General features: G+C 67.6%; 59 protein-coding genes and 1 pseudogene (1 of these 60 only partly in view). 29 read left to right on the forward strand and 31 right to left on the reverse strand.

The window, feature by feature from the left end:
* Nucleotides 1–28 precede the first annotated feature (28 nt).
* Entirely contained in the window at nt 29–925 is an 897-nt protein-coding gene (locus J2X45_RS09050; protein ID WP_310213900.1) for a UTP--glucose-1-phosphate uridylyltransferase, read from the forward strand.
* A gap of 57 nt (nt 926–982) precedes the next feature.
* Here J2X45_RS09050 and queG read toward each other — a convergent pair whose 3' ends face one another.
* The 5 genes from queG to J2X45_RS09075 form a co-directional block, all read right to left on the reverse strand.
* Complete coding sequence (gene queG / locus J2X45_RS09055; protein WP_310213902.1) at nt 983–2,158, reverse strand: tRNA epoxyqueuosine(34) reductase QueG; 1,176 nt, start codon at nt 2,156–2,158, stop codon at nt 983–985.
* A complete protein-coding gene (gene fzlA / locus J2X45_RS09060; RefSeq protein ID WP_310213903.1) occupies nt 2,139–2,825 on the reverse strand; it encodes an FtsZ-binding protein FzlA in 687 nt (228 codons plus the stop codon). Before fzlA ends, queG begins: the two co-directional genes overlap by 20 nt.
* 119 nt (nt 2,826–2,944) lie before the next feature.
* Nucleotides 2,945–4,396 (reverse strand): D-glycero-beta-D-manno-heptose-7-phosphate kinase, encoded by a 1,452-nt coding sequence (gene rfaE1, locus J2X45_RS09065; protein ID WP_310213904.1) that lies wholly within the window; start codon nt 4,394–4,396, stop codon nt 2,945–2,947.
* Nucleotides 4,397–4,457: 61 nt separating this feature from the next.
* Nucleotides 4,458–5,387, reverse strand: coding sequence for a cation diffusion facilitator family transporter (locus tag J2X45_RS09070; protein ID WP_310213905.1), 930 nt, complete (start codon nt 5,385–5,387; stop codon nt 4,458–4,460).
* A 31-nt stretch (nt 5,388–5,418) separates the two neighbouring features.
* Nucleotides 5,419–6,504 carry a citrate synthase/methylcitrate synthase gene (locus J2X45_RS09075; protein ID WP_310213906.1) on the reverse strand — a complete coding sequence of 362 codons (1,086 nt, stop codon included), beginning with the start codon at nt 6,502–6,504 and terminating at the stop codon, nt 5,419–5,421.
* A 74-nt stretch (nt 6,505–6,578) separates the two neighbouring features.
* On the opposite strand from J2X45_RS09075, the gene J2X45_RS09080 reads away from it, so the two are divergent.
* Nucleotides 6,579–7,757 carry a citrate synthase family protein gene (locus J2X45_RS09080; protein ID WP_310213907.1) on the forward strand — a complete coding sequence of 393 codons (1,179 nt, stop codon included), beginning with the start codon at nt 6,579–6,581 and terminating at the stop codon, nt 7,755–7,757.
* On the opposite strand, the gene J2X45_RS09085 is transcribed toward J2X45_RS09080, so the two are convergent.
* Nucleotides 7,733–8,800: a ligase-associated DNA damage response exonuclease gene (locus tag J2X45_RS09085; protein ID WP_310213908.1), complete on the reverse strand. Its 1,068-nt coding sequence runs from the start codon at nt 8,798–8,800 to the stop codon at nt 7,733–7,735. The genes J2X45_RS09080 and J2X45_RS09085 overlap by 25 nt on opposite strands.
* 98 nt (nt 8,801–8,898) lie before the next feature.
* Between J2X45_RS09085 and J2X45_RS09090 the strand changes: the two genes are divergently transcribed.
* From J2X45_RS09090 to J2X45_RS09100, 3 genes are all read left to right on the forward strand, one after another.
* A complete protein-coding gene (locus J2X45_RS09090) occupies nt 8,899–9,399 on the forward strand; it encodes a PaaI family thioesterase (protein WP_310213909.1) in 501 nt (166 codons plus the stop codon).
* Nucleotides 9,396–9,815: a PaaI family thioesterase gene (locus J2X45_RS09095; protein WP_310213910.1), complete on the forward strand. Its 420-nt coding sequence runs from the start codon at nt 9,396–9,398 to the stop codon at nt 9,813–9,815. The genes J2X45_RS09090 and J2X45_RS09095 overlap by 4 nt, the downstream gene beginning before the upstream one ends.
* A 217-nt stretch (nt 9,816–10,032) precedes the next feature.
* Entirely contained in the window at nt 10,033–10,131 is a 99-nt protein-coding gene (locus J2X45_RS09100; protein ID WP_310213912.1) for a hypothetical protein, read from the forward strand.
* A gap of 81 nt (nt 10,132–10,212) precedes the next feature.
* Here the strand turns inward: J2X45_RS09100 and J2X45_RS09105 are convergent, their stop codons facing one another.
* Nucleotides 10,213–11,127, reverse strand: coding sequence for a histone deacetylase (locus J2X45_RS09105; protein ID WP_310213914.1), 915 nt, complete (start codon nt 11,125–11,127; stop codon nt 10,213–10,215).
* Between the two features lie 81 nt (nt 11,128–11,208).
* Between J2X45_RS09105 and J2X45_RS09110 the strand changes: the two genes are divergently transcribed.
* The gene (locus tag J2X45_RS09110; RefSeq protein ID WP_310213916.1) at nt 11,209–12,063 is read left to right on the forward strand and encodes an acyl-CoA thioesterase II; all 855 of its coding nucleotides are present in this window, start codon (nt 11,209–11,211) and stop codon (nt 12,061–12,063) included.
* A 3-nt stretch (nt 12,064–12,066) separates the two neighbouring features.
* Here the strand turns inward: J2X45_RS09110 and J2X45_RS09115 are convergent, their stop codons facing one another.
* The 5 genes from J2X45_RS09115 to J2X45_RS09135 all read right to left on the reverse strand — a co-directional run bounded on the left by J2X45_RS09115 (nt 12,067) and on the right by J2X45_RS09135 (nt 16,216).
* Nucleotides 12,067–12,630: an NUDIX hydrolase gene (locus J2X45_RS09115; protein WP_310213918.1), complete on the reverse strand. Its 564-nt coding sequence runs from the start codon at nt 12,628–12,630 to the stop codon at nt 12,067–12,069.
* A 22-nt stretch (nt 12,631–12,652) separates the two neighbouring features.
* Nucleotides 12,653–13,219 (reverse strand): ribosome maturation factor RimM, encoded by a 567-nt coding sequence (rimM, locus tag J2X45_RS09120; protein WP_310213921.1) that lies wholly within the window; start codon nt 13,217–13,219, stop codon nt 12,653–12,655.
* A gap of 53 nt (nt 13,220–13,272) precedes the next feature.
* Nucleotides 13,273–13,755 (reverse strand): 30S ribosomal protein S16, encoded by a 483-nt coding sequence (rpsP, locus tag J2X45_RS09125; protein WP_310213922.1) that lies wholly within the window; start codon nt 13,753–13,755, stop codon nt 13,273–13,275.
* 25 nt (nt 13,756–13,780) lie between these two features.
* Nucleotides 13,781–15,307, reverse strand: coding sequence for a signal recognition particle protein (gene ffh, locus J2X45_RS09130; protein ID WP_310214404.1), 1,527 nt, complete (start codon nt 15,305–15,307; stop codon nt 13,781–13,783).
* 402 nt (nt 15,308–15,709) lie between these two features.
* Complete coding sequence (locus tag J2X45_RS09135) at nt 15,710–16,216, reverse strand: DUF1993 family protein (RefSeq protein ID WP_310213924.1); 507 nt, start codon at nt 16,214–16,216, stop codon at nt 15,710–15,712.
* Between the two features lie 106 nt (nt 16,217–16,322).
* Between J2X45_RS09135 and J2X45_RS09140 the strand changes: the two genes are divergently transcribed.
* On the forward strand, nt 16,323–16,751 hold the full coding sequence (locus J2X45_RS09140) for a CBS domain-containing protein (protein WP_310213927.1): 429 nt from the start codon (nt 16,323–16,325) through the stop codon (nt 16,749–16,751).
* Nucleotides 16,752–16,813: 62 nt separating this feature from the next.
* Here J2X45_RS09140 and mdh read toward each other — a convergent pair whose 3' ends face one another.
* Nucleotides 16,814–17,776, reverse strand: coding sequence for a malate dehydrogenase (mdh, locus tag J2X45_RS09145; RefSeq protein ID WP_062098773.1), 963 nt, complete (start codon nt 17,774–17,776; stop codon nt 16,814–16,816).
* Nucleotides 17,777–17,923: 147 nt separating this feature from the next.
* On the opposite strand from mdh, the gene J2X45_RS09150 reads away from it, so the two are divergent.
* Nucleotides 17,924–18,970: a MaoC family dehydratase gene (locus J2X45_RS09150; protein WP_310213929.1), complete on the forward strand. Its 1,047-nt coding sequence runs from the start codon at nt 17,924–17,926 to the stop codon at nt 18,968–18,970.
* A complete protein-coding gene (locus tag J2X45_RS09155) occupies nt 18,963–19,388 on the forward strand; it encodes an HIT domain-containing protein (RefSeq protein WP_310213930.1) in 426 nt (141 codons plus the stop codon). The genes J2X45_RS09150 and J2X45_RS09155 overlap by 8 nt, the downstream gene beginning before the upstream one ends.
* Here J2X45_RS09155 and J2X45_RS09160 read toward each other — a convergent pair.
* Nucleotides 19,385–20,569: a hypothetical protein gene (locus J2X45_RS09160; protein WP_310213931.1), complete on the reverse strand. Its 1,185-nt coding sequence runs from the start codon at nt 20,567–20,569 to the stop codon at nt 19,385–19,387. The two genes, J2X45_RS09155 and J2X45_RS09160, sit on opposite strands and share 4 nt — an antisense overlap.
* Entirely contained in the window at nt 20,451–21,338 is an 888-nt protein-coding gene (locus J2X45_RS09165; protein ID WP_310213932.1) for a CoA ester lyase, read from the reverse strand. Before J2X45_RS09165 ends, J2X45_RS09160 begins: the two co-directional genes overlap by 119 nt.
* A gap of 135 nt (nt 21,339–21,473) precedes the next feature.
* Between J2X45_RS09165 and J2X45_RS09170 the strand changes: the two genes are divergently transcribed.
* Nucleotides 21,474–21,857 carry a DUF2237 family protein gene (locus J2X45_RS09170; RefSeq protein WP_310213934.1) on the forward strand — a complete coding sequence of 128 codons (384 nt, stop codon included), beginning with the start codon at nt 21,474–21,476 and terminating at the stop codon, nt 21,855–21,857.
* On the opposite strand, the gene thpR is transcribed toward J2X45_RS09170, so the two are convergent.
* Together thpR and J2X45_RS09180 are read right to left on the reverse strand one after the other, a co-directional pair.
* On the reverse strand, nt 21,858–22,397 hold the full coding sequence (gene thpR / locus J2X45_RS09175) for an RNA 2',3'-cyclic phosphodiesterase (RefSeq protein ID WP_310213936.1): 540 nt from the start codon (nt 22,395–22,397) through the stop codon (nt 21,858–21,860).
* Nucleotides 22,398–22,404: 7 nt separating this feature from the next.
* Entirely contained in the window at nt 22,405–23,457 is a 1,053-nt protein-coding gene (locus tag J2X45_RS09180; protein WP_310213938.1) for an aldo/keto reductase, read from the reverse strand.
* Nucleotides 23,458–23,659: 202 nt separating this feature from the next.
* Between J2X45_RS09180 and J2X45_RS09185 the strand changes: the two genes are divergently transcribed.
* Nucleotides 23,660–24,412 carry a Bax inhibitor-1/YccA family protein gene (locus tag J2X45_RS09185; protein ID WP_310213939.1) on the forward strand — a complete coding sequence of 251 codons (753 nt, stop codon included), beginning with the start codon at nt 23,660–23,662 and terminating at the stop codon, nt 24,410–24,412.
* A gap of 85 nt (nt 24,413–24,497) precedes the next feature.
* Here the strand turns inward: J2X45_RS09185 and J2X45_RS09190 are convergent, their stop codons facing one another.
* The 3 genes from J2X45_RS09190 to acnA form a co-directional block, all read right to left on the reverse strand.
* Nucleotides 24,498–24,830, reverse strand: a complete 333-nt coding sequence (locus J2X45_RS09190) for a DUF2794 domain-containing protein (protein ID WP_310213940.1) — start codon at nt 24,828–24,830, stop codon at nt 24,498–24,500.
* Between the two features lie 528 nt (nt 24,831–25,358).
* Nucleotides 25,359–26,102, reverse strand: a complete 744-nt coding sequence (locus J2X45_RS09195) for a thioredoxin family protein (protein ID WP_310213942.1) — start codon at nt 26,100–26,102, stop codon at nt 25,359–25,361.
* A gap of 168 nt (nt 26,103–26,270) precedes the next feature.
* Complete coding sequence (gene acnA, locus J2X45_RS09200; RefSeq protein ID WP_310213943.1) at nt 26,271–28,958, reverse strand: aconitate hydratase AcnA; 2,688 nt, start codon at nt 28,956–28,958, stop codon at nt 26,271–26,273.
* A gap of 183 nt (nt 28,959–29,141) precedes the next feature.
* Between acnA and ccmA the strand changes: the two genes are divergently transcribed.
* Together ccmA and ccmB are read left to right on the forward strand one after the other, a co-directional pair.
* Entirely contained in the window at nt 29,142–29,756 is a 615-nt protein-coding gene (gene ccmA / locus J2X45_RS09205; protein ID WP_310213944.1) for a heme ABC exporter ATP-binding protein CcmA, read from the forward strand.
* On the forward strand, nt 29,753–30,418 hold the full coding sequence (gene ccmB, locus J2X45_RS09210; RefSeq protein ID WP_310213946.1) for a heme exporter protein CcmB: 666 nt from the start codon (nt 29,753–29,755) through the stop codon (nt 30,416–30,418). The genes ccmA and ccmB overlap by 4 nt, the downstream gene beginning before the upstream one ends.
* 115 nt (nt 30,419–30,533) lie before the next feature.
* On the opposite strand, the gene J2X45_RS09215 is transcribed toward ccmB, so the two are convergent.
* Nucleotides 30,534–31,427 carry a DMT family transporter gene (locus J2X45_RS09215; RefSeq protein WP_310213949.1) on the reverse strand — a complete coding sequence of 298 codons (894 nt, stop codon included), beginning with the start codon at nt 31,425–31,427 and terminating at the stop codon, nt 30,534–30,536.
* 219 nt (nt 31,428–31,646) lie between these two features.
* On the opposite strand from J2X45_RS09215, the gene J2X45_RS09220 reads away from it, so the two are divergent.
* From J2X45_RS09220 to J2X45_RS09235, 4 genes are all read left to right on the forward strand, one after another.
* Entirely contained in the window at nt 31,647–32,300 is a 654-nt protein-coding gene (locus tag J2X45_RS09220; RefSeq protein WP_310213951.1) for a Spy/CpxP family protein refolding chaperone, read from the forward strand.
* A gap of 101 nt (nt 32,301–32,401) precedes the next feature.
* Nucleotides 32,402–33,145: a heme ABC transporter permease gene (locus J2X45_RS09225; protein WP_310213953.1), complete on the forward strand. Its 744-nt coding sequence runs from the start codon at nt 32,402–32,404 to the stop codon at nt 33,143–33,145.
* Nucleotides 33,142–33,309: a heme exporter protein CcmD gene (gene ccmD / locus J2X45_RS09230; RefSeq protein WP_310213955.1), complete on the forward strand. Its 168-nt coding sequence runs from the start codon at nt 33,142–33,144 to the stop codon at nt 33,307–33,309. Before J2X45_RS09225 ends, ccmD begins: the two co-directional genes overlap by 4 nt.
* Nucleotides 33,306–33,818, forward strand: coding sequence for a DsbE family thiol:disulfide interchange protein (locus J2X45_RS09235; RefSeq protein WP_310213956.1), 513 nt, complete (start codon nt 33,306–33,308; stop codon nt 33,816–33,818). The genes ccmD and J2X45_RS09235 overlap by 4 nt, the downstream gene beginning before the upstream one ends.
* Nucleotides 33,819–33,821: 3 nt before the next feature.
* On the opposite strand, the gene J2X45_RS09240 is transcribed toward J2X45_RS09235, so the two are convergent.
* Nucleotides 33,822–34,205, reverse strand: coding sequence for a hypothetical protein (locus J2X45_RS09240; protein ID WP_310213958.1), 384 nt, complete (start codon nt 34,203–34,205; stop codon nt 33,822–33,824).
* A 117-nt stretch (nt 34,206–34,322) separates the two neighbouring features.
* On the opposite strand from J2X45_RS09240, the gene J2X45_RS09245 reads away from it, so the two are divergent.
* Nucleotides 34,323–34,598: a hypothetical protein gene (locus J2X45_RS09245; protein ID WP_310213959.1), complete on the forward strand. Its 276-nt coding sequence runs from the start codon at nt 34,323–34,325 to the stop codon at nt 34,596–34,598.
* 4 nt (nt 34,599–34,602) lie between these two features.
* On the opposite strand, the gene J2X45_RS09250 is transcribed toward J2X45_RS09245, so the two are convergent.
* The 3 genes from J2X45_RS09250 to ftsY all read right to left on the reverse strand — a co-directional run bounded on the left by J2X45_RS09250 (nt 34,603) and on the right by ftsY (nt 36,832).
* Nucleotides 34,603–35,163: a MarR family winged helix-turn-helix transcriptional regulator gene (locus J2X45_RS09250; RefSeq protein WP_310213961.1), complete on the reverse strand. Its 561-nt coding sequence runs from the start codon at nt 35,161–35,163 to the stop codon at nt 34,603–34,605.
* Between the two features lie 100 nt (nt 35,164–35,263).
* On the reverse strand, nt 35,264–35,887 hold the full coding sequence (locus J2X45_RS09255; RefSeq protein ID WP_310213963.1) for an inner membrane-spanning protein YciB: 624 nt from the start codon (nt 35,885–35,887) through the stop codon (nt 35,264–35,266).
* 3 nt (nt 35,888–35,890) lie between these two features.
* Nucleotides 35,891–36,832 (reverse strand): signal recognition particle-docking protein FtsY, encoded by a 942-nt coding sequence (gene ftsY / locus J2X45_RS09260; protein ID WP_310213965.1) that lies wholly within the window; start codon nt 36,830–36,832, stop codon nt 35,891–35,893.
* Between the two features lie 91 nt (nt 36,833–36,923).
* Between ftsY and J2X45_RS09265 the strand changes: the two genes are divergently transcribed.
* The 3 genes from J2X45_RS09265 to J2X45_RS09275 all read left to right on the forward strand — a co-directional run bounded on the left by J2X45_RS09265 (nt 36,924) and on the right by J2X45_RS09275 (nt 39,637).
* Complete coding sequence (locus J2X45_RS09265; protein ID WP_310213967.1) at nt 36,924–37,574, forward strand: trimeric intracellular cation channel family protein; 651 nt, start codon at nt 36,924–36,926, stop codon at nt 37,572–37,574.
* A gap of 271 nt (nt 37,575–37,845) precedes the next feature.
* Nucleotides 37,846–38,304 carry a tellurite resistance TerB family protein gene (locus tag J2X45_RS09270; protein ID WP_310213968.1) on the forward strand — a complete coding sequence of 153 codons (459 nt, stop codon included), beginning with the start codon at nt 37,846–37,848 and terminating at the stop codon, nt 38,302–38,304.
* A 313-nt stretch (nt 38,305–38,617) separates the two neighbouring features.
* Nucleotides 38,618–39,637, forward strand: a complete 1,020-nt coding sequence (locus J2X45_RS09275; protein ID WP_310213969.1) for a TerC family protein — start codon at nt 38,618–38,620, stop codon at nt 39,635–39,637.
* A gap of 15 nt (nt 39,638–39,652) precedes the next feature.
* On the opposite strand, the gene mtaB is transcribed toward J2X45_RS09275, so the two are convergent.
* Entirely contained in the window at nt 39,653–40,981 is a 1,329-nt protein-coding gene (gene mtaB, locus J2X45_RS09280; protein ID WP_310213970.1) for a tRNA (N(6)-L-threonylcarbamoyladenosine(37)-C(2))-methylthiotransferase MtaB, read from the reverse strand.
* A 4-nt stretch (nt 40,982–40,985) separates the two neighbouring features.
* Nucleotides 40,986–41,837: a diaminopimelate epimerase gene (dapF, locus tag J2X45_RS09285; RefSeq protein ID WP_310213971.1), complete on the reverse strand. Its 852-nt coding sequence runs from the start codon at nt 41,835–41,837 to the stop codon at nt 40,986–40,988.
* A gap of 14 nt (nt 41,838–41,851) precedes the next feature.
* On the opposite strand from dapF, the pseudogene J2X45_RS09290 reads away from it, so the two are divergent.
* From J2X45_RS09290 to J2X45_RS09300, 3 genes and pseudogenes are all read left to right on the forward strand, one after another.
* Nucleotides 41,852–44,114: pseudogene (locus J2X45_RS09290) on the forward strand (prolyl oligopeptidase family protein).
* Complete coding sequence (locus tag J2X45_RS09295) at nt 44,115–46,271, forward strand: prolyl oligopeptidase family protein (RefSeq protein ID WP_310213972.1); 2,157 nt, start codon at nt 44,115–44,117, stop codon at nt 46,269–46,271.
* Nucleotides 46,272–46,401: 130 nt separating this feature from the next.
* Nucleotides 46,402–47,487 (forward strand): GNAT family N-acetyltransferase, encoded by a 1,086-nt coding sequence (locus J2X45_RS09300; protein ID WP_310213973.1) that lies wholly within the window; start codon nt 46,402–46,404, stop codon nt 47,485–47,487.
* 105 nt (nt 47,488–47,592) lie between these two features.
* On the opposite strand, the gene J2X45_RS09305 is transcribed toward J2X45_RS09300, so the two are convergent.
* The 3 genes from J2X45_RS09305 to J2X45_RS09315 form a co-directional block, all read right to left on the reverse strand.
* A complete protein-coding gene (locus J2X45_RS09305; RefSeq protein WP_310213974.1) occupies nt 47,593–48,057 on the reverse strand; it encodes a hypothetical protein in 465 nt (154 codons plus the stop codon).
* 115 nt (nt 48,058–48,172) lie between these two features.
* Nucleotides 48,173–48,457, reverse strand: a complete 285-nt coding sequence (locus J2X45_RS09310; protein ID WP_310213976.1) for a DUF2218 domain-containing protein — start codon at nt 48,455–48,457, stop codon at nt 48,173–48,175.
* 13 nt (nt 48,458–48,470) lie between these two features.
* A complete protein-coding gene (locus J2X45_RS09315) occupies nt 48,471–49,049 on the reverse strand; it encodes a PadR family transcriptional regulator (protein ID WP_310213978.1) in 579 nt (192 codons plus the stop codon).
* Between the two features lie 302 nt (nt 49,050–49,351).
* Here J2X45_RS09315 and J2X45_RS09320 point away from each other — a divergent pair, with 302 nt between their 5' ends.
* From J2X45_RS09320 to J2X45_RS09340, 5 genes are read left to right on the forward strand one after another with little or no spacing between them, the layout of a single operon-like run.
* Complete coding sequence (locus tag J2X45_RS09320) at nt 49,352–50,206, forward strand: MlaA family lipoprotein (RefSeq protein ID WP_310213980.1); 855 nt, start codon at nt 49,352–49,354, stop codon at nt 50,204–50,206.
* Entirely contained in the window at nt 50,203–50,868 is a 666-nt protein-coding gene (locus tag J2X45_RS09325; RefSeq protein WP_310213981.1) for a phospholipid-binding protein MlaC, read from the forward strand. The genes J2X45_RS09320 and J2X45_RS09325 overlap by 4 nt, the downstream gene beginning before the upstream one ends.
* Nucleotides 50,869–50,898: 30 nt before the next feature.
* Nucleotides 50,899–51,411 (forward strand): outer membrane lipid asymmetry maintenance protein MlaD, encoded by a 513-nt coding sequence (gene mlaD, locus J2X45_RS09330; protein WP_310213982.1) that lies wholly within the window; start codon nt 50,899–50,901, stop codon nt 51,409–51,411.
* Nucleotide 51,412: 1 nt separating this feature from the next.
* Nucleotides 51,413–52,222: an ABC transporter permease gene (locus tag J2X45_RS09335; protein WP_310213983.1), complete on the forward strand. Its 810-nt coding sequence runs from the start codon at nt 51,413–51,415 to the stop codon at nt 52,220–52,222.
* Nucleotides 52,219–52,989 carry an ABC transporter ATP-binding protein gene (locus tag J2X45_RS09340; RefSeq protein ID WP_310213984.1) on the forward strand — a complete coding sequence of 257 codons (771 nt, stop codon included), beginning with the start codon at nt 52,219–52,221 and terminating at the stop codon, nt 52,987–52,989. The genes J2X45_RS09335 and J2X45_RS09340 overlap by 4 nt, the downstream gene beginning before the upstream one ends.
* An 8-nt stretch (nt 52,990–52,997) precedes the next feature.
* On the opposite strand, the gene J2X45_RS09345 is transcribed toward J2X45_RS09340, so the two are convergent.
* Nucleotides 52,998–53,374: the 3' end of a hydrogen peroxide-inducible genes activator gene (locus J2X45_RS09345; protein WP_310213986.1), read on the reverse strand. Its footprint extends 526 nt past the window's final position; 377 of the gene's 903 nt are visible here — the last part of the coding sequence; its start codon lies off the right edge, out of view — the gene reads right to left on this strand; it ends in the stop codon at nt 52,998–53,000.

Raw genomic sequence — 53,374 nt, forward strand, 5'->3', positions numbered from 1 at the left:
GCGACTTGGCGCCTAGAAACAGCGACCCATGTCCGCAGACGAGATCTCCATGAAGCCCGTTCGCAAAGCTGTTCTTCCCGTCGCCGGTCTCGGAACCCGCGTCCTGCCGGGCACCAAGACCACGCCCAAAGAATTGCTGAACGTCGTCGACCGGCCAATTCTGTCCTACATCGTCGAGGAAGGGCGCAAGGCGGGCATCGAACACTTTGTCTTCGTCACGGGCCGCTCGAAGGGCGCGATCGAGGACTATTTCGATCATCAGGTCGAGCTGGAGGCTCAGCTGGAGGCCAAGGGCAAAACGGACATCCTGGAGCAGCTCAGGGCTGAATTGCCCAAGCCGGGCGAGATGAGCTTCGTGCGCCAGATGGCCCCGCTCGGCCTGGGCCACGCGGTCTGGTGCGCACGGGACATCATCGGCGACGAGCCCTTCGCGGTCATGCTGCCGGACGTCATCGTCGACGCCGATCCCTCGGCGCTCGGCCAGTTGATCGAGGTCTATGACAAGGTCGGCGGCGGCAATGTGATCGGCGTCGAGGAAGTGCCGGAAAGCGAGACCCACAAGTACGGCGTCGTCGCCCCGGGCGAGGTCAACGGCCGCCTGGCCACCATGACCGGCATGGTCGAGAAGCCGCCGCAAGGCACGGCGCCGTCCAACTGGGCGATCGCCGGCCGCTACATCTTGCAGCCCGAGATCTTCGACTTGCTGGCCAGCCAAGAGAAGGGCGCCGGCAACGAGATCCAGCTGACCGACTCGATGGCCAAGCTGATGCAGGACCAGGCCTTCCACGCCTATGTCTACGAGGGCGTCACCCACGATTGCGGCGACAAGATCGGCCTGCTGCGAGCCAATGTCGCCCTGGCCCTCAAGCGCGCCGATCTGGGCGCAGCCGCCCGCGCGGCGGTTGAGGCGGCGCTGAAGGCTTGAGCATAGATCCTCCCCCCAGCGGGGGAGGCGGCTGAAGGCCGGAGGGGGAAGTTCGGGCTATCCGGCTTCTTCCCCCTCCGTCGCCTGCGGCGACACCTCCCCCGCTGGGGGGAGGATTTGCCACTCGACCAGGACCTCGGGGTGGCTTTCGGAACCTCGTAGCGTCAAGGCCGCGTCCCCCAACAGTCGCCGCGCGGCCCACACGGCCGCGCCGCGCACGATGGGCGCGGGGTCGGCCAGCAGCGGCTCGACCACCGCCATCAGCCCCACGTCCCCGCTGTTGCCGATCGCATAGAGCACGTTGCGCACGAAGCGGTCGCGGCCGATGCGCTTGATCGGATTCTTCGAGAAGAGCGCCCGGAACGCGGGGTCGTCCAGAACCGCCAGCTCGGCCAGGGACGGCTGACGCAGCGCCTCGCGCGCCACCAGCTTGGCCTCGTTCGACAGCGAGGCGAACTTGTTCCACGGACACACCGCCAGGCAGTCGTCGCAGCCATAGATCCGGTTGCCCAGCGCCTTCCGGAACTCGGCCGGAATCGGCCCGGCCAGCTCGATGGTCAGGTACGAGATGCAGCGCCGCGCATCCAGTTGGCGCGGCGCGGGGAAGGCGTTGGTCGGGCAGACGTCGAGGCACGCGCGGCATGAACCGCAATGGTCGACCTCGGCCTCGTCCGAAGGCAGATCCAGCGTGGTCAGCACGCTGCCCAGGAACAGCCACGAGCCGAACTGGCGTGAGACAAGGTTGGTATGCTTGCCCTGCCAGCCCAGGCCGGCGCGCTGGGCCAGGGGCTTTTCGAGCAGCGGCGCGGTGTCGACAAAGACCTTCACATCCTGGCCGAAGCGGCGGTGCATCCAGCCGGCCAGCACCTTCAGGCGCTTCTTGATCACGTCGTGATAGTCGTCGCCCTGGGCGTAGACCGAGATCGCCGCGCGTTCCGGATCCTTGAGCTGTTCGAGCGGATCAATGTCGGGCCCGTAGTTGACGCCCAGCACCACCGCCGATTTCGCATCGCTCCACATGGCGGTCGGATGCGAGCGCCGCTCCAGCGTCTCCTCCATCCAGCCCATGGCGCCGTGGCGCTCGGCCTGGACGAATTCGCGCAGCCAGTCGCCGTTGGGCCAGGCTTCGGTGGCGCTGGCGAAGCCGCAGACGGAAAAGCCCAGCCTCAAGGCCTCGGCGCGGATCTCGTCCTTGATGCGGTCTGGCGTCAGCTCAGAAATCGAGATCGTCATAGTGCGCGGCCGGCGCGAGGCCGGGCCAGCGGTCGGCCAGGATCGGCCTGAAGCACGGCCTCGACTTGAGCTTCATGTACCACGTCTTGGCGGTCGGGAAGTCCTTCCACGGCACGTCGCCGAAGTAGTCGATCACCGACAGGTGCGCGGCGGCGGCGAAGTCGGCCAGGCTCATGCGACGTCCGGCCAGCCAATCGCGCGTCTGCAGCAGGCTTTCGATATAGCCCAGATGCATGCGCAGGGCCTCGCGCCCCTGGCGCAGCGCGGCCAGGTCCGGCGCGCCCATCCGCAGCAGGCGCTTTTCCATCTTCTCGTGCAGCAGGAAGCCGTTGACCTCGTTGTCGAACTTACGGTCGAACCATTGCAGCAGCCGGCGGGCCTCGGCGCGTTCGGCCGGATCGCGACCCAGCAGCGGCGGCTCGGTTTCGGTCTCTTCGATATGCTCGAGGATGGCGCGGGTCTCGCAGACCACGAGGTTGCGCTGATGCTTGGTCTCGACCAGCACTGGCGGCATGCCCGAGGGATTCAGCGCGGTGAACTCGGGCGGCATCTCCCAGTAACGAACCTGCACCTCGACAAACGGCAGGCGCTTCTCGCCCAACGCCAGGCGCACCTGTCGCGAGGCGGGATCGAGGGGGAAATGGTGAAGAGTACGTTCGACGCTCATGCCCAGGCGCAATCAGGCTGCATCGAAAGAGCGATGCGCCGTTTTGCTTAACAACAGATTGCTGAACAGTGTTTAGCCAGGAAATCCAGGCTTTTGCGCGGCGTTTTGGCGTCGCCGACTCAGCTGTTCATCCGGGCGATGAGGTTCGTCGTGCTTTGACCCTGCTTCAACTCAGCCAAGAGAACCTTGCCGCCATAGCTGAGCACCACATCCGAACCGACCACAGTCTCGACCGTATAGTCGGCGCCCTTGACCAGCACGTCAGGCCGGAAGGTCTTGATGAGCTCCAGTGGCGTGTCCTCGTCGAACAGCACGACCAGGTCCACCGACGAGAGCGAGGCCAGCACCGTGGCGCGGCCCTGCTCCTTCTGAACAGGACGGGTCGGCCCCTTGAGCTTGGAGACCGAGGCGTCGGTGTTCAGGCCGACGATCAGACGATCACAGGCGGCCTTGGCCTGGGACAGCAGCGACACGTGCCCCGGATGCAGCAGATCAAAGCAGCCGTTGGTGAAGCCGACCTTCAGGCCGCGCGCGCGCCAGCCCTCGACGATCCGTTGGGCCTGCTCTCGATCGGCGATCTTGATCTCGCCGGGTTCGCCCTCAACGGAACTGGCGCAAGCCGTCAGCTCCGCCGCCGTGACGACGTCGGTGCCCAGCTTGGCGACCACCAGGCCGCCCGCCAGATTGGCCAGCTGCGCCGCCTGCGCCAGGCTGGCGCCGGCCGCGACCGAGAGGGCCAGGGTCGCCGCCACGGTGTCGCCGGCGCCGGAGACGTCAAACACCTCGATCGCCGTGGCCGGCAGATGGATCGGCGCCTGCCCTCGCACCGCCAGGGTCATGCCCGCGCCGCCGCGCGTAATGAGAGCGGCCTCCAGTCCCGGCGCCATGGCCAGGATCGCCGCGCCGGCGTCTTCCGAGGCGGCATCGCTGTTCTCAACGATCCCGGTGGCCTCCGCGGCCTCCTTGCGGTTGGGCTTGATCAGGGTCGCGCCGTCATAACGCGCAAAGTCGCGGCTCTTGGGATCGACGATCACCGGCTTGCCGGCGGCCTTGGCGGCGGCGATCGCGCCCCGGATCACCTCGGGCGTCAGGACCCCCTTGGCGTAGTCGGAAAGCACAACGACGTCGGCCGAGGCCAGTCTCGCCGCGAACGCCGCCAGCAGCGCCGCGCCGTCGCCCGGGCCTCGGTCCTCGCGGTCGACCCGCAGCATCTGGTGCGAGCCGGAGATGTAGCGGACCTTCTCGGTCGTGCGACGTGCGGCGTCCGCCACCAGTTCGGCCTCAAGGCCCGCCTCGGCGTCGATCATCCCCCGCAGGGCCGCCCCAGCCTCGTCCTGACCAACAAGCCCGATCAGCACGGCCTTGGCGCCCAGCGCCGCGACGTTGCGCGCGACGTTGCCGGCCCCGCCCAGCATGGCGGTCTCCTTCTCGACCGCGATCACCGGCACCGGGGCCTCGGGCGAGATGCGGTCGACCGCACCGTAGATGAAGCGGTCCAGCATCACGTCGCCGAGCACCAGCACGGTCTTGCCGGCGAAGGCGCGGGGCAGGTGAGCGAGGGTGTCGTCCATGAGGGTCCTTAGAGTTCTGACGGCGCTTTTGCCCCTGTCGGGGCGGCCGGGGCAAGCCTCGTCAGTCGTGCTCGACCTCGGCGAACAACCCGCCATGCTTCTCGGCGAGGCCGCGCGGATCGCCATGGATGATGAGGTCCGCCGCCGGGAAGGCCGCCAGCACCCGGTTCTCGGCCGCGACAATGATTGCGTGGGCCGCCGCCAGCGAGATATCGCCGGCAAGATCCGCGTGCATCTGGATGTGGATGTAGGGGCCCGAGGCGCGCGTCCGCAACTGATGGACGCCCAGCACATTGGGATCGGCGGTGACCAGGGCGACGATCTTCTCGCGATCTTCGTCCGGCAATTCACGGTCCATCAGCTGGTGCGAGGCCTCCCGGAAGACGCCGACCGCGCCCCAGATCAGCCACAGCGCCACAATGAGACCCGCCGCCGCGTCCACCCAAGGCAGGCCCAGCCACGCCGCTGCGCCGACCCCGACCAGGGCGACGGCGTTCGAGGCCAGGTCAGCGGCGTAGTGCGCGCGGTCTCCCGAGATCGCGATCGAGCCGCTGGCCTTAACGACCCGCGTCTGGGCGGTGATCAGGGCGAAGGTCAAGACAATCGAGATCGCCATGACCAAGACGCCCGCAAGGCCATGCTCAACAGGCTGCGGATGGAGCCAGGCGTTGATGGCTTCGCGCCCCACCAGGGCTCCGGAGGCGAAGACCAAGCCGCCCTGCATCAGGCTGGAGAAGGCTTCGGCCTTGCCGTGCCCGAACCGGTGCTCGGCGTCCGGGGGCTCAGCGGCGTACCGCACCGCATAGACGGTGATCAGCGACGCGATGAGATCCAGGGCCGAGTCCGACAACGACGCCAGGATCGCCACAGACCCGCTGGCCTGCCAGGCGATCGCCTTGACCACGATGAGCACGGCGGCGGTGGCGACCGACAGCAGCGCGACGCGCTGGGTGGCGGCCCGGATCTCGGGTGAGGCGGCGGAGAGGGACATGGCCTCTCTCTACCGCACGCGACGCCGAAAACTAAGCCGCGACGCGGACCTCGGGTCCGACATAGACCGATTGCGGCCGGATCAGCCGTCCGCCCGCCAGCTGCTCGCGAGCATGGGCCAGCCAGCCGGCGACGCGACCCATAGCGAAGACGCAGGTGAAACTGGAGGGCGGCAGCCCCAGGGCCTCGAGCAGCAAGGCGGTGTAGAACTCGACATTGGTGTCGAGCGGCCGGTCGGGCTTGTGCTCGCGCAGAATGTCAAGCGCGGCGCGCTCCACAGCCTCCGCGAAGGCGAGCCGACCTGGCAGGCTGCCAGAGGCGCTGGACAACCGGCGAACGGCGGCCTTCAAGGCGTCAGCGCGGGGATCACGGACGCGGTAGATGCGGTGGCCGAAGCCCATCAGCCGGTCGCCGCGCGCTAGGGCCCGCTCCAGCCAGGGCCGGGCGTTTTCCGGGGTTCCAATCGCGTCCAGCATGTCGATCACCGGCCCCGGCGCGCCGCCGTGCAACGGACCCTTCAGCGCCGACAGACCGGCTAGCACCGCCGAGGTAAGACCTGCGCGGGTCGAGGCCACCACCCGCGCGGCGAAGGTCGAGGCGTTGAGGCCGTGATCGCAGACCGTCACCAGATACGCGTCTAGCGCGGCGGCTTCGGCGTCGGTCGCCGGGACGCCTCGGATCATCCGCAGGATGTCGGCGGCGTGCGACAAGGCCGGGTCGGGGGCGATCGGCGCATCCCCGTTGGCGACCCTCAGAACGGCCGGCGTGAAGACCGCAGGCGCGGCGATCAGCCTCAAGGCCGTCTTCAGGTCGTCGCCGTCCGGTATGCGGGCCAACAGGGCGCGCAGGGCCTCGACCGGATCGCGCCGCGCCAGATCCTCGTCCAGGGCGGCCACCTCGGCGAACACGCCGACGCGCGCCTCGCCCAGCGCCGACGAAAGATCGCTGGGCGCGTCGTCGAAGAAGCCGTCGAGCAACAGGTGAGCAGCCTCCTCGAAGCGCGTTCGGCCCGCGAGATCCTCGACGGCGTAGCCGCGGATCACCAGGCGCCCGTGCGCGCCATCGACATCGGAAAGAACGGTTTGGGCGGCGATCACGCCCTCAAGACCATCGGACATAAGCGGTCTCCTTTCGCGGTGAAGGAACGCCTCATCACCTTGATCGTCAATCTTGATCAATATAATCAATCTATATGAGCGAGTGGCTGGACGCGGAGCAGGTCTTGGAGCAGCTGGGGATCCGGCCGCAGACCCTCTACGCCTATGTCAGCCGGGGCCGGATCGAGGCGGCGGCGCACCCCAGCGACCCGCGACGCAGCCTCTATCGCGCCTCGGACGTGGCGGCCCTGGCGCGCAGGAAGGCCCGCGGGCGACGGATGGCGGACGTCGCCGCCGAGGCGATCGCCTGGGGGGAGCCGGTCTTGCCGTCGGCGATCACGACCGTGAGCGGCGGCAAGCTGTGGTATCGCGGCGAGGACGCGGCGGTCCTGGCCGACCGGGGCCTGACACTGGAGAATGTCGCGCGCCTGCTGCGCGGCGGGCATGGCGTCGCGCTGAAGGCGTCGCGGCGCCCGCCACCGCCGTCGGGCGACATCGTCCGGTCGCGCCTGTTCCTGACCCTGGCCGAACGCGCCGGACGCGAGCCGCCAGCCCGAGGCCGCGCGCCGCTGGCCCTGGCGATGGAGGCCGCGGACCTTCTGGACGCCATTGTCGACGCCGCCACCGGCCATGCCGGCGATGGGCCCGCGCACCAGCGCTTCGCCCAAGCCTGGAGCCTGACCCCTGATGGCGCCGACCTGATCCGGCGGGCGCTGGTGCTCCTCGCTGATCACGAACTGAACGCCTCGACCTTCGCCGCGCGGGTGGCCGCCTCGACCGGCGCGTCGCTGTCGGCCGCCTGCCTGGCGGGCCTGTCCGCTCTGTCGGGACCGCTGCATGGCGGCATGGCCGCGCGCGTGGAAGCCTTCGCCGACGAAGCCGATCGAAGGGACGCCGTTCGCGCCGTCTCGGCGCGCCTGGAGCGGGGATCCAGCCTGCCGGGCTTCGACCACCCGCTCTATCCGGACGGCGATCCGCGCGCCGCGGCCCTTCTCGCGCGCTTCGAGCCGCCGAAGCCTCTGGCGGCGCTGTGGCGAGCGACGCAGACAGCGACCGGTCACCCGCCCAATATCGATTTCGCTCTGGTCGCCCTGGCGCGCGCACTCGCCCTGCCGCCGGACGCGCCGTTCATTCTCTTCGCCACCGCGCGCAGCGCGGGGTGGACCGCCCACGCCATCGAACAGCTGCAGACCGGAAGACTTATCAGACCGCGCGCCCGCTACGTGGGAACCGCCCCGACGGCGGCCCCCTACTCGCCCTCTTCGTCCTCGTAGCCGACGAGGCGAAGCGCTCGCGCGGGAATGCCTTCCAGCTGGCACCAGCGCTCCAGGGCCTCCTCGCGGCCATGGGTGATCCAGACTTCGCCGGGCCGCAGCTCGTCTAGCGTGCCGGTCAGCTCGTCCCAGTCGGCGTGATCCGACAGGATCAGCGGCAGCTCGACACCGCGCTGCCGCGCCCGCGCGCGCACCCGCATCCACCCCGAGGCGAAACAGTCGACCGGATCGGGGAAGCGCCGCGACCAGCGGTCGGCGATGGCGCTGGGCGGCGCGATGACGATCTGGCCGGCGAAGGCGTCCTTGGGCCCGGCGGCCGTCGCCGGCGCCAGCGGTCCCAGATCCACCCCATGCGCCTCATAGAGCGCGTTCAGGCGCTCGAGCGCGCCATGGACGTAGATCGTCTTGTCCCAGCCGGCTTCGCGCAGCAAGCAGATGACGCGCTGGGCCTTGCCCAGGGCGTAGGCCCCGACGAGGTGGCAGCGCTCCGGAAACTGGGCGACCGACGACAGCAGGCTGCTGATTTCTCCGGCGTCGTCCGGATGGCGGAAGACCGGCAGGCCAAAGGTCGCCTCGGTGATGAACACATCGCAGGGCACGGGCTCGAAACGCGCGCAGGTCGGATCGCGGCGGCGCTTGTAGTCGCCGGAGACGACCATCGTCAGGCCCTTCCAGCGCACCACGGCCTGGGCCGAGCCCAGCACATGGCCTGCGGGAACGAGCGTCACCGAAACACCGTCATGCGTGAAGCTTTCGCCGTAGGGGACAGCCTCCCGGCGACCGGCGAAGTCCTCGCCGTAGCGGACCGCCATGATCGCCAGCGTCTCGGGCGTGGCGGCGACCACGCCGTGACCGGCCCGCGCGTGATCAGCATGGCCGTGGGTGATCACGGCCCGGTCCACGGGGCGGACAGGGTCGATATAGAAGTCTCCCGGCGGGCAATAGAGGCCGGCGGGCCGGGGACAGAGGAGGTCTTCGGGCTTGATCACGGCAGAGCAGGATAACGCCTTTGAGCCCTCCGGGTTGAGCCAAAACCGCCCCAACCCAATAAAAGGGCTCTAAATCATAGGGTTAGAGCGTGACGGGAGCCGAAACCGGTTCCCACTTTCGGCGTCACGCTCTAGGCGCTAAGCCTATCCGCATGAGCGATCACGAACAGACAAAACTCATCGCCACGGCGATGAACGAGGGGAGCCCCCAGGCCAAGGCCCTGGGCTTCACCACCCTGGAGATCGGCGATGCGGTGGCCGTGCTGAAGGTCCCGTATCGGCCGGAGATCGTCGGCGATCCCGAGACCGGCGTCATCGCCGGCGGCGTCGTCACCACCCTACTGGACCACGCCAGCGGCCAGGCGGTCCATGCCGCGATGGCCACCTGGACCTCGATCGCGACGCTGGACCTGCGCATCGACTACATGCGCGCCGCCGAGCCGGGGCTCGACGTGATGGCCCGCGCTCATTGCTACAAGCTGACCCGCTCGGTGGCTTTTGTCCGCGCCGTCGCCTACGACCGCGATCCCGAGGACCCTGTCGCCACGGGCCAGGCGACGTTCATGCTCGACTCCAGCGCGGGGAAGAAGGCCGGCGCCAATCTGAAGCCCTCGCGCCAACAGCACGCCAAGACCGGAGGGGTCGACCAATGAGCGACGCCGACACCCGCCTCGTCGCCATGCTGGACTCCATCCCCTATGCGCGCTTCCTCGGCGTGAAGGCGGAGCTGGCGGGGGATGAGATGACGGCGGTCCTGCCGTTCGCCCAGCACATCGTCGGAAACCCGATGTTGCCCGCGATCCACGGCGGCGTCCTGGGCGCCTTCATGGAGATGACGGCTCTGGCCCAGCTCTCCGTCGCCGCGCCGATGAAGCGCCAGCCCCGCACGATCGACGTCTCGATCGAGTACCTGCGCTCGGGCCGCCCCCTGACCACCTACGCCCGCGCCAGCATCAAGAAGCTGGGCCGACGCATCGCCAATGTGCACGTGGAAGCCTGGCAGGAGACACGATCCGCCCCGATCGCAACGTTGCGTGGACTCTTCCTGGTGGCCCCCAGCGAGGATTAAGCCGGAACGCCCCCCCGAAACGGTTTCGGAGGATAAAGTTTCTCTCGAAACCAGGTGGAACGATCACATTACACCCTCGTAACCTCGATTACGGGCGTCAACGTTTCTTAAATCGCCGTCATGAAGCAAGAGTAACGTGTAATAACCAAGGGGCGGGCCTATATCCCTCTCATCGGACGCCAACGGGGCGGCCGAAGACAAAAAAGGGATCAAGACCATGACCATGAAGACCAACGCTGTCGCCGGCTTCGCCTCGCTCGTTCTCGCGGTTCTGCCGCTCGTTGTTATCGCTGGTTCGCTCGCCTCGAGCTTCTAAGTGATCGCCGCGTACCTCTCGTCGGGCGCCGCTCCAACCGGAGCAGGCCCGACGGAGATGGCGATGAGACATCGCCCAAGCCTATAAAGAACAAAGACTTTTCGCCGTCCGATGCAGGATGGCGTGGCGCGCCGCCAGACGATCGATATCCGCGTCATAGCCGCCACCAATGACCCCGACCACAGGGGTGTCCGAGGAAAGACAAGCGCCCAGGACATAGGCCTCACGTCGCGCCAGACCCTCGTCGGTCAGCGCCAGGCGGCCCAGCTTGTCGTCCGCGTGCGGATCGACGCCCGCATTGAAGAACACGATGTCAGGCCTCACAGCCGACAGCAGGTCCGGCAGGATTTCGGTCAGCTTGGCGAGGTATGGCCCGTCATCCGTTCCATCGGGCAACTCGACATCAAGATCGCTCGCCGCCTTGCGATGCGGGAAATTCTTTTCCGCGTGCATCGAGAAGGTGAAGACGTTCGGATCGTCCTCAAAAATCCGCGCCGTGCCGTCGCCCTGGTGCACGTCGAGATCAACCACCAGCGCCTTGCGGATCGCGCCCTCCGCCAGCAGACGGCGCGCCGCGACCGCCACGTCATTGAAGACGCAGAAGCCGGCGCCTGACTCCGCCGCCGCGTGATGGCTGCCGCCCGCTGTGTTGCAGGCGACGCCGTGCTCCAGCGCCAGACGCGCCGCCAGCAGCGTGCCGCCCGTCGCCGCTCTCGCCCGCGCCGCAACGCTTTCGGTGTTGGGCATGCCGATCCGCCGCACGACGTCCGGCGGCAGCGTCAGCTCGATCACGCCCCGCACATAAGCTTCGTCATGGGCCAGCCTCAGCGTCTCGACATCGACGGGCTCGGGTCGAACAAAGCCGCCGGAGCCGGGCACGCCCTCGGACTCCAGAACCGTCGCCAGGCGCGAGAACTTGTCCATCGGAAAGCGATGGCCGGCGGGCATCTCGGCGCGGAAGGCGGGGTGATGAACGATCGGGGGTGGCGGTGACATGGCCTGACGATGGGGAGCGTGGCGGCGTGACGCAAGGAGACGGGTTGCGGCGCCGCAAAACGAGGCTTATCGCAGTGCGCCATGCAGACGATCGAGAACCTCGCCGACATCCTGGACCTCGAACCGATCGAGGTGAACCTTTTCCGGGGCGTGAGCCCCAATGACGGCTTCCCCCGCATCTTCGGCGGCCTTGTGATCGCCCAGGCGCTTCTGGCGGCGTACAAGACCGTGCCGGATCGCGTCTGCCACTCGCTGCACGCCTATTTCATCCGCCCCGGCGATGTGACCGCGCCCGTCCTCTACGAGGTGGAGCGCGCCCGTGACGGCGGCACCTTCACCACGCGCCGCGTGGCCGCCATCCAACACGGCGAGCAAATCTTCAACCTGGCGGCTTCGTTCCAGACGCCGGAAGACGGCTTCGAGCACCAGTCCGAAATGCCCGACTCGGTCGATCCGGAGTTCCTGCCGACCGAAGCCGACTTCCTGCGCAGCCTGGGCGACCAGATCCATCCGAAGATGGTGGCGATCGCCGAGCGTCCGCGTCCGGTCGACATCCGCTGGATCGACCCGCAAAACCCGATCGCGCCCGTCAAGAAGTCGGGCACCAAGCAGGTCTGGATGCGCGCCAAGGCGCCGTTGGGCGAAGACGTGAAAATGCAGCAGGCCGCTTTGGCCTACGCCTCCGACATGGCGTTCATGGAAAGCGCCCTGCGTCCGCACGGCCTGATCTGGACCACGCCCGGCATCCAGGCCGCCAGCCTGGACCACGCCATGTGGTTCCACCATCCGTTCAACTTCAACGACTGGACCCTCTTCTCGCAAGACAGCCCCAGCGCCTCGCAGGGTCGTGGCTTGGTGCGCGGCCAGATGTTCAGCCAGGACGGCAAGCTGTTGGCCTCGGTGGCGCAGGAATGCCTGATGCGGGTGCGGAAGTAGGCGCTAGGCCAGCTCCACCTTCGCGACGCCCGCCGCCGTCAGGCCGCGCAAAAGGGATGCGGCCTGCATCCCGACCGTGATCTCACCTGTCAGAGCCATCCGGACGGCCTCGGCCAGCGGAACCCAGACGCTCTCGATCCGCTCGCTGGGCTCGTCCTGAGGCTCGGCGACCTTCACGACGTTACGGGCCAAGACGATGTAGGTGCGGTTTGTGTGGGTTCCGGCGTTGGGGCGCGTCTCGCCGACAAGACTCAAAGCCCCCGTGCAACCGGCTTCCTCAAGCAGTTCGCGGCGGGCCGCTTCCACTGGATCGGTCTCGCCCGGGTCCATTCCACCCGCCACCAGTTCGGTAGAAATATCGCCAAGAGCATGGCGATATTGCCTGACCAACAGCACGTTGTTCTCGCCGTCCAGCGCGACGACCTCGACCCAGTCGGGATACTCCAGCACATAATAGGGCGCGATCACCGCGCCCTCGTCGGTGACGCAGTCGTCGGCGCGGACGCTGATCCAGCGGTCCTTGTGGATGTGGCGAGAGGCGGTGACCCGCCATTTTCCGTCCGACATCACGCGCGCTCCTCTGGGACAATCAGTCCCGGTCGCCCAACTCGTCGTCTTCGACCGGCCCCTCGGCCTCGCCGACCAGTGCCGGCGGATCGGCCAGGATTAGACCTTCGCTGATCTTCACCTCCGGCACAGCCGCCCGCGTGAACGGCAGGTACCAGGTCGGGCCGCCCAGGTCTGGGGTAATCTCGAGAATGTCACCGGCGCCAAAGTTCTGGACGCTCTTCACGCGACCCAGCAGGGCGTTCGTCTGGATATGGCGGACCGCGAGGCCGACCAGGTCGGTCAGATAGAACTCGTCCTCGTCGGGCTCGGGCAAAGCCGAGCGAGGGACGTAAAGCCGAAGGCCGCGCAGGGCGTCGGCCGCCTCTTTCGTTTCAATCCCAGGACAGCGGCAGACGACGCCGTCCTTGGTCTTGCGCGCTGAGGCGATGGTCAGGGCCGGCGAGCCGTCCTGGCGCTTCAGCGTCTTGAAGCCCGCGATGCTCATCGGGTCTTCGGTATAGGTCGTAATCCGCACCTCGCCGCGCACGCCGAAGCCACCGGCCACGCGGCCGACCAGGATCAGCGGATCGTCGGGAGACACAGCCATCGTCTGGACAGAGTCGCGCCGCCGACCCGTGAGGATCGACGGCGCTGGAACCCTTAGCCTTCGGTGGTTTCTTCAGCAGCCGGAGCTTCGGCGGCCGGAGCCTCTTCAGCCGGAGCAGCGGCCGCAGCGGCGGCGGCTTCGGCGGCGGCGGCCTTCTCGGCTTCAGCGGCGGCCTTGGCGTCGGCTTCGGCTTGCTTGCGCTCTTCTTCACGCTGAGCGCGCTCGGCCAGACGCTCTTGCGCCTTCTTGCCCGGCTTGCCCTTTTCCGGGTTGTTGCCGTGCGTCCAGGCGACCAGGCCTTGGGCGGCCAGGAAGCGGGCGACGCGGTCGGTCGGCTGGGCGCCCTTCTTGAGCCACTCCTGGATCGATTCGACCTTCAGGGTGACGCGGTTGGCGTCGTCCTTCTTGAGGAGCGGGTTGTAGGTGCCGACCTTCTCGATGAAGCGGCCATCGCGCGGCGAGTGGCTGTCAGCGACGACGATCGAGTAGTACGGACGCTTCTTGGCGCCGCCACGGGCGAGACGGATCTTCAGCATATCGGTAGTCCTTAGGTCTAAAGTTCTATTTCTTGAACGGGTTGAAGCCGGGCAGGCCCAGGCCGGAGAGAGGGTTGGGCTTGGCGTCGCCGCCAGTCCCGAGGCCCGGCAGACCGGGCAGCCCCGGGAGGCCTTGGCCCCCCGCTGCATTGGGATCGGGCGCCGGCATCTTGCCGCCGCCCAGGTTCTTAAGACGCGCCATGTCGCCGCCGCCCATCATCTGGGCCATGCGGGCCAGGCCCTTGCCGCCGTCCTTGGACATGGCCTTGAACATGTCGGCCATCTGGCGGTGTTGCTTGAGCAGGCGATTGACCTCGGCCACGTCGACGCCGGCGCCGGCCGCGATGCGGCGCTTGCGCGAGGCTGCGAGAATGTCGGGCTTCTTGCGCTCTTCCTTGGTCATCGAGCTGATGATCGCCTGCTGGCGACGGAAGATGCTGTCGTCGACGCCGCTCTCGGCGATCTGTTTCTTGACCTTCTGGACGCCCGGCAGGAGGCCCATGATGCCTTCCATGCCGCCCATCTTCTGCATCTGCTTCAGCTGGGCCGCCAGGTCGTCGAGGTCGAACTTGCCCTTGGCCAGCTTCTTGGCCATGCGCTCGGCTTCGGCCTGGTCGAGATCGGCGGCAGCCTTCTCCACCAGGGCCACGACGTCGCCCTGACCGAGAATCCGGCCTGCGACGCGGCGGGCGTCGAACACGTCCAGCTGGTCGATCTTTTCGCCGGCGCCGAGGAACTTGATCGGCAGGCCGGTGACATGGCGCATCGACAGCGCCGCACCGCCCCGGCCGTCGCCGTCGGCGCGGGTCAGGATCAGGCCCGTGAGCGGCAGGCGCTCGTGGAACGCCTTGGCCGTGCGCACGGCGTCCTGACCGGTCAGGCTGTCGGCGACCAGGATGGTTTCCGAGGGGCTGGCGATGCGAGCGATCTCGGCCGCCTCGCTCATCATCGACTCGTCCAGCGTCGTGCGGCCGGCGGTGTCGAGGATCAGGACGTCATAGCCGCCCAGCTTGGCGGCGGTCAGGGCGCGCTTGGCGATGTCCGGAGCGCTCTGGCCCGCGACGATCGGCAGGCTCTCGACCTCGACCTGTTTGGCCAGGGTCGCCAGCTGCTCCATGGCCGCCGGGCGGCGGGTGTCGAGCGAAGCGACCAGAACCTTCTTGCGGTCGGTCTTCGACAGGCGAAGGGCCAGCTTGCCGGTGGTGGTGGTCTTACCCGAGCCTTGCAGACCGGCCATCAGGATGACCGAAGGCGGGTTGAGCGCCAGGTTCAGGCCGGTCGGCTGCTCGCCGCCCAGCATGTCCACCAGACCGTCATAGACGATCTTGACCACCTGGTCGGCCGGCTTGACCGAGCGGATGACGGCCTCGCCCGAGGCCAGCTCCTTGGCCTTGGAGATGAAGTCCTTGACGACCGGAAGAGCGACGTCGGCCTCGAGCAGGGCGACGCGAACCTCGCGCAGCGCCTCGTCGATGTCCTTTTCGGACAGCACGCCGCGACCGCCGAGGCGTTCAAAGACGCCGGAAAGTCGCTCTGTAAGGCCGTCGAACATGTCGAACCCTGTTGAATACCCTGGAACGTGACGCGTCACGTTCCGACTCTTTGTCTTGCTTCGGCCTGTTCGAAGAACAGACCGGGGTCCAAACGCGATCAGCCCCCGTGGACGATCACGTCGACGGGGGTCCTCGCCGTCCTCGTCCGGATGGGTCCTGCGCTAACAGGCCGGGGTCGTGACGGTGGAGGCGCTGCTGATAAAGCGCCGGAAGCCGGGGCTTATGGCTGAAAAAGGCTACGGAGTCAAAAGCAGCCCTCCATCCGACCTTCCCGGCGAATGCCGGGACCCAGATGAAAAGGAGCTGAGGTTGGGTCTAGAGGCTCTGGACCGTTCCGGTCATTCGCATCGCCATGAGATCTGGACCCCGGCATTCGCCGGGGAGATCGGACTTGGACCGGCTCAGGCCATGCCCAGATAGTCGCGCTTGCCGACCTCGACGCCGTTGTGGCGCAGGATCGCGTAGGCGGTCGTCAGGTGGAAGAAGAAGTTCGGCTGGGCCTGGCCCTGGAAATAGGCCAGCCCCTTGACCACGCTGGTCTCGCCGCGACGGGTCAGGGTGATGTCGCGATCCTCGGCGCCCTCGAAAGCGGCGGGGTCCAGGCCCTCGACATAGGCGATGGCCCGGTCGATGCGGGCGATCAGCTCGGCGAAGCTGGTTTCGACGTCGTCCCAGGCCGGAACCTCTTCACCGGCCAGGCGCGCGCAGCAGCCCTTGGCGAAGTCGGTGGCGATCTGCACCTGGCGGATCAGCGGGAACATGTCGGGATACAGGCGCGCCTTCAGCAGCGCGTCCGGATCCCAGCCCTTGGCCTCGACCTGGGCGGCCGCCTTGGTCAGCACGCCCTTCAGACCTTTCAGGCCCTGGAAGAAAACAGGGACGCTGGCCTGGTGGATCGAGATCGACATGAGAAGCTCCGCTTGAACGATGCGCCTAGATAGGGCGCGCGAGCGCGGAACGGGAGATGGCGGCGAGGGGTTTTACGCCTCGATATCCAATCACGAGGCAATCCCCATGAAAGTCAGCGACGCCATGACCAGCCAGGTCTCGACCGCGCGCCCCACCGACAGCATCCGCCAGGTCGCCCAAACGATGGCCAAGGTCGAAAGCGGGGTCGTTCCCGTGGTCGAGGACGGCAAGGTGGTGGGCGTGGTCACCGACCGCGACATCGTCCTGCGGGTGGTCGCCGAAGGCCGCAGCTTCGACAGCCCCGTCTCCGAGGCGATGTCGGACGGCGAGGTGCTGAGCGTGAAAGAGGACGACGTCCTGGCCGACGCCACCGCCAAGATGGCCAACCACCAGGTCCGGCGCCTCGTGGTGCTGAACGACGCCGGCGCGCTCACCGGCATTCTCTCGCTCGGCGACGTGGCCAAGGACTACGGCGCCAAGCAGGTCGGCAAGACCCTGGAGGAGATCTCGCAGGAGTCCGACGAGGCGCGCTAGACCAAGAAAAAAGGGCGGCCCCGCGAGGAGCCGCCCTTCGTCATTTCGCAGTCGAAGACCGCTTAGACCAGCGAGCTGTCGATGGCCTTGCAGGCTTCCATCAGGCCCTTCACCGACTCGACCGACTTGGCGAACATCGCCTTTTCGTCGTCGTTGGTTTCGAACTCGACGATTTTCTCGGCGCCGCCGGCGCCGATGACCACCGGCACGCCGACATAGAGGTCGTTCAGGCCGTATTGGCCGGTCAGGTAGGTAGCGCACGGCAGGACGCGCTTCTTGTCCTTCAGGTACGAGGTCGCCATGGCGATGGCGCTCTCGGCCGGCGCGTAGAAGGCCGAGCCGGTCTTCAGGAGGGCGACGATCTCGCCGCCGCCCTTGCGGGTGCGCTCGACGATGGCGTCCAGCTTGTCCTGGGTCAGCCAGCCTTGCTTGACCAGTTCCGGCAGCGGCAGGCCGCCGACGGTCGAGTGACGGACCATCGGCACCATGTCGTCGCCGTGACCGCCCAGGGTCCAGGCGTGGATGTCTTCGACGGACACGCCGGTGGCTTCGGCTAGGAAGTAGGCGAAGCGGGCCGAGTCGAGGACGCCGGCCATGCCGATGACCTTTTCCTTCGGCAGGCCCGAGAACTGCTGCAGAGCCCAGACCATCGCGTCGAGCGGGTTGGTGATGCAGATGACGAACGCGTTGGGGGCATGCTGCTTGATGCCTTCGCCGACGGCCTTCATGACCTTCAGGTTGATGCCCAAGAGGTCGTCGCGGCTCATGCCCGGCTTGCGCGGCACGCCGGCGGTCACGATGCAGACGTCGGCTCCGGCGATGTCGGCGTAGTCGTTGGCGCCCTTCAGGGCCACATCCTTGCCGAACACCGCCGAGGCTTCGGCGATGTCGAGGGCCTTACCCTGCGGGGTGCCTTCGGCGATGTCGAACAGGATCACGTCGCCCAGCTCTTCGCGAGCGGCGATGTGGGCCAGGGTGCCGCCGATCATGCCGGCGCCGATAAGGGCGATCTTCGCGCGAGCCATGGGGTCTCCATCAAGGCTGTGGACAGTCAAATCTCGGGGCGCGGTCTAGACCTGTAGCGGCCCGGCCTCAAGCCCCCTTTCCCGTTTCGCTGCACTGCGGCAAAGTCGACTTAACAACGATAAGCAGCGCCAGGGGCGAGGGGCACGATGAGCAAGACCGATCCCGGAAACTATTTCGAGGATTTCCGACTGGGCCAAAGGCTGGTTCACGCCACGCCGCGCACGGTCACGGCGGGCGACGTCGCGCTCTACACCGCGCTCTATGGTCCCCGGTTCTCGCTGTTTTCGTCCGACGCCTTCGCCCAGGCCTGCGGCCTTATGTCCGCCCCCGTCGACCCGCTGATCGCGTTCCACGTGGTGTTTGGGAAGACCGTGCCCGACATCAGTCTGAACGCCGTGGCCAATCTGGGCTACGCCGAGGGCCGCTTCCTGGCGCCGGTCTTCCCGGGCGACACTCTCAGCGCCGTCTCGGACGTCATCGGGCTGAAGGAGAACTCCAACCGCAAGACCGGGGTCGTCTATGTGCGCACCACCGGCATGAACCAGCGCGGCGAGGCGGTGCTGAGCTATGTGCGCTGGGTGATGGTGCGCAAGCGCGACGCCGAGGCCGAGATCGCCGAGCAGGTGGTTCCGTCCCTGGCCGGCGCCGTCGCGGCGGCGGATCTGGCGCTGCCGGCGGGCCTGGACTTTTCGGGCTATGACTGGTCGCTCGCCGGCGCACCGCACGCCTTCGAGGACTATGAGATCGGCGAGAAGATCGACCACGTCGACGGCATGGCCGTGGAAGAGGCGGAACATCAGATGGCCACGCGTCTGTGGCAGAACACCGCCAAGGTTCACTTCAACCAGTTCGAACGCGCCAAGGACCCGTCCGGCAAGCGCCTCGTCTATGGCGGCGTGGTGATCTCGACGGCCAAGGCGCTGTCGTTCAACGGCTTGCAGAACGCAGGCCTGATCCTGGCCATCAACGGTGGGCGGCACGTGGCGCCGTTCTTCGCCGGCGGCACGGTGTTCGCCTGGAGCCAGGTGCTGGACAAGGCCGATCTTGGGGCCGCCGGCGCCCTGCGCCTTCGCCTCGTAGCCACCAAGGATCGTCCTTGCGACGACTTCCCAGACAAGGACGCCGAGGGCGTCTACAACCCGGCCGTGATCCTGGACTTCGATTATTGGGCGGCGGTTCCCAAGCGTGGCTGAGTTCCAGCTCGATCCCGCCTTCGTGGCGACCTCGCATCGCGTCGGCGACCTGCCGCTGTGCGAGGTCCGGCTACAGGACGACGCCCGCTACCCCTGGCTGGTGCTGATCCCCCGCCGGCCGGGCCTGCGGGAGCTGGAGGACCTGAGTCCGACCGATCGCGCGCTGCTCCTGGAAGAGACCATCTGTGCTGGAGCTGCTGTCCGGGCCGTGGGGGCGACGCTGGGGTTCGCCGTCGAGAAGCTGAACGTCGGCGCCTTGGGCAATGTCACCGCTCAGCTCCATGTCCACGTCGTCGGGCGACGGGGCGACGACCCTGCATGGCCAGGCCCGGTTTGGGGCCATAGCGCTGCGCTGGCCTACGGCGCGGCGATCCGCGAGGCGGCGATCGCTGCGGCGCGCGAAGCCTTGGCCCGCTAACGCTTCTTTTTCGCGCTCTTGGCGGCCGTCGCCTTGCCTTTGCCCTTGCGGGCGGCGGTGGCCTTAGACTTGCCCTTCTTGCCCGCCGAGGCCTTGGTCTTCTTGACCGCAGCGGCGCACTTGGCCTTGGCGGCCTTCAGCGCCTTGCCCTTCTTGCCCTTGGTCGAGCAGACGGCCTTGGCGGCCGGCGCCGGACGGCTGGCGGCGACGCGCGGCGGCCAGACATAGGGGCCGCGCCCCTGCGCCTCGTATCCCGGCGGCGCCTCGGGCAGGATCCGTTCGGCCCGCACTGCGATGGGGGCCCCGTTCTCGTAGAGTTCGCCTGACCAGACCTCGTAACCCACGCGACGCAAGGTCAGCACGGCGGATTCGCCGCCGCGCGGACTGAAGCGGGCGATGATCTGATCGCCGTCCTGCCGGAGGTCGTCGATCAGACCCGTCGAGCCGACCGAGCCGGGCCGGCGCACATCCCGCCAGGCGCCTTCGAGCTCGCTCGCGCCGCCGACTTTGTCGACGATCTGCAGAGCCAAGAGGTGCGCGCCATCGGCGCTGGTGACCTTCCAGCTTCCGTCGAGCGGACCTTGCAGATTCTGCGCCGCCGCCACGGAGCCCTTGACCCTGAGCTCATAGATCTGGGCGGTCGTCAGGTAGGCGCCGGGCGTGGTCGGGGCTTCCGACTCGGGCGGTGGAATCGGCAGAATCCGGCCGCGACGGCGCGGGGCCGGCGCCGCAGCCGTTTCAGCCGCCTCTTCATCGAGGGTCTGGGCGCTCTGGGCGATCAGGTCGGCCAGCGGGTCCAGGGCCTCTGGGACTTGGGCGGGATCGACGCCGGGCGGCGTGGTCTGCGGCGCCGTGCTCGCCGGCGCTTCCGGTCCCGGCGCAGCCGGAGGGGCGGGCTGAGCGCTGGGCGGCGCGCTCTGCGTCCCGAAGGTCGGTACATAGTCCGAGAGCGGAGGCATCGCCGGTGTCTGCTGCTGCGCCAGCGCTGGGCTGGCGACCAGGACGACGGAGAGAACGATAGCCCGCATAGAAACCTTCAACCGCCGCCTGACCTTGGGTCGCCTAACCGTGGGCCGACCGTCCCGAAATGGCCTCCGCCACCGCGACAAGACGCTCTGCCTGCGCCAGATGCAAGCGCTCGGCCATCTTTCCATCGACTCGCAGAGCGCCTTTGCCAGCATTTTCGGGCGCGTTGAAGGCCGCGATCACCGCATGGCTCCACGCGACGTCCTCTGGCGACGGTGAGAAGACGCGGTTGCAGATTTCCAGATGCTTGGGATGGATCAGCGTCTTTCCGTCGAAGCCGAAATCGACGCCCTGAACACAGACCGCCTCGAGAGCCGCTAGATCCTCGATGTCATTGTGCACGCCGTCCAGAATCGTCAGCCCGTGGGCCCGCGCGGCGGCGACCGACAGGGTCAGCAGCGGCAGGAAGGGCGCGCGATCCGGGGTCTGGCGGGCGCGCATCTCCTTGGCGAAGTCGTTGACGCCCATCACCCAGGCCGACAGACGCGTGCCATGGCGAGCCTCGGCGATCTCCCACAGGTGGAAGGCCGCCTTCCCCGTCTCGATCATGGTCCAGAGGCGCGTGCTGGGCGGCGCGGCCGTCAGGTGCTGGTCATAGAGGCGCACGTCGGCCGCGTCATTGACCTTGGGCACGAGCACCGCGTCCGGTCCCGCCTCGGCGGCGGCGGCCAGGTCTTCCGCGCCCCAGGGCGTATCGATCCCATTGACCCGGATGACCACTTCGCGGGGTCCAAATCCGCCCGCCTTCACCGCCGCCACGGCCGCTTCGCGCGCGGCGGGCTTCATTTCGGGGGCGACGGCGTCTTCCAGGTCCAGGATGATGACGTCGGCGTCCAGAGTGCGGGCCTTCTCGACCGCCTTGGCGTTGGAGGCGGGCATATAGAGGGCGCTGCGGCGCGGACGGTTGGCTTGGGCGGTGGTCATTGGAACTCCCCTGCGGTCTTTTCTGCTTTGCGGCGACCTTAGCATTGCTGCGACGCAGCAAAAGCCTTCCTGGCGCAAATCATCGCCACGGGGAGACGTCTTGCCGCTCGCCGGTCTGGAGCGCAGGATCGCGCCATGACCATCACCCGCTATGACAAAGACGCCAGGAACGTGCTCGGCCAGGCGCTGGCGCCGTGCTCATTCAACCCCGTCACTGGCTTCTATCGCAATGGCTGTTGCGAGACGGGCCCGCACGATCTGGGCCTGCACACGGTCTGCGCGGTGATGACCAGCGACTTCCTGGCGTTCTCGAAGGCCCAGGGCAACGATCTCTCGACGCCCCGTCCGGACCTCGCCTTCCCGGGGCTGAAGCCGGGCGATCGCTGGTGCCTGTGCGCCGGTCGGTGGAAAGAGGCCCTGGATGCCGGCGTTGCGCCCCAGGTGGTGCTCGAGGCCACGCATGAGGAGATGCTGGCGGTGGTTCCGCTGGGTGTCCTCAAGGACCACGCTGCAGCCTGATCAGGCTTCCAGCGGGTACTCGCGTTCCAGTCGATAGGTCGAGCCCTCGTGCGTCCGCCAGCTGGAATAGAGCCCGAAGCGATCGACCCTGAATGCCGGCGCGCGTAGCAGGTTGTTAGCCTGCAGCCAGGCGCCGACCTCGGGAACCGAAGGCCGCTTCAGATAGGCCAGGGTCACGTGCGGGGTATAGAGACGGCTCTCAGGCTTCAGACCTGCGGTCCGCGCCGCCCGCTCGTGGCCCTTCTGCAGCTGGCGAAGGGGCGCGCTCTCGTCGACCCCGGCCCAGACGGCATGAATATCAGCGCCCTCGCCGAAGTGACCTGCGCCGGCCAGCGTCAGGTCGAACGGCGCGGCGGCGATCTCCGCCAACGCCTCGTCGAGATCGGCGGCGACGTCCTCGGCCACGTCGCCGACGAAGCGCAGGGTGATGTGAAACGCCTCCAGCGGCCGCCAGCGCGCGCCCTCGATCCCGTGTTGGCGCGCGAGCAGGCCCTCGCCGATTTCAGGCGGGATCGCGATGGCGGTGAAGAGGCGGATCATCGACGCGCTACGGGCACGGATTGGGGTGACGCAGGTGGATGGCGTCGACCGCCTTCTCCAGCTCGTCGGTCCAAGCCAGGTCGAAGGCGTCGATATTGGTCTTCAGCTGTTCCATCGAGGTGGCGCCGATGATGGTGGCGGTGACGAACGGGCGCGCGTCGCAGAACTTCAGCGCCAGCTGGGCCGGATCCAGGCCGTGCGCACGGGCCAGATCGACATAACTGCGGAACGCCTCCAGCGCGCCGGGGCCCTCATAGCGCTGCATCCGGTCATAGAGCGCCTTGCGCGAGCCCGGCGGGAGCGCGCCGTCCAGATACTTGCCCGTCAACTGGCCCTGGGCCAGGGGCGAATAGGCCAGGAGCCCGACCTGCTCGCGCATGGCGATCTCGGCCAGACCGTATTCGAAGGTGCGGTTGGCCAGGTGATAGGCGTTCTGGATCGAGGCGATGCGGGGCAGGCCGCGCGTATCGCTCTCCGACAGGAAGCGCATCACGCCCCAGGGGAACTCGTTCGAGACCCCGACGTGGCGGATATTGCCCTTCTTCACGTGCGCGTCCAGCGCCTGCAGGATGTCGCCGAAGCGCTCGAATTCGAGGCTGTAGTCCTTGTAGGTCTGGCCGCCGAACACCCGCACCCGACGGTCGGGCCAGTGCAGCTGGTAGAGATCCAGATAGTCGGTCCCGAGCCGCCGCAACGAGCCCTCGACCGCCTCGTCGATCTGGGTCTTGGTCTGGCGCGTCACCGCACCGTCCTTGCGCAGCCAGGGCAGGCCGCCGAAGGCCGCACCTTGGCCGGCGACCTTGGAGGCCAGCACGATCTCGGACCGCTTGCCGGTCTTGCGCAACCACGAGCCGATATAGGTCTCGGTCAGGCCTTGCGTCTCGGGATTGGGCGGGCTGGCGTAGAGTTCCGCCGTATCCCAGAAGTTCACGCCCCGGCTCAGCGCATAGTCCATCTGCTCGTGGGCCTCGGCCTCGGAGTTCTGGGAGCCCCAGGTCATGGTTCCCAGACAACAACGCGACACCATCACGTCCGTCCGGCCAAGCTTGGCGTATTCCATCGGGAGATGCCTCTTTTTCGCAGGATGAGCGTTGTAGGAGGGTCCGCGGGCGCGTCGCAAGACGCACGCTAGGAGAGGCGGGGTCGCAGCGCTTTCGCGAACGCATACCATGAACGCATAGGGTGGGGGATTGCGTCCCGGCGCGCGACACACGATATTCGAGACGCGTCCATGGTGGACGCCTAGCTCAAGGGCTTATTCGATGAACGACTTCAACCGCGGCTATGCGCGCTCGATCCCGGCGGATCGCGCCGACATGTCGGTTGACGCCGGCCTGCGCAAATTCATGCTCGGCGTCTACAACAAGGTGGCGCTGGGTCTGGTGGTTTCAGGCGCTCTCGCCTACGCCACCTCGTCCGTCCCCGCGGTCCGCGACCTGCTGTTCGTGGTGCAGGGCGGCCGTCTCGCCGGCGTGACCCCGCTCTACATGGTGGTGGCCTTCGCGCCGCTGGTGCTGATGCTGGTCGCGGGCTTCGCGATGCGTAACCCCAAGCCCCAGACGGCCGGCGCGCTGTACTGGACCATCGTCTCGCTGATCGGCGCGTCGCTGGGCGCGGTGATGCTGCGCTATACGGGCGAATCGGTCGCCGCGACCTTCTTCGTGACCGCCACGGCTTTTGGTGGCCTCAGCCTGTTTGGCTACACCACCAAGAAGGACCTGACCGGCTTCGGCAGCTTCCTGATGATGGGGGTGATCGGCCTGATCGTCGCTTCGATCGTCAGCATCTTCCTGAAGAGCCCGGCGCTGCTGTTCGCGATCAACGTTCTGGGCGTGTTCATCTTCTCGGGCCTGATCGCCTATGACACCCAGCGCCTGAAGATGACCTACTACGAATTGGGCGGCGACCGCGCCTCGATGGCGGTGGCGACTAACTTCGGCGCGCTGAGCCTCTACATCAACTTCATCAACCTGTTCCAATTCCTGCTGTCGTTCCTGGGCGGCAATCGCGAATAGGTTGGAGAACCTCATCGCCTGGCGATGACGGAAGCCCCGGCGGACCTCCGCCGGGGCTTTTCCTTTGGAGCGCCAGCCAAACGGCTCAGTCGATGACCGAGAACCTGCCCTTCTCGAAGACGCGCAGGACCTGGGCCAGTTCATGGCCCCGCTTCAGGATCTGCCCGCCTTGCCCATAGACGGCCCAGGCCCCCTGCCTGCGCGCCAGGGCCGGGCGTTTTTCCACACGGTAGAGCGGCGCTTCGGCCGCATGGCGGAAGATGGAGAACACAGCGCTCTCGGACAGGCCCGCGATGCCGTAGTCGCGCCACTCTCCGGCCGCCACCATGCGACCGTACAGCCGCATGAGCTGGTCGAGCTCACGCCGCTCGAAGAAAACGACGCCGCTGACCGGCGCGGATGAAGACTCCAGAGCCATGGTCGGAATCTAGCGCCAAATCGACGGATTGAAACCATCCGTGTCGCGACGGTCACGCCCGCCGGGAATGCTACGCACCCGTCACGGTGCGCCCCGATATGACCTTAATTCGGTCCTTCGTCCGCCCGTTTGCGAGGCGATAAAGCTCATGTCGGCTGATCGGACACCCTGTGGTCCAGGATCCTGAACAGCCCCCCCAGCCCCCCAGATCATGGGCCGGTCAGCCGACAAACCTATATCCCCTCCCCCGAAATGAGCCCGCGCGGACACCCCCCACCGCGCGGGCTTTTTCGCGCGTCGCTCACGGCCAGCGCCGCAGGAGGGTCACACCGCGCCGTGAAACGACCTTGTTTTGGTCGATCCCCCGCCCGGTTAGGCCGCAATAACAGAAGCGTCGAAGACGACCGGACCGGGTTCCTGACCAGCCCCCAGCCCTCCCGGTCACCAACGGTCGTCTTCGGCTGACAAAAGGACCCGCGCGGCTCGTCCCCTCCAGCCGCGCGGGTTTTCCTTGTCCGGCTTTCCGAATCAGCGCTCGGCGCGCTTGGCCTCGCCCGCGCTCTGCAGGACGCCCAGGATGCGTCCGCCCTTGGCGCCCTGAAGCAGCACGACCGTCACGAGGTCGTCGTCGTTGGCGGCGGGCAGGCGATAGAGCTTCGGCTTTCCGGCCCAGGGACCCAGCCTCACCAGTTCACGGACGACATTCCGGTGAACCAGGGTCTGCCCCTTGTTGTCGCCGCGCTTGATGGCGATGTCCTGCTCGCGCGGATCGTAGCGGACCAGCCAGACCTCGCCGCCGCCACGCGGGGCCGGACCCGAGCCCACCGCGACGCGGGCCTTGCCGATGAACTGCATGTCCGGCGGGTTCAGGCGCGCGCGGGCCGCCGCCTTCACCAGGTCCTCGACCGCCTCGGCCTTGGTCCCGGAGGCCTGAACGCGGCCGGCCACCACCATCTGCGGCGTGGGCACGTCGCGAAGGGCGAACTTCTTGGCGTAGGCGCGCTGGCGGTCAGCGAAGACGGGTTTGGCGAAGGTGTCCTTCCAGCCCAGATAATCCCAGTAGTCGACCGCATAGGTCAGGGCCAGGACCCCGTCCTGCTTGGCCAGATCGGCGGCGACCTGATTGGCCTTGCCGCACGACGAGCAGCCTTGGGCCGTGAAGAGCTCCACCACCACGGGCGGCTTTTGCGCCCACGCGACACCCCCCCATGACAGGGTGGCGACGACGCCGGACAAAACCAGGCTGAACAGGGAAGGGGCGGCCTTACGCATTGAGCGCACTTAAGCCAAGAACGCCCCTCTTAGCCGTTCACGAGGCCGTGAATAGCGGTGTCATGTGGGGAGAAAGCGCACCGACATCGTTGTCAATTCGCCTCACAAACGAAAACGGCCGGCCCCGCGAGGGACCGGCCGTCTTTTCGAGTCGCTGGAACGTGCGGCTTAGTCGGCCTTGGCCAGATTGCGCAGCACGTAGTTCAGCACGCCGCCGTTCTTGAAGTACTCAAGTTCGGTCGGCGTATCGATACGGCAACGGACCGGGAAGCGAGCGATGCGGCCGTCGGTCGGGCGATAGAGCTCGACGATCAGCTGCTTGCGCGGCGCCAGGTCGGTGAGGCCACGGATCGAGACGATCTCCTCGCCGGTCAGCTCCAGCTTCTGCCAGCCGTCCTGGACGAACTGCAGCGGCAGCACGCCCATGCCGACGAGGTTCGAACGGTGGATACGCTCGAAGCTTTCGCAGATCACCGCGCGGACGCCCAGGAGCTTGGTGCCCTTGGCGGCCCAGTCACGCGACGAGCCGGTGCCGTATTCCTTGCCGCCGAAGACGACCGCCGGGCGGCCTTCTTCCTGGTACTTCATGGCGGCGTCGTAGATCGACATCACTTCGCCGGTCGGGAAGTGCTTGGTCACGCCGCCTTCGATGTCGGGCGTGATCTTGTTGCGGATCCGGATGTTGGCGAACGTGCCGCGCATCATCACCTGGTGGTTGCCGCGGCGGGCGCCGTAGCCGTTGAAGTCCACCGGCTGGACGCCGTTGTCGATCAGGAACTTGCCGGCCGGGCTGGACGCCTTGATCGAACCGGCCGGGCTGATGTGGTCGGTGGTGATCGAGTCACCGAACACGGCCAGGATCCGGGCTTCGACGATGTCGGTCACCGGGGCCGGCGTCATCGACATGTTGGGGAAGTACGGCGGGTTCTGGACGTAGGTCGAGTCGGCTTCCCAGGCGTAGGTCTGGCCGCCGGTGACGTTGATGCCCTGCCAGTTCTTGTCGCCCTTGAAGACATCGCCGTAACGGCTGGCGAACATCTTCTCGTTGATGGCCTTGCGCTGCAGGGTGGCGATGTCCTCGTTCGAAGGCCAGATGTCCTTCAGGAAGACGTCATTGCCCTTCTTGTCCTTGCCGATCGGCTGGGTGGCCAGGTCGATCTTCAGGGTGCCCGCCAGGGCGTAGGCCACCACCAGCGGCGGCGAGGCCAGGTAGTTGGCGCGGACGTCCGGGTTCACGCGGCCTTCGAAGTTGCGGTTGCCCGAGAGCACCGAGCAGGCGACCAGGTCGTTGTCGTTGATCGTCTTGCTGATGGCTTCCGGCAGCGGGCCCGAGTTGCCGATGCAGGTGGTGCAGCCGTAGCCGACCAGGTTGAAGCCCAGGGCGTCGAGGTGCTTGGTCAGGCCGGCCTTGGCCAGATAGTCGGTGACGACCTGCGAGCCGGGGGCCAGCGAGGTCTTGACCCACGGCTTGGCCTTCAGGCCCTTGGCGACCGCGTTCTTGGCCAGGAGGCCGGCGGCGATCAGCACCGAGGGGTTGGAGGTGTTGGTGCACGAGGTGATGGCCGCGATGACCACGTCGCCGTGACCAACGTCGAAGTCCTCGCCTTCGACCGGGGCGCGGAAGTCAGGCTGCTCGGCCTTGCCGAACTCGCCGACCAGCGACTCCTGGAACTTGTACGAGGCCTCGGCCAGCAGGACGCGGTCCTGCGGACGCTTGGGGCCGGCCAGCGACGGCTGCACGGTCGACAGGTCCAGCTCCAGAGTGTCGGTGAAGGTCGGCTCGGCGACGCCGGGCTCCCACCACAGGCCCTGCTCCTTGGCGTAGGCTTCCACGAGCGCGACGCGATCGGCGGTGCGGCCGGTGCCCTTCAGATAGGCGATGGTGGCGGCCGAGATCGGGAAGAAGCCGCAGGTGGCGCCGTATTCGGGAGCCATGTTGGCGATCGTCGCCTGGTCTTCCAGGGTCAGGTTGGCCAGGGCGTCGCCATAGAATTCGACGAACTTGCCGACCACGCCCTTCTTGCGCAGCATCTGGGTGACGGTGAGCACCAGATCGGTGGCCGTCGCGCCTTCCGGCATAGCGCCGGTCAGCTTGAAGCCGATGACTTCCGGGATCAGCATCGGGATCGGCTGGCCCAGCATCGCGGCCTCGGCCTCGATGCCGCCCACGCCCCAGCCCAGAACGGCCAGGCCGTTGACCATGGTGGTGTGGCTGTCGGTGCCGACGACGGTGTCCGGATAGGCGACCTGCTCGCCGTCGACCTCGTTGGTCCACACGGTCTGGGCCAGGTATTCGAGGTTCACCTGGTGGCAGATGCCGGTGCCGGGCGGCACGACGCGGAAGTTGTTGAAGGCCGACGAGCCCCAGCGCAGGAAGCGGTAGCGCTCGATGTTGCGCTCGTACTCGCGCTTGACGTTGGCGTCATAGGCCTTGGCGTCGCCGAAGTTGTCGACCATCACCGAGTGGTCGATCACGAGGTCGACCGGGTTCAGCGGGTTGATCTTGGCCGGGTTGGCGCCCAGGGCGACCATGGCGTCGCGCATGGCGGCCAGGTCGACGACGGCCGGAACGCCGGTGAAGTCCTGCATCAGCACGCGCGCGGGGCGGAAGCTGATCTCGTGCTCGACTGAGCCCTTGTTGTTGAGCCAGGCGGCGACCGCCTTCAGGTCGTCTTCATTGACCGAGACGCCGTCCTCGTTACGCAGGAGGTTCTCGAGCAGCACCTTCATCGAGACCGGCAGCGAGGAAACGTCGGCAAGACCGGCTTCCTCGGCGGCGCGAAGGCTGTAATAGACGTAAGACTGTTTGCCGACCTTGAGCTCGCGGCGGGCTTTGAGGCTGTCCACAGACGCCATATTCAAGGATCCTTCTCTGTCCACGGCCGCCCGAAAACCACTCCCGGAATCACGCGCAGATCGGAAGGGACACACAGGTTCCGCCTCCGCGCCGCGTACCACCCTGAACGACTGGAGGGGGGCGACCGGCCGCTTCTTAGCGCCGCCGTCGACCAACGTCCATGTTACGCGCGGGGTCTTGGCGTGTTGAGAGCTGTTCTCATTAAGGATCTCGCGATTTCGCGCGGCGAGCGAACGCTGTTTTCCAAGCTGGATCTGACACTTCGCACCGGCGAGGCCGCGACGCTGGTGGGACGAAATGGCGCGGGCAAGACCAGCCTGCTGCGCGCCGTCGCCGGCCTTTTGCGGCCGGCCGCCGGTTCGATCGGCTTCGAGGACGCCAACGGCGCCGTCGAAGCTGACACGGCGCACGCCGAACACCTGCACATGCTGGGCCACCAAGACGGCCTGAAGTCCAGCCGCACAGCCTGGGAGGAGCTGCGGTTCCAGACCCTGTGGACCGGCGGAACCGAAGAGAGCGCCCGCGCCGCCGCCCAGCGATTCGATCTGCGCCGCTTGCTGGACCTGGAGGTCCGCCGCCTGTCGGCCGGCCAGCGCCGACGCCTCGCCCTCGCGCGCCTCGCGGCCAGCCCCCGGTCGCTCTGGCTTCTGGATGAGCCGATGGCCCCCCTGGACGCCGGACAGCGCGCGGCGTTTGGCGCGGTCATGGCCGAGCATATCGCCGGCGGCGGCATGATCCTGGCCTCGGTCCACGACCCCCTGCCGATCCCGGCGCGCAGCGTGGAGATCGGCGCATGAAGGGTTTCGGCGTCCTTTTGCGGCGCGAGCTGGCTCTGGCCTGGGGCAAAGGCGGCGGACCGCTGCTGGCCCTGACCTTCTACGCCTGCGTCGTCGTGCTGCTGCCGATGGCGTCAGGCCGCGCGCCTGAGCGTCTGGCCGCGATCGCCCCGGGCATCGCCTGGCTGGCCCTGGCGCTCGCGGCGCTGTTGTCGCTGGAGCGCCTGTTCGAGCGCGACTACGAGGACGGCGCGCTCGATCTGCTCGCCATGGGCCCTGCGCCGCTCGAGGCCGTGGCGGTGGCCAAGTGCCTGGCCCAGTGGCTGGCGACAGGCGCGCCGCTGGCGCTGGCCGCCCCCATCGCCGCGCTGATGCTGGGCGCAGACCCCAAGGTCATGCCGCTGCTGGTGCTCTGCGCCCTGGCCGGGGGGCTGGCCTTCGCCTTCCTCGGCGGCCTCGGCGCGGCCCTGGCCTTGGGCAGCAAGCGCGGCGGCCTGCTGGTGGCGGTGATCGTGCTGCCGCTGTTCGCCCCGCCGGTGATCTTCGGCGCCGGCGCCCTGGACGGTTATGCGGCGGGCCTGCCCTGGACCGGCGGCCTGCTGTTCCTGCTGGCTTATAGCGTCGGCGCCGTGGCGCTGACCCCGCTGGCCATGGGCGCGGCCTGCCGGAGCGCCTTGGATTGAGCCGATAGACTGTCATCCCGGCCAAGCGCAAAGCGCGCGGAGCCGGGACCACCGGAAACTCAGAGCCTGCCGCGGTCCCGGCTCTCCGCTACGCTGCGGCCGGGATGACAGCCTTTTACGGCGTCGGCGCGACGGTGGCCTGGAGGTCTCCGGGCTTGGCCTGACGCTCGCCCAGCACCACCGCGAAGCTGCCGCCGATGATCAGGAGGCCGCCGGCGAACAGGGCGGCGGTCAGGTGGTCGCCGAACAGCAAGACCCCGCAGGCCGCGCCCATCAACGGCTCGATATTGATGAACACCCCCGCGCTGGCCGCTCCGACCTGGGCGGCGCCGTATTGCCAGGCGGCGGTCGCTAGAAGCGTGGCCAGAACGCCTTGGGCGATGATCGCGGTCCAGGCGGGCGCACTGAGCGCCAGCTTGGGCGGACCGTGCATGACCAGGGCGATCGGCAGCACCACCAGCGCAGCGACAATGATCGACACCGCCGGAATGGCCATCGGGTTGGGCGCGGGCGGGGCGCGACGCAGCACCAGCAGCCAGGTCAGGAATAGGAACAACGCCGCAATGGACAGCGCTACGCCCAGCGGCGAGCTGGCCCCGTCAGGCTTTCCGGCGATCAGCGCCGCGCCCAGGGTCGCGGCGGCCACGCCGGCCCAGGACAGGCGCGAGACCTTCTCGCCCAGCACCCGGGCGCTGACGGCGATCAGCGCCGGCATGGCGCCGACCAGAAGCGCCGCGACGGTGACGCTGACATGGGCCAGACCCTCGAACTGGACCATGAACGCCACACCGTACAGCGCCCCGGCCAGCAGCACGATCGGCGAGCGGAACAGCGCCCGGACCTCTGGCCGGCGAAGGGCGAACGGCGCGGCGGCCAGGGCGGCCACCAGGAACCGCAACAGCACCATGTGGGCCGCGTCGGTCTCGCGCAGGATCAGTTTTCCGGTGGGAAACCCGAGACCCCAGCTGATCCCGGCGAGGGCCAGCGCGACAAAGGCGAGCGACTTCATGCGGACTCCGGCCCCAAAGACAAGGCCGGGCGATGGCACGGCGCGCAGAACTTTTCTAGGGGAGCATGCGCCAGGATCTGTCAGCTGGCGGGGCCACGGCGCCGAACAGCGTTACCCATCCTGGGCAAACCTGTAGAATTGTTCATGAACGCGGACATTTTCGCGCCATAAGCCGGTGGCCAAGCTTCAGCTTCAAGTTACGACAGGGAGCTCACAACCATGCGTAAGACAACGCTTCAGCTGGCCTTCGCCGGCGCCGCCATCTCCACCCTCATCGCCGGCGCGGCGCTCGCGCAGGTCCCGGCGCCGCCCGCACCGCCGGCGCCGCCACCGCCGCCCGAAGCGCCCATGCCGCCCATGCCGCCCATGCCAATGGAGGGCATGATGGCCATGGCCGGTCCGGGCATGGACATCATGATGATGCGCCACGGCCGCTCGGCCGATCCGGAAAAGCGCGCCCAGCGGCTTCGCGACGTCCTGCAGCTGCGTCCCGACCAGGACGGCGCGCTGAAGGCCTTCGTCGCGGCGACCACGCCGAAGATCGAGATCAAGCGCGAGGTCGTCAAAAGGGAAAAGGGCGAAAAGGCCGACGGCGACAAGATGGAATGGACCGAGCGCGCGCCGATGACGACGCTGGAGCGTCTCGACCGCATGACCAAGGCCGCCGACGCCATGAAGCAGCGGGCCGAGGCGACGCGCGCCTTCTACACCGCCCTGACCCCGAGCCAGCAGAAGACCTTCGACGTGCTGGGCATGGGCGAGGACGGCATGGCCGGCGGCGAGCACGTCTTCGTGCGGCGCTTCGACACCAAGGGCCCCGCCATGTTCAAGGGCGGCGACCGCAAGGTGATCATCCAGCGCAAGGTCGGCTGACCTTCCGCTCTGCGGCGGAAGCGGCGCGAGAATTTGCGCCGCTTCCCCTCCGTAGCGATACGGCCATTGCCCGCGCGCGCCGGCCGCACTAAGCAGCCTTCATGGACGCCCGCCACACGTTCGATTTCCTGACCAACCCCGAGCGGTTCATGGCCTTCTCGCGCTGGGCCGCGCCGCTGCTGGGCGTGTTGTCCGTCCTGGCCGGCCTTGTGGGACTGGCGCTGACCTTCATGGTCCCGGAGGACTACCAGCAGGGCGATACGGTGCGGATGATGTTCATCCACATCCCGGCCGCGTCCCTGTCGATGTTCATCTATCTGTGCCTGGGGATCGCCAGCCTGTTGTCGCTGGTGTTCCGTCATGTCCTCGCCGACCTGGCGGCCCAGGCCTGCGCGCCGATCGGGGCGGTCTATACGGTCCTGGCCCTGATCACCGGATCGCTGTGGGGCCGCCCGATGTGGGGAACCTTCTGGGTCTGGGACGCCCGCCTGACCTCGGTGCTGGTCCTGTTGCTGTTCTATCTCGGCTACATGGCCCTGCGCGGCGCGTTGGAAGATGAACAGAAGGCTGCGCGCTCGGCCGCCATCCTCGCCCTGGTCGGGGTGATCAACCTGCCGGTCGTCAAGTTTTCGGTCGACTGGTGGAACACCCTGCATCAAGGCTCCTCGACCTTCTTCGCCGACAAGGGCGATCACCTGCCGGCGATCTACGCCTGGCCGGCGGCCTTCATGGCCCTGGCCTATCTCGGCGGCTTCGGCGCGCTCTGGCTGGTGCGCATCCGGGCGCTGGTCTGGCGGCGCAAGGCGCGGAGCCTTTCCATGAAGCTGGCGGAGGGCGCGCGATGAGCTTCGACTTCGACGCCGGCAAGTACGCGATCTATATGTGGCCCGCCTTCGCCGTGTCGGCGGTGGCGTTCGCCTGGCTGATCGGCGACAGCCTGGCCATGGCCCGCCGCTGGCGCCGCGAAGCCGAGCGCCTGCAAGCCGAGCTGGACGAGACGCGCCCGTGAAACGGTGGCTCGCCTTTTCTCCGCTGATCGTGCTGGCGGCCCTGGCGGTGCTGTTCGCCGGCTATGCGCTGAAGCGCGACCCGCGCGTCCAGCCCCAGGCGCTGGTGGGCAAGCCCATGCCCGCCATGACCCTGCCCGACCTGGACACCGGACGCGAGGCCGCCCTGCGCGCGCCCGGCGACGGACCCATCCTGGTGAACTTCTTCGCCTCCTGGTGCGCCCCGTGCGAGGTCGAGCACCCACAGCTGATGGCTCTGAAAGCCCAGGGCGTGACGGTGGTCGGGATCGCCTACAAGGACGCGCCCGCCAACACCCAGGCCTTCCTGACCCGCCTGGGCGACCCGTTCGTCGCCAAGCGGATCGATCGCGACGGTCGCGCCGGACTCGAGTTCGGCGTCACCGGCGTGCCGGAGACCTATCTCGTCGGATCCGACGGCGTGATCATCGCCAAACACACCGGCCCTCTGACGCCCGACGCGGCCGAAAACCTGCTGAAGCAGGCGAAGTAGCCGCTACCGGACGCAGGTCTTGGGCGAGGCCGCCTCGCGACGCAGCGCCCCCATCATCGCCTTGGCTTCGGCGTTCGAGATCAATCGCAGGGGCGCGCGCCCCTCGCCCAGTTGGTAGTCGCAGTCGAGCAGCTTGAACGGCGGCTTCTCATCCGTCGGATGACGTTCGATCAGCATCCGGTCGCTCGACGCCCAGACCGACGTCACCTCGGTGATCAGCGTCTTGCGATCCGGCGTCCGCACCCAGGTCTCCCCCTTGCCGCCGACCGACACCTGATAGCCGTTCGCCAACACCTGGTGGCTAGGCAGCATCGAACGGACCATCGCGGCGATGAACACCGCCACCGCGCCAAGCACGATGAGGAAGATGATCTTCTGCCGGTTCATGGGGACTCCCGCCGTTCCGCGTCGCGCGAGGTGCGCTCTCAGGTCGCGGAGCTAGCGCGTTAACCAGGCGTTGACCATACTCGCCGACGCTCCATTAACCATGTTAGTCTGCGAGTCATGAGCACCGTCCGCCCCGCCGGTTGGCCGACCGCCCCGTCGAACACGACCTCGACCCCCGCTTCGGGTCAGGGCGCGTCGACGCGCGCGGCCTTCTTCCAGGCGGCCTTGGGCGACGCCGCGCCGACCCGTCCGGTGGCCGCGCCCTCGACGGTGCAGATGCAGACCATGGCCCAGCCCCAGCAGCGCCAGGCCCCGCCAAAGCCTTTCGTGCAGCCGGACGCCCAACCCACGCGAATCCTGCGGCCAGGCTCGCTGCTGAACATCGTGGTCTGAGCCCTCAGGCGGCCTTCTTGGCGGCCTTGTCCTTCTTGGGCTTCTTGTCCTTCTTCACCTTCTCGGCCTTCGGCGCCTTGACCTTCTTGGCCTTGGGCTCGGCTTCGGCCGGATGCAGCTCGGCGCCCGCCATGTCGGCCAGAAGGTCGAGGAAGCCGTCGCGCTTGCCAGGCTTGAGCAGGGCGAGAATGCGGGCGTCGGCCATGGCCACCATGGGGCGGATGGCTTCCAGCGCCTCGCGGCCGGCGGCGGTCAGGCGCACGCTGTTGGCGCGGGCGTCCTCGCTGGAGCGCTGGCGCTCCAGGTGGCCCTTGGTGATCATGCGGGCGACCATGTCGGCCAGGGTCGAGCGGTCGATGCCGGTGGCGCGCACCAGGGCCGTCTGGGTGACACCTTCGTTCTCGGCCACGGCGGCCAGCACCGCGAACTGGCGCTGGGTCACTCCGGCGTTCCCACATTCTTCCGCGTAGATGTCGAGCGCCAGCTGCAGCACGCGATGCAGCAAGTGACTGGGCGAGCGCTCCAGAAGCCCCGCGCCCTGCTTGTCGCCCTTGCCCTTGGCCATTGCCGCAGCCCCCTGCTCGCGCGGCAATCCTCGGCCGCCAGACAAAGACTAGCAGCCGAACACGTCGGTTTGACGACAACGGTCCGTGGACGGTTGAAAGTTAGAAGCCTGCGTCCGGGGGTTCGGCCGCCTGGGGATTATCGCCCTTGGCCATGTGCTTCATCATGAACGGCAGCTGCGTGGCGACAAAGACGAGGGCCACCGGCAGCAGAGCCAGACGGAACTTGACCCAGGTGTCGGTGTCCTGGGTGTTGCGCACCACCTCATTGACGATCGCGACCAGCGCGAAATAGGCGCCATAGCGCAGCGTGAGGGTGCGCCAGGCGACGTCGGGCAGATGCAACGCCTCGCCCATGATGACCTTCAGCGGCTGTCGCCCCAGCAGCACGCCGCCGACCAGAAAGGTCGCGAGCGCCAGGTTGATCACTGTCACCTTGATCTTCACGAACACGTCGGAATGGAAGATCAGGCCCAGCGTCCCGAAAATCAGCGCCATGCCGCCAAAGAACAGCGGCAGCACCGCTAGCCGCCGCTCCACCGCATAGCCGATCGCCAGCGCGGCGGCCGAGGCCGCGACCAGGACCCAGGTCGCCTTCTGAAAATCCTTGGTCACGAAATAGGCGACGCCAAACGCGATCGCCGCGCCGTAGTCGACGACCGTCCGCACCCAGCCGTTATTAGGCTTCTTGGGCCCCTGATCGTCCTTTGGCGAAGCTTCGCTCACGGATTAGTCCTTCAGGCCGACGAGCGAACGCGAGAACGCCCGGGCGTCAAACGGTTGCAGATCCTCGACGCCCTCGCCGACGCCGATCAGCTTGATCGGGCTGTCGGAGGCCCGCGCCACAGGCACCAGCACCCCGCCGCGCGCAGTGCCATCCAGCTTGGTCATGACAATGCCCGAAACCCCGACCTGGCCGCCGAAAATCTTTTCCTGCGCCAGGGCGTTGCGGCCGACGGTGGCGTCCAGCACCAGCAGCGTCTCGTGCGGATAGTCGGGATCGACCTTCTTGACGACCCGGATGACCTTCAAAAGCTCGTCCATCAGGCCCTGCTTGTTCTGCAGACGGCCGGCGGTGTCGATCAGCACGACGTCGTAGTGCTCGGCCTTGGCGCGCTCGACGGCCTCATAGGCCAGGGCGGCTGCGTCCGAGCCGGTGGGCTTGGACATGAAGTCGGCCCCGGCGCGATCGGCCCAGACCTTCAACTGCTCGACGGCTGCGGCGCGGAACGTATCGCCGGCGGCGATCAGAACGCGCGCGCCCTTTTCGGTCAGGTCGGCGGCGATCTTGCCCAGGGTGGTGGTCTTGCCCGAGCCGTTGACGCCGATGAACAGCACGACATAGGGGCGCGGTCCGTTCAGCGGATCAAAGTCCCCCTGGCGATCGGCCAGCTCGGCGGCGATCAGCTCGGCCAGCGCCTCCTTGACCTCCTCGTCGGTCGACGACTTGCCAAAGCGCGCCTTGCCGAAGGCCTCGGTGATGCGCGCGGCGATCTGCGGGCCAAGGTCGGCCTCGATCAGCATCTCCTCGAGGGCGTCCAACTGCTCCTGGTCCAGGGGCTTCTTGGTGAAGACCCCGGTGACCTGCTCGGTCATCGCCTGGGAAGACCGGGTCAGGCCAGACGTCAGGCGCTGGAACCAGCCTTTTTTCTGCTCGGGCTTATCGCTCATCCGCGCCCCTTTAGTCGAACGGGCGAAAGTGTAAATCGGGATTTAACGGTCGATGGTTAGCGCCGCGCGCGGACGCGTGCGATGAAGGGGCATGGACTTGCAGCTTGACCCGGTTGGAACCGCGCTTTTCTGGCTCGACTACGCCGCTGCGGCGGTTTTCGGGGCAACGGGCGCCCTCGCGGCGGCCCGGCGCAAGCATGACATCATCACCTTCGGATTCTTCGCCGCCATCACCGGGGTGGGCGGCGGCACCCTCCGGGACCTGCTGATCGGCGCGCCGGTGTTCTGGGTGCAGCGACCCGGCTACATCCTCGCGTGCCTGGCGGCGGCCACCGTGGTCTGGCTGATGGGCAAGCGCGGCTGGCGGTTCCGGGCCCTGCTGTGGCTCGACGCTCTGGGCATGGCCGCCTACGCCGTGGTCGGCACGGCGAAGGCCCTGGGCCTCGGAGTCCACCCGCTGAGCGCGGTGGTCATGGGCGTGCTGACCACCGCCTTCGGCGGCGTGATCCGCGACGTCCTGGCTGAAGAGCCCAACCTCCTGCTGCGCCGGGAGATCTACATCACCGCCGCGCTACTGGGGGCCGGCGTGTTCGCGACGCTGCAACTTCTGGGCGCTCCGTTCTGGCCAGCCGGGATTGCCGGATTCATCGCAGCGTTCAGCCTGCGCGCCTGCGCCATCCTGTTCGGCTGGAGCCTGCCCGGCTTCCACGACGGCGACGAACGCCCTCAGTCCTCGACCTGAGCGCGTCGGGTGTCGTGATCAGGCGCGCCGCCATCGGTCAGTCGCGACAACCGGCCGCAAGATTGGCGTACTCCACCCCCTTGCGCCCGCTCGCGCTTGATCCAATATCTGAGCTGCGGGCCGGGCCCCTCTGACGACTCTCGCGCTTAATAGGCGTGATCGTGATGTCGGACCGCGTCGGGTGCGCCCGGCGTCGGGTCCAAGGGTCAAGCCCCCCAGAACCCCGCCAACCCGGTGTCGGGCGCTCCCTCTCAAACAGAGGAGAGCACACATGTCCCTGAATCCCATCCACGCCGCACGTGTGCGGATCGCTGAAACCTGGACCCCCGCGCAGCTGGATCAGCTGGACGCCTTGGTGGCGGTTTGCGCCCTGGTGGCCCGGGCCGACGGTTGGGTCACCCCCGAGGAGCGCGCGCGGATGCTTGAGCGCATGCGCGGCCTGGCGGCCTTGGCCGTGTTTGGCGTCGACGACGCGCTCGAAGCGTTCGAAGCTCTGGAGCGGCGCTTCGAGCAGGACCCGGACACCGCCCAGTTCGAGGCCGAGATGGCTATCCGGCGCCTGCGCGGTCGCGACGACGCGGCCAGATCCGTCGTCAACGCCGCCTGTGTCGTGGCCACGTCGGATGGCGGCCTGGACGCTGAGGAACGAGATGTCCTGCTACGGGTCTGCAGCCTGCTGGCCCTGAGCCCCATCCAGTTCGACCTGATCGCCGAGCGAGGCCGGCGATGAGAGTCGGAACCCCCTCTCCTTCGACTTGGGTGGCGCTGCGGATGGCGCAGCAGACCTTTGTCCAGGCCGCGTCACACGCCAGTCAGCCCACCGCCAAGCCGGTGACCGCGCCTGATCGGGTCGAACGTGGGCCAGCGCCCCGCCCGCTAAGCGCGGGACGGCTGGATATCCGGGCCTAACGCCCCTCCGCCACCGACCAGCGCGCCGCCGGACGAGCGGCGCGCGCCCTTTCATGAGGCTGGATTAAGCGCTGCGGCGACGCGATCGCCGGCGCGTCTGGCGCTGTGCGCCGCCCCTCACCCACCGCTCACGATTGAACGAGATCATGGATTTCCTCACCCTGCCGATCATCGGCAAACCGCTCTGGATGTGGGCGGGTTTCATTCTCGCGGTCCTGGCGCTTCTGGCGTTCGACCTCGGCGTCGTCCCCGGCCGCAAACGCGGTCCCCGCGAGATCGGCGTGCGCGACAGCCTGATGATGTCGCTGATGTACATCAGCCTGGGCCTTGGTTTTGGCGGTCTGGTCTGGATGCAGCTGGGCCCCACGGCGGGCGTTGAGTACCTGACCGGCTTCGTGATCGAGAAGAGCCTGGCGATCGACAACGTCTTTGTCATCGCGCTGATCTTCGGCTTCTTCGCCATTCCGCCCGCCCTGCAGCACCGGGTGCTGTTCTGGGGCGTGCTGGGCGTGATCATCCTGCGGGGGATCATGATCGGTATCGGCGCGGCCCTGGTCAGCCAGTTCGGCTGGGTGCTCTACATCTTCGCCGCCTTCCTGATCCTGACGGGCGTGAAAATGCTCTTCGCTGGGGACAAACCTGTCGACCTGAACAACAACGCCGCGCTCAAGTGGCTGCGCCGCGTGCTGCCGGTCAGCGACAAGCTGGAAGGCGAGCGCTTCTTCGTGCGGGGCGTCGACAAGCGAACGGGCAAGATGGCCCTGCTGGCCACCCCGCTGTTCCTGGCCCTGGTGCTGGTGGAACTGGCCGATCTCGTCTTCGCCGTCGACTCGGTGCCAGCGATCTTCGCCATCACCACCGACCCCTATATCGTCTACACCTCGAACATCATGGCGATCCTGGGCCTGCGCGCCCTTTACTTCGCCCTGGCCGCGGTGCTCCACCGCTTCGCCTACCTGAAGCAGGCCCTGGCCGTCCTGCTGGTGTTCATCGGCGGCAAGATCTTCATCGCCGACGCCCTGGGCTGGGAGAAGTTCCCCGCCGGCCTGTCGCTGTCGATCACCTTCGCCATCCTGGCGGCGGGCGTGGGCTGGTCGCTCTGGAAGACCCGCAAGGCGCCCGCCCTTCCGGGGGCGCCTGGCGCAAGCGGCTAGAGCCCTGACGCCGGTCTAGACCGGCTCGGCGAGGGCCCGCGCGCCGTCGTGGCCGACGACCCGGAACGCCTGGATTTCGCCCGGCGTCGCGGCGCCCTCGAAGGCGATCTCGGTGAAGTCCTCGGCGCGCGCGACCCCCGGACGCTCGACCAGGCCCGACAGGGTCCGGCCGACCTGAGCCTGCAGGTGGCGCTCGAGCCCGCGCTGACCCGCCTCGCGCAGGCGACGGGCGCGGTCCTTGATCACCGGCCCCTTCACCGGCGGCATCCGCGCGGCGGGCGTGCCGGGGCGGGCGCTGTAGGGGAAGACGTGGAGGAAGGCCAAGCCCGCTTCCTCGACCAGCTTCAGCGTGTTCTCGAACGCTTCCTCGGTCTCGGTCGGGAAGCCGGCGATCAGGTCGGCGCCGAAGGCGGTGTCGGGACGCGCGCGGCGGACCTCGGCGACCAGCTTGAGCGCGTCCTCGCGGCTATGCCGGCGCTTCATGCGCTTGAGGATCAGGTTGTCGCCCGCCTGCAAGGACAGGTGCAGGTAAGGCATCAGGCGCGGCTCGGTCTCGAGCAGCCTGAAGAGATCCGGATCGATCTCGGCGGCGTCGATCGACGACAGCCGCAGGCGCGGCAGGTCCGGAACCATGCGCAGGATGCGGCCGACCAACTGGCCCAGCGTCGGCTGGCCCGGCAGGTCCGCGCCCCAGGAGGTCACGTCGACGCCGGTGAGGACGACCTCGCGATAGCCCTCGGCGGCCAGCTTGCGGACCTGCTCGACGACCTCGCCAGCCGGAGCCGAGCGCGAGTTTCCCCGGCCATAGGGGATGATGCAGAAGGTGCAGCGGTGATCGCAGCCGTTCTGCACCTCGACATAGGCGCGGGCCCGATCCTTCAGACCATCGATCAGGTGACCGGCGGTCTCCTTGATCGACATGATGTCGTTGACCCGCACGCGGGCGGAGGTGTCGGTCAGGGCGCCGGGCGCGGCCTTTTCGGCGTTGCCAAGCACGAGGTCGACCTCGGGCATGGCGGCGAAGGCGGCGGGATCGACCTGGGCGGCGCAGCCCGTGACGATGATCCGCGCGCCGGGCCGCTCGCGCCGCGCCTTGCGGATCGCCTGACGGGCCTGACGCACGGCCTCGTTGGTCACCGCGCAGGTGTTGAACACCACCGCGTCCGACAGGCCGTCAGCCGAAGCCCGGGCGCGCATGGCCTCGCTCTCATAGGCGTTGAGGCGGCAGCCGAAGGTGACGACGTCGACGCCGTCAGGGCCCGACAGCGTCGTCGCCGGCCCGCCCTCCTCGCCCGCTTGGGGCTTGGGAGCCGGGGTCGCCTTGATGACGGTGTAAGTCGCCATGGCCCTAAGCCGCGACCAGCTCCGGCAGCTTGCCGGCGTATTCCATGGTGATCGGGCCCGTCATGATCACGTGGCCGTCGCTTTCGCGCCACTCGATCGTCAGCGAACCGCTGTCGAACTCGACCCGCGCCGTGCGATCAGTCAGGCCCCGGCGGACCGCCGCGACCTGGGCGGCACAGGCGCCGGTGCCGCAGGCCTGGGTCAGGCCCGCCCCGCGCTCCCAGACCTTCAGCCGGATATGGTCTCGCGCGACGACATGCGCAAAGCCGACATTGACGCCTTCCGGGAACAGCGGGTGGTGCTCCACGAGGCTGCCTGTGCCGCGCGCGAAGTCGTCGGTGACCGGCGCGTCGACGAAGAACACCACATGCGGATTGCCCATCGAGACGCAGACCGGCGTGTGGACCAGCGGCGCGTCAATCGGCCCGACCTGCAGCTCCACGCGCTCGGTGTTCATCTCTTCCGACAATGGGATCTGGGCCCAGTCCAGGCCTGGCGGCCCCATGTCGACCGTCACCAACCGGTCGCCGGCGGCCTTGCCCGACAGGCGCCCGGCCACCGTGTCGAACGCCACCGCGTCCTTGCCGGCCGACTGCATCAAGAGCCAGGCCACGCAGCGCGTGCCGTTGCCGCAGGCGCCGGCTTCTTCCCCGTCCGCGTTCCAGAACCGCACATAGGCCGAGGCGCCCTCGGCCTTGGGCGGATCGATGGCGATGACCTGATCGCAGCCGATCCCCCCGTCCCGTTTGGCGATCGCACGGATCTGCTCAGGGGTCGGATCGAAGCGTTCGGTGAGGGTCTGGATGACGACGAAATCGTTGCCCAGGCCGTTCATCTTCAGGAAGGTGCGGCTCATGGCCCGGCTATATAGTGGAAAAGCCGCGCCAAGTCAGGGGACGCGGCGACGCGGGGCATGATCGCCCGCGCCCGGGCCGGTTTACCGGCTCAAGACGTGCGAAAAGTGGGCTGGCGCGCGACGGAATGTTCGATACCGTCCCCGGCCATGATCAAGCTCCGCCACGGCTCGGCCGCCGCTCTCGCCCTTGTCCTCCTGGCCTCCGGCTCCGCGCGCGCCCAGACGCAGGACCCGCATCTGGCTCTCGAGGCTGTCGAAAGCCCCGAAGCCCTGGCCTGGGTGAAGGCGCAGAACGACAAGACCCTGCCGCTGCTCTCCAGCGATCCGCGCTTCGCGGGCCTGCAGGCCGAGGCCCTGAAGATCCTGGCCGCCAGGGACCGGATCGCCATGCCCAACTTCGTCGGCAAGACGGTGTTCAACTTCTGGCAGGACGCGACCCACGTGCGCGGTGTCTGGCGGCGCGCCAGCCTTGAGTCCTACAAGTCCGCCGATCCCCAGTGGGAGACGGTGATCGACCTTGACGCCCTCGCCGCCGCCGAGGGCAAGAACTGGATCTGGAAGGGCGCGGACTGCCGGCCCAAGACCCACGACCGGTGCCTCGTAAACCTGTCCAACGGCGGCAAGGACGCGGTCACGGTCCGCGAGTTCGACCTGACCACCAAGACCTTCGTCGATCCGGCGGCGGGCGGCTTTGTCCTGCCCGAAAGCAAGCAGTCGATCGAGTGGCTGGACGCCGACACCCTGATCCTGACCCGCGACTGGGGTCCGGGCACGACCACCGACAGCGGCTACGGCATGGTGGTCAAGACGCTGAAGAGAGGCCAGGCCCTGAACCAGGCGGTCGAGGTCTATCGCGGCCAGAAGGCCGACGTGTCGGTGCGCCCCAACGTGCTGCGCGACGCCAGGGGGAACCGCGTCGTCCTGATCGAGCAGGCGACCGACTTCTTCAACAGCCGCTATTTCGAGTGGACGGACAAGGGCCTGACGCAACTGCCCCTGCCCCAGAAGGGCGGCGTCATCGGTATGCTGGACGGCGCGCTAGTCGTCAAAACCGAGGAGCCCTGGACCTTCGCCGGCGTCGGCATCCCCGCCGGCAGTCTGGCCCTGGCCACGCCCGAGCGCCTGCGCCCGGGCGGCGAGATCGTGGTGTCCAACGGCTGTAATCCCTGCGCGATCCTGTCGCCGGGGCCGCGCCAGTCGATCGCCCAGGCGACCGTCACCGACAACCGCGTCGTCGCCGTCGTCTACGACAACGTCCGGGGCTCGCTGGTCAGCCTGGAAAACCGGGGCGAGCGCGGGGTGGTCAAGACCAACCTGCCGGTCATCGACAACGCCGCCGTGACCCTGGGCTCGCACTCGGACGAGGGCGATCTTGTCTTCTACACCGACGAAGGCTTCGCCACCCCGACCCAGCTGAAACTGGCCGACGCCACGGGAACCACCGCCCAGACCATCAAGGCCCTGCCCGCCCAGTTCGACGCCAGCAAGCTGGAGGTCGAGCAGAAGGTGGCCACCTCCAAGGACGGGACCAAGATTCCCTACTTCCTGATCCACCCCAAGGGCCACAAGCACGACGGCCAGAACCCGACCCTGCTGCACGCCTATGGCGGTTTCAACCTTTCGAAGCTGCCCGTCTATGATCCGCTGATCGGCAAACTCTGGCTCGAGCGCGGCGGCAGCTACGCCGTGGCCAATATCCGGGGCGGCGGCGAGTTTGGGCCAGCCTGGCACCAGGCGGCGCTGAAGGCCAATCGCCAGCGGGCCTATGACGACTATTTCGCCGTGGCCGAGGACCTGATCGCCAGGAAGATCACCTCGCCCCGCCATCTGGGCGCCTATGGCCGCTCGAACGGCGGCCTTTTGATGGGTGTGGCCATGACCCAGCGGCCGGACCTGTGGAACGCCGTGATCGTGGAAAGTCCGCTGCTGGACATGATCCGCTACACCCAGCTGCCCGCCGGCGCCTCGTGGATCGGCGAGTACGGCGATCCGGCCATTCCGGCCGAGCGCGCCTGGATCGAGGCCTACAGCCCCTATCAACAGCTGAAAGCCGGCGTGAAATATCCGCTGGCCTACATCACGACCTCGACCAAGGACGACCGCGTCCATCCGGGCCACGCGCGCAAGTTCGCCGCGCGTCTGGACGACCTGAAGGTCGACAACCTCTATTTCGAGAACACCGACGGCGGCCACGCCAACGGGGCCGATCCCAAGGCCAACGCTCGCCGCTGGGCCCTGCACTACACCTACCTGTCGCGCCAGTTGATGGATCACTAAATGCGTAAGTCGCTGCTTGCCCTCCTCGCCACCACGAGCCTGATGACCCTGACCCCCGCGATCGCCGCCGACACAGCAAAGCCTACGGGCGAACCCGCCGCCGAGGCGCGTACGCCCCTGTCGGAGCTGGGCAAGGACGATCCGTATATCTGGATGGAGGAGATCGAAGGGACGCGCGCCATGGACTGGGCCAAGGCCCAGAACGCCCGCTCGCTTCCCGTTTTGCAGGGCGACGCGCGCTACGCCGACCTTGAGTCCAAGGCCTTGACCATTCTGAACGCCAAGGACCGGGTGCCGGGCGTCTCGTTCGCCGGCGACGGCTCCCTGCGCAACTTCTGGCAGGACAAGGACCATGTGCGCGGCATCTGGCGCAAGACCACGCTGGACAGCTACCGCACCGCCGAGCCTGCCTGGGAGACGATCCTCGACATCGACGCCCTGACCAAGGCCGAGAACGCCAACTGGGTGTTCAAGGGGGCCAGCTGCCTGCCGCCGGACGACACCCGCTGCCTGATCACCCTCTCGAACGGCGGCAAGGACGCCGTGACGGTCCGCGAGTTCGACACCACCACCAAGAGCTTCGTGCCCGGCGGCTTCGAACTGCCTGAGGGCAAACAGAACTACGCCTGGCTGGACAAGGACACGCTCCTGGTCGGCCGCGAATGGACGCCGGGCGAGTTGACCAAGTCGGGCTATGCCTATGTGCTGAAGGCTCTGAAGCGGGGACAGCCCCTGGATCAGGCCAGAGAGGTGTATCGCGGCGTCGAGACCGATGTCTCGGTCAGCCCGTTCGTGCTGCGCGACGCCGACGGCAAGGTGGTGGCGGTGATGGCCACGCGCGGCGTCACCTTCTTCGAGAGCGAAACCTACCTGATCGAGGGCGACAAGCCCGTGAAGCTCGATCTGCCGCTGAAGAGCTCGATCCAGGGCTATGTCGACGGCCAGATGGTCGTGCTGATGGAGCAGGACTGGCCCGCGAAGGGCTTCAAGACCGGCGACCTGATCAGCTTCGACCTCGCCAAGCTGAAGGCCGCGCCGGACAAGGCGGTCGCCACGCTGGTGCTGCGACCGACGGCGCGCCAGTCGGTGGAGCAGGTCCAGACCACCCGCACCAAGCTGGTGGTCAGCATGCTCGACAACGTCAAGGGCGCGGCCAAGGTGTTCACCCACGGCCCCAAGGGCTGGACGGCCGCAAGCCTGGACCTGCCCGCCAACAGCTCGATCGGCCTGGGCTCGTCGGACGACAAGGGCGAGCGTCTGTTCGTCACCGTCACGGGCTACCTGACGCCGACCACCTACTGGCTGGCTGACGCGGGCTCGCTGAAGCTGGAACAGGTCAAGGCCTCGCCGGCCCGCTTCGACGCCTCGACCCACGTGGTCGAACAGTTCGAGGCGACCAGCACCGACGGGACCAAGATCCCCTACTTCATCGTGCGGCCCAAGGGCGTGAAGTACGACGGCTCGGCCCCGACCCTGCTCTACGCCTATGGCGGCTTCCAGGTGCCGATGACGCCTGGCTATTCGGGCGTGATGGGCAAGCTGTGGCTGGAGCGCGGCGGCGTCTATGTGGTGGCCAATATCCGGGGCGGCGGCGAGTTCGGACCGGCGTGGCACTCGGCCGGCCTCAAGGAGAACCGTCAGAAGGTCTATGACGACTTCTTCGCGGTGTCGCAGGACCTGATCACGCGCAAGATCACCTCGCCGCGTCGGCTTGGGATCATGGGCGGATCGAACGGCGGCCTGCTGATGGGCGTCGCCCTGACCCAGCGGCCCGACCTCTATAACGCCATCGTCGTGCAGGTGCCGCTGTTCGACATGATCCGCTACAGCCAGCTTGGCGCGGGCGCCTCGTGGGTGGGCGAGTACGGCGATCCGGCCATTCCGTCGGAGCGGGCCGTCATCGCCAAGTACGACCCCTATTCCAACCTCAAGGCCGGCCAGAAGTATCCCGAGGTGTTCATCGAGACCTCGACCAAGGACGATCGCGTCCACCCCGCCCACGCTCGGAAGGCGGCCGCCCGCCTGATGGAGCTGGGCTATCCGGTGCTCTATTATGAAAACATCGACGGTGGTCACGCCGGCGCCGCGAACCTCGCCGAGACGGCCCGTCGCCAGGCGCTGGAGTACGTCTATCTGACGCGCAAACTGATGGACTGAGATGGCTGGCGCCGCTCGCCCTTAAGGAGAGGAGAGCGGCGCCAAGTCTTGCAGAACGACGTCTCGTCAACCCTAAGGCAATCTCTCGGGCTCACAGTGCGCGCCGACTCTTCTCGTCGGACTGGCCTCTTTGCCCATCGAAATCGTCAAAGCGCTGGATCTTTCGGACGCCGACCGCGAGCGGTGGGCGCAGCTTCAGCACGGCCAGACGCGGCTCGACTCCCCTTTCCTTTCACCGCAATGGACGCTGGCCGTCGCCCGCGCTCAAGGCGACAAGGGCGACCAGGTCAAGGTCGCTATCCAACGCGGACCTGGGGGCGAGGCGCTGGCTTTCCTGCCCGCGCGGGTGCGCCAGGACGTGGCCATGCCGGTCGGCGCGCCGATGTGCGACTATCAGGCCCTGATCTCGGCGCCGGGCGTCGCCATGGACCCGCGGGAGCTACTGCACGCGCTGGGCGTCGGCCGCATCGACTTTTGCCACATGATGGCCGACGACGAGACCCTGGGCCGCCATGCGCGCGGCCAGACCGACAGCTGGGTCGTGGAAACGCCAGACGGCTACGAGGCCTACGCCGCCGAGCGGAAGGCCGCGGGTGTCGGCGTGCTGAAGGACATCGACAAGAAGCGACGCAAGGCCGAGCGCGAGGTCGGGCCCTGCCGCTTCACCGCAATGTCGCAGAGCCGGTCGGCGTTCGATCAGCTGATGGCCTGGAAGCGGGTGCAATTACTGCTCACCCACCAGACCGACCTCTTCAAGGCGCCGTGGGTCAACAAGCTTCTGGACGATCTGTTCGCGCGCCGCGACGCCGATTTCGGCGGCGCGCTCTATACGCTTCATCTGGGCGAGCGCCTGGCGGCCGTGCACTTCCACCTCCGCGGCGAACACACCATTCACGGCTGGCTGATCGCCCACAATCCCGACCTCGAGCGCTACTCGCCCGGCATGATGCTGTTCCAGGACATTCTGAAGAGCATGGACGGCACGCCCCTTAAGCGGCTCGATCTCGGGACGGGCGATTACCGGTTCAAACGAGAGCTCTCCAACGCTCAGCAACGCGTGGTGTTTGGCTTTTTGGGTTCGCCCTCGGTGCCGACCCTGGTGCGGCACGCGGTCTACGGCGTCAGAAGCGTCGCCGAGGCCCTGCCGCTGGGACGGATCTCGGAGCTTCCGGGCAAGGCGATGCGGCGCATCGACCTCTTGAGGGGTCTGCACTAGAGCGTGAGGCCGAAAGTGGGAACCGGTTTCGGCCTCACGCTCTAAGTATCTGATTTCGAGCCTTTTTTAACGCCCGAAATCGATTCCGATTTCGGGCTAAAGGCTCTAGGGCGCGGCCAACGTCGCCGGCTTGGCGAAGAAGGCTTCGCAGATTGCGTCACGGGTCGCTTCGGCCAGGATGATCTCCGGATCGCGAACCGCCGCCACAAGTCCCTCATCCGGCGTGGTCACGTCGATACGCTGCAGATCTATCAGCGCCTTGTCCCTGGCCTGCCGCACCTTGACCTGGGCGACCAGGCGGTTCGGACGGTTCAGGCCGATGTCGCCGAGCTGACGGATGTTCAATCGCTCGATCTTGAGATCCAGGCGAAGATCCTGGCCCGCAGCGCAGACTTCCAGTCCCGCATTGACTTCTTCTGTCAGGGTCGAGGTGAAGGTCTTGCTGGGACCAAGGCCCCAGGTCCACCCCGCGTGGATCACCACGTCACGGACCCGCGCTTGAGGCGCCGCCGCCGCGCCGGTCGCGACCGCCAGCGCCAGCGCCAGCACCAGCAACAGAGGGGCGGTCATCAGGGTCTTCATGGTCATCCTCGGAAAGCTCGCGGCCGTTAAAGCCAAGCTCGGATGAACCTGAGATGACGAACAGCGTCCGTCTCTGGCGCGCGGACGACGCGCTGGTCTCGAACTAGGCCCGCGTCCACCCGTATTTCAGCTCGCCCTCGCGGAAGGCGAAGCGGTCCAGGTGCTTGGCCACCACGTCTTCCAGCCTAGCGAGACCCGCCTCATCAGCGGCCTCCACGGTGATATCGAGGCCATCCCCGTGGGCGGTCATGCGACAGAGGCCAAGCGGCAGGGGAAAATCCGCCGAGGTGTCGTCGTAGCGAACGTCGAACTTGTGGCTCCAGTGCTTGGCCAGCTGGATCATGTAGCGGGCCGCCTTTTCGGTGGCGACGCGAGCGTGGCTTTCCATCGTCGCGGGCTCCTCAGACAGCCTCGATAGCGGCCGCGGCGTCGTCCAGCGCCTTGGCGATCCCGGCGATCTGCTCAGCCGTCAGCTGGCCGCCATGCAGCTTGAGCCGCAGCGCCGTCTTCAGGTTCTCGCGCGCCCGCAGGATCTGCGGCGAGAAGGCCGCGCTGGTCGAGGCGGCCTCGGCCATGCGTTCAAAGAGCGATCGCACCGGCTGGGCGTTGTCGGCCAGGAACGCCTCGCCCTCGGGCGTGATCGTGTAGAGCTTCTTGCCGCCGCCGGCCTCGCTGGCGACCACATAGCCCAGCTCCTCAAGCAGGGTCAGGGTCGGATAGACCACGCCCGGGCTGGGCGTGTAGGCGCCGCCCGCCGCCGTCTCGATGGCCTTGATCAGTTCGTAGCCGTGGCTCGGCTTGTCGGCGATCAGCTTGAGCACCACGAAGCGCAGGTCGCCGTGTTCAAAGAAGCGGCCCATGCGTCCGCCGCGTCCACGCGGGCCGTGATGGTGGCCATGGAAGCCAAAGGGATGGCGGCCGTGGTGCTGACCCCCATGGCCGCCCCACGCTCCGCGATGCGAATGATGTCGTCCAAACATATCTAAGATCCTATTTCGTTATATCGAAATGATAGATATATCGAAGCTGGGCATCGTCAAGAGCGCATTTCGATATATCTGAATAATGTCGCGCGTTGTCCGACGCGGCGCCGGCGCCACGCTTGACGACAAACCGCGCCCCCCGCGTTCCGGGGGCTTCCAGTGCGCCGATGAGTCGACCACACCCTAGGGTTCGCGGCGCGCGCGACTGAGTCGACGCCGACCGGGCGATTTGCGCTCAGGCGTTCAAGCGTAACCGAAAGAGTCGGCCCTAATCTTGATACGGAGGGCGTCGTGAATACATGGCGCCTATGAGAAGCAGGAGCATCCGCTTGCGCGACCCGTCCCAAAGCGCGCGGCCACAAGGTCTCGGACGTCGCGTCGCCGTTGGCGCGATGGCGGCCCTCGGGCTAATGGCCCTGGCGTCGAACGCACTTGCGCAGGCCGACGCCCCGGCGCCGGTTTCGGCGGGCCCCGCCGCCAACGACCCGTTCGAGAGCCTCAACCGCGCGTCGTTCAAGCTGGGCATGGGCCTGGATCGGGCCCTGCTGGCCCCGGTCACGCACGGCTACATGGCGGTGACGCCCCGCGTCGTGCGGGATCGAGTCAGCTCGGCCATCTACAATCTGGGCGAGCCGAACACGGTGATGAACCAGGTTCTCCAGGGCAAGCCGCGCCGCGCCGTGCGCTCAAGCACTCGTTTCGTGGTCAATTCCACCGTCGGCGTCCTGGGGCTCTTTGACGTCGCCGCCAAGATCGGCCTGCCGCCGCGCGGCGCTGATTTCGGCCAGACCTTCGGTCGCTGGGGCGCAGGCCCCGGCGCCTATATCTATGTGCCGCTGATGGGCCCGTTGAACGTTCGTGACGGCGTCGGCCGCGCGCTCGACATCGCGACCGACCCGGTCTCGCTGTTCGTCGGCGGTTTCGACACCGACTTCGGCAAAGCGCGCACAGCGGTCACCGTGGTCGACCTGCGCGCCACGACGGACTCGGCCTACGAGGCGTTGAAAGACGCGGCCGACCCCTATGTGACCACCCGATCCGCCTACGCCCAGTACCGGGAGGCCTTCGTCCGCGAAGCCACCGGCGAGACCGAGGCGCTTCCCGACTTCGACGCGCCGCCCCCCGAACCGACTTCGGCGGCGCCCAATCCATGACCTCCCCCGGTATCGCCATGCAAAACAACCCTCTCACCCGGCGCGGCGCCAACGCCGCGCTTTTGGCTTTCGTCGGCGCCGCGACGCTGTCGATCGCCAGTCCAGCCCTGGCCCAAAGCGGCGCGCGCGATCCCGCAGCCGAAGCCTTCGTGCAGACCAAAGCCCAGCGCGTGATCAGCGTGCTGGCCAACAAGAGCATGAGCGAGGCCCAGAAAAAGCAGGTCTTCCGCCAGGCGGTGGATGAGCTGGCCGACGTGCCGCGTATCACCAACTTCGTGCTGGGAAAGTACGCGCGCACCATCACGCCGGAACAGCGCGCACGCTTCACGCCGGTCTTCCGGGCCTACGCCGAGAACGTTTACCAGAGCCGCATCGATGACTATCGGGGCGAGCAGTTGAAGGTGACCGGCTCGGTGGTGCGCAAACCGGGCGACGTGATCGTGAACACCGTGGTCGCCGGAGGCCAGCTGAGCCAGCCCGTGCCCGTCTCGTGGCGCGTCCTCAACAACGGCGGGACCTGGAAGGTCGTCGATGTGCAGTTCAAGGGAATCTGGTTGGCGATCACGCAGCAACAGGACTTCGTGTCGACGATCGATAACGCGGGCGGCAACATCGACGTGCTGACCAACCAGCTTCAGAAGGGCGACTCGGGTCGTCGCTAGACGGGACCCGAACTGGAAGGACAACGGCATATGGCATTGCGCGAACAGTGGGCCGAGACGGCCATGGGGGTCGTCGTTCTCGCCTTGGCGGGCGGGTTCCTGACCTATTCGCTGACCGTCGGCGGCGTTCACATGAAGCGCGGCGACTATGAAATCAGCGCCAAGTTCGGCGAGGCCGGTTCGCTGGCGCCGGGGGCCGCTGTCACGGTGGCCGGCGTGAAGGTCGGGACCGTCGCGGAGATCACGCTCGAGCCCAAGACCTATCTGGCGGTGGCCAAGCTGAGCATCGACCCGACCGTCAAGTTGCCGGCCGACTCCACCGCCAAGATCACCAGCGACGGCCTCTTGGGCGGCGCTCACGTCGCCATCGCGCCCGGTGGCGCGCTCGAAGACCTGAAGCCGGGCGGCGAGATCGAGAACACCCAGGGCGCGGTCGACCTGTTCGGCCTGATCGGCTCGGTGATCCGGCCGCAAGGCGGCGCTGCGGCCACGTCGGCGCCCGAGGCGGCCAATCCAGCCACCCAACCGGCCGAGAGCTACTGACATGACCGCGGCCGAGGCGGCCAAGCGGGTCGCCACCCATCCCGTCCAGGCGCTGGGCCGCTCGACCTTGGCCGCCGTGCGCATGGTCGGCGCGGTCGGCGTCTTCGCCGTGCGGGGCGTCATCGCCGCCCTGACGCCGGTCTGGTTCCTCAGCCAACTTCGGCGGCAGATCGTGGCGATCGGCTTCTTCTCGCTGCCGGTCGTGGGCCTCACCGCCGTGTTCACCGGCGCAGCCCTGGCGCTGAATATCTTCACCGGCGGCGGCCGCTTTAACGCCGAGCAGGTCATGCCGCAGATCGTGGCGCTGGGCATCACGCGGGAGCTTGGCCCCGTGCTCGCCGCCCTGATGCTGGCCGGTCGCGTCTCAGCCGCGATCGCCGCCGAGATCGGGGCCATGCGGGCGACCGAGCAGATCGACGCCATGCGCACCCTGTCGACCGACCCCTTCCGCTACCTCGTCGCGCCGCGCCTGCTGGCGGCGGTGCTGACCCTGCCCCTGCTGACCGCCGTGGCCGACATCATCGGCATCGCCGGCGGCTGGCTGGTCGCCACGCGGGTGCTGGAGTTCAATCCGACGGTCTATGTCCGCAACACGATCAACTTTCTTGAGAGCTGGGACATCGTCTCTGGCCTGATCAAGGCCGCCGTGTTCGGCTTCATCGTCGCCCTGATGGGCTGCTATCACGGCTACAACGCCTCGGGCGGCGCACGTGGCGTCGGACGGGCCACGACCCACGCGGTGGTCTCCTCGGCGATCCTGATCTTCGCCTCGGACTATCTTCTGACCACCCTTTTCACGCACATGTCATGACGAGCCCGGTTCCGAAACTCGCCTGGAAGGGCGTCACCAAGCAGTTCGGGGACCGCAAGGTTCTCGACCAGCTTGACCTGTCCGTCGCGCAAGGCCGCTCGCTGGTGATCATCGGCGGGTCCGGCCAGGGCAAATCGGTCACCATCAAGACTGCGCTCGGCTTGCTGCGACCCGAAGCCGGGGCGATCGAGCTGGACGGCAAGAACGTGGTCGGCCTGTCGGAAAATCAGCGCCGTAAGCTCTTCTCGCGCGTCGGGGTGCTGTTCCAGGGCGCGGCGTTGTTCGACAGCCTCACCATCTGGGAGAACGTCGCGTTCCGCCTGATCAACGCCGACGGCGTTCCGCGCCGCCAAGCCCGCGAACGGGCGATCGACGCGCTGGAGCAGGTGCGCCTGTCGGCCGATGTCGCCAACCGTTTTCCATCCGAGCTCTCGGGCGGGATGCAGAAGCGCGCCGGCCTCGCCCGAGCCGTCGTCGCCCAGCCCGAAATCCTGTTCTTCGACGAGCCGACCACTGGCCTTGATCCCATCACGGCGGCGGCGATCAACCAGCTTATCTCCGATCAAGTGCGTCGCCTGGGCTCGACGGCCGTGTCGATCACCCACGACCTCGCCTCGGCCCAGACGATCGGCGACGAGATCGCCATGCTGCACGGCGGCAAGATCATATGGCGCGGTCCGGCCGCGGAGCTCGCCACCACCGACAACCCCTATGTGCGCCAGTTCGTGGAAGGCCGAGCCGAGGGCCCGATCTCGCACGCACACTAAAAGCGACGTCAGACCGCCTGTCGCAGGGTGTCCGCCAACAGCCGGCCCTCAACGCCCCGGCTCGAGCCCGCCCGCCAGGCCACGACGATCTCGCGGCTGGGGTGCTCGGTCGCCAGGGGACGGACCGTGACAGCCGCCTTGTCGGTCAGGCCCGCCTGCACCGCCATCTTTGGCAGGAACGAGACCCCCAGACCTGAGCCGATCATCTGCACCAGGGTCGGCAGGGACGTGGCCGCGAAGGTCTCCTCCTCGCCGACGCCGCGGGGCGGCTCCAGACCGCAGGCCGCCAGCGCGTGGTCGCGCAGGCAGTGTCCGTCCTCCAGCAGGATCAGGTCCTCGCCGGCCAGGCTGTCAGGATCCACCTGGGTCGAGGCCGCCATCGGAT

Source organism: Caulobacter sp. BE264, from assembly GCF_031457805.1.
Classification (GTDB): Bacteria; Pseudomonadota; Alphaproteobacteria; order Caulobacterales; family Caulobacteraceae; genus Caulobacter.

Excerpts from the sequence above, each read along its gene's own strand:
- J2X45_RS09050 (WP_310213900.1), top strand. The coding sequence starts at position 29 with ATGTCCGCAGACGAGATCTCCATGAAGCCCGTTCGCAAAGCTGTTCTT.
- queG (WP_310213902.1), bottom strand. The coding sequence starts at position 2,158 with ATGACGATCTCGATTTCTGAGCTGACGCCAGACCGCATCAAGGACGAG.
- fzlA (WP_310213903.1), bottom strand. The coding sequence starts at position 2,825 with ATGAGCGTCGAACGTACTCTTCACCATTTCCCCCTCGATCCCGCCTCG.
- rfaE1 (WP_310213904.1), bottom strand. The coding sequence starts at position 4,396 with ATGGACGACACCCTCGCTCACCTGCCCCGCGCCTTCGCCGGCAAGACC.
- J2X45_RS09070 (WP_310213905.1), bottom strand. The coding sequence starts at position 5,387 with ATGTCCCTCTCCGCCGCCTCACCCGAGATCCGGGCCGCCACCCAGCGC.
- J2X45_RS09075 (WP_310213906.1), bottom strand. The coding sequence starts at position 6,504 with ATGTCCGATGGTCTTGAGGGCGTGATCGCCGCCCAAACCGTTCTTTCC.
- J2X45_RS09080 (WP_310213907.1), top strand. The coding sequence starts at position 6,579 with ATGAGCGAGTGGCTGGACGCGGAGCAGGTCTTGGAGCAGCTGGGGATC.
- J2X45_RS09090 (WP_310213909.1), top strand. The coding sequence starts at position 8,899 with ATGAGCGATCACGAACAGACAAAACTCATCGCCACGGCGATGAACGAG.
- J2X45_RS09095 (WP_310213910.1), top strand. The coding sequence starts at position 9,396 with ATGAGCGACGCCGACACCCGCCTCGTCGCCATGCTGGACTCCATCCCC.
- J2X45_RS09100 (WP_310213912.1), top strand. The coding sequence starts at position 10,033 with ATGACCATGAAGACCAACGCTGTCGCCGGCTTCGCCTCGCTCGTTCTC.
- J2X45_RS09105 (WP_310213914.1), bottom strand. The coding sequence starts at position 11,127 with ATGTCACCGCCACCCCCGATCGTTCATCACCCCGCCTTCCGCGCCGAG.
- J2X45_RS09110 (WP_310213916.1), top strand. The coding sequence starts at position 11,209 with ATGCAGACGATCGAGAACCTCGCCGACATCCTGGACCTCGAACCGATC.
- J2X45_RS09115 (WP_310213918.1), bottom strand. The coding sequence starts at position 12,630 with ATGTCGGACGGAAAATGGCGGGTCACCGCCTCTCGCCACATCCACAAG.
- rimM (WP_310213921.1), bottom strand. The coding sequence starts at position 13,219 with ATGGCTGTGTCTCCCGACGATCCGCTGATCCTGGTCGGCCGCGTGGCC.
- rpsP (WP_310213922.1), bottom strand. The coding sequence starts at position 13,755 with ATGCTGAAGATCCGTCTCGCCCGTGGCGGCGCCAAGAAGCGTCCGTAC.
- ffh (WP_310214404.1), bottom strand. The coding sequence starts at position 15,307 with ATGTTCGACGGCCTTACAGAGCGACTTTCCGGCGTCTTTGAACGCCTC.
- J2X45_RS09135 (WP_310213924.1), bottom strand. The coding sequence starts at position 16,216 with ATGTCGATCTCGATCCACCAGGCCAGCGTCCCTGTTTTCTTCCAGGGC.
- J2X45_RS09140 (WP_310213927.1), top strand. The coding sequence starts at position 16,323 with ATGAAAGTCAGCGACGCCATGACCAGCCAGGTCTCGACCGCGCGCCCC.
- mdh (WP_062098773.1), bottom strand. The coding sequence starts at position 17,776 with ATGGCTCGCGCGAAGATCGCCCTTATCGGCGCCGGCATGATCGGCGGC.
- J2X45_RS09150 (WP_310213929.1), top strand. The coding sequence starts at position 17,924 with ATGAGCAAGACCGATCCCGGAAACTATTTCGAGGATTTCCGACTGGGC.
- J2X45_RS09160 (WP_310213931.1), bottom strand. The coding sequence starts at position 20,569 with ATGCTGGCAAAGGCGCTCTGCGAGTCGATGGAAAGATGGCCGAGCGCT.
- J2X45_RS09165 (WP_310213932.1), bottom strand. The coding sequence starts at position 21,338 with ATGACCACCGCCCAAGCCAACCGTCCGCGCCGCAGCGCCCTCTATATG.
- J2X45_RS09170 (WP_310213934.1), top strand. The coding sequence starts at position 21,474 with ATGACCATCACCCGCTATGACAAAGACGCCAGGAACGTGCTCGGCCAG.
- thpR (WP_310213936.1), bottom strand. The coding sequence starts at position 22,397 with ATGATCCGCCTCTTCACCGCCATCGCGATCCCGCCTGAAATCGGCGAG.
- J2X45_RS09180 (WP_310213938.1), bottom strand. The coding sequence starts at position 23,457 with ATGGAATACGCCAAGCTTGGCCGGACGGACGTGATGGTGTCGCGTTGT.
- J2X45_RS09185 (WP_310213939.1), top strand. The coding sequence starts at position 23,660 with ATGAACGACTTCAACCGCGGCTATGCGCGCTCGATCCCGGCGGATCGC.
- J2X45_RS09190 (WP_310213940.1), bottom strand. The coding sequence starts at position 24,830 with ATGGCTCTGGAGTCTTCATCCGCGCCGGTCAGCGGCGTCGTTTTCTTC.
- J2X45_RS09195 (WP_310213942.1), bottom strand. The coding sequence starts at position 26,102 with ATGCGTAAGGCCGCCCCTTCCCTGTTCAGCCTGGTTTTGTCCGGCGTC.
- acnA (WP_310213943.1), bottom strand. The coding sequence starts at position 28,958 with ATGGCGTCTGTGGACAGCCTCAAAGCCCGCCGCGAGCTCAAGGTCGGC.
- ccmB (WP_310213946.1), top strand. The coding sequence starts at position 29,753 with ATGAAGGGTTTCGGCGTCCTTTTGCGGCGCGAGCTGGCTCTGGCCTGG.
- J2X45_RS09215 (WP_310213949.1), bottom strand. The coding sequence starts at position 31,427 with ATGAAGTCGCTCGCCTTTGTCGCGCTGGCCCTCGCCGGGATCAGCTGG.
- J2X45_RS09220 (WP_310213951.1), top strand. The coding sequence starts at position 31,647 with ATGCGTAAGACAACGCTTCAGCTGGCCTTCGCCGGCGCCGCCATCTCC.
- J2X45_RS09225 (WP_310213953.1), top strand. The coding sequence starts at position 32,402 with ATGGACGCCCGCCACACGTTCGATTTCCTGACCAACCCCGAGCGGTTC.
- ccmD (WP_310213955.1), top strand. The coding sequence starts at position 33,142 with ATGAGCTTCGACTTCGACGCCGGCAAGTACGCGATCTATATGTGGCCC.
- J2X45_RS09240 (WP_310213958.1), bottom strand. The coding sequence starts at position 34,205 with ATGAACCGGCAGAAGATCATCTTCCTCATCGTGCTTGGCGCGGTGGCG.
- J2X45_RS09245 (WP_310213959.1), top strand. The coding sequence starts at position 34,323 with ATGAGCACCGTCCGCCCCGCCGGTTGGCCGACCGCCCCGTCGAACACG.
- J2X45_RS09250 (WP_310213961.1), bottom strand. The coding sequence starts at position 35,163 with ATGGCCAAGGGCAAGGGCGACAAGCAGGGCGCGGGGCTTCTGGAGCGC.
- ftsY (WP_310213965.1), bottom strand. The coding sequence starts at position 36,832 with ATGAGCGATAAGCCCGAGCAGAAAAAAGGCTGGTTCCAGCGCCTGACG.
- J2X45_RS09265 (WP_310213967.1), top strand. The coding sequence starts at position 36,924 with ATGGACTTGCAGCTTGACCCGGTTGGAACCGCGCTTTTCTGGCTCGAC.
- J2X45_RS09270 (WP_310213968.1), top strand. The coding sequence starts at position 37,846 with ATGTCCCTGAATCCCATCCACGCCGCACGTGTGCGGATCGCTGAAACC.
- mtaB (WP_310213970.1), bottom strand. The coding sequence starts at position 40,981 with ATGGCGACTTACACCGTCATCAAGGCGACCCCGGCTCCCAAGCCCCAA.
- dapF (WP_310213971.1), bottom strand. The coding sequence starts at position 41,837 with ATGAGCCGCACCTTCCTGAAGATGAACGGCCTGGGCAACGATTTCGTC.
- J2X45_RS09295 (WP_310213972.1), top strand. The coding sequence starts at position 44,115 with ATGCGTAAGTCGCTGCTTGCCCTCCTCGCCACCACGAGCCTGATGACC.
- J2X45_RS09305 (WP_310213974.1), bottom strand. The coding sequence starts at position 48,057 with ATGACCGCCCCTCTGTTGCTGGTGCTGGCGCTGGCGCTGGCGGTCGCG.
- J2X45_RS09310 (WP_310213976.1), bottom strand. The coding sequence starts at position 48,457 with ATGGAAAGCCACGCTCGCGTCGCCACCGAAAAGGCGGCCCGCTACATG.
- J2X45_RS09315 (WP_310213978.1), bottom strand. The coding sequence starts at position 49,049 with ATGTTTGGACGACATCATTCGCATCGCGGAGCGTGGGGCGGCCATGGG.
- J2X45_RS09320 (WP_310213980.1), top strand. The coding sequence starts at position 49,352 with ATGGCGCCTATGAGAAGCAGGAGCATCCGCTTGCGCGACCCGTCCCAA.
- J2X45_RS09325 (WP_310213981.1), top strand. The coding sequence starts at position 50,203 with ATGACCTCCCCCGGTATCGCCATGCAAAACAACCCTCTCACCCGGCGC.
- mlaD (WP_310213982.1), top strand. The coding sequence starts at position 50,899 with ATGGCATTGCGCGAACAGTGGGCCGAGACGGCCATGGGGGTCGTCGTT.
- J2X45_RS09335 (WP_310213983.1), top strand. The coding sequence starts at position 51,413 with ATGACCGCGGCCGAGGCGGCCAAGCGGGTCGCCACCCATCCCGTCCAG.
- J2X45_RS09340 (WP_310213984.1), top strand. The coding sequence starts at position 52,219 with ATGACGAGCCCGGTTCCGAAACTCGCCTGGAAGGGCGTCACCAAGCAG.